This window comes from Nonomuraea sp. NPDC001684 (assembly GCF_053596515.1).
Map to the genome: position 1 here is coordinate 1 of NZ_JBSFGJ010000025.1, position 47,635 is coordinate 47,635.

General features: G+C 72.1%; 39 protein-coding genes. 21 read left to right on the forward strand and 18 right to left on the reverse strand.

What is annotated here, in order from left to right:
* The 11 genes from ACWCSD_RS07960 to ACWCSD_RS08010 all read right to left on the reverse strand — a co-directional run.
* Positions 1 to 6,588, reverse strand: a 6,588-nt coding sequence (locus ACWCSD_RS07960) for a WXG100-like domain-containing protein (RefSeq protein WP_449913623.1), incomplete at its 3' end; no start/stop codon positions are given.
* A gap of 57 nt (positions 6,589 to 6,645) precedes the next feature.
* Positions 6,646 to 6,981, reverse strand: a complete 336-nt coding sequence (locus ACWCSD_RS07965) for a hypothetical protein (RefSeq protein WP_387681674.1) — start codon at positions 6,979 to 6,981, stop codon at positions 6,646 to 6,648.
* The gene (locus ACWCSD_RS07970; protein ID WP_352360836.1) at positions 6,978 to 7,373 is read right to left on the reverse strand and encodes a YbaB/EbfC family nucleoid-associated protein; all 396 of its coding nucleotides are present in this window, start codon (positions 7,371 to 7,373) and stop codon (positions 6,978 to 6,980) included. Before ACWCSD_RS07970 ends, ACWCSD_RS07965 begins: the two co-directional genes overlap by 4 nt.
* 94 nt (positions 7,374 to 7,467) lie before the next feature.
* The gene (locus ACWCSD_RS07975) at positions 7,468 to 7,872 is read right to left on the reverse strand and encodes a hypothetical protein (protein WP_397155708.1); all 405 of its coding nucleotides are present in this window, start codon (positions 7,870 to 7,872) and stop codon (positions 7,468 to 7,470) included.
* Positions 7,869 to 8,762, reverse strand: coding sequence for an SseB family protein (locus tag ACWCSD_RS07980; protein WP_397155710.1), 894 nt, complete (start codon positions 8,760 to 8,762; stop codon positions 7,869 to 7,871). Before ACWCSD_RS07980 ends, ACWCSD_RS07975 begins: the two co-directional genes overlap by 4 nt.
* A 16-nt stretch (positions 8,763 to 8,778) precedes the next feature.
* Positions 8,779 to 10,593: an asparagine synthase (glutamine-hydrolyzing) gene (gene asnB, locus ACWCSD_RS07985; protein ID WP_397155712.1), complete on the reverse strand. Its 1,815-nt coding sequence runs from the start codon at positions 10,591 to 10,593 to the stop codon at positions 8,779 to 8,781.
* 180 nt (positions 10,594 to 10,773) lie between these two features.
* A complete protein-coding gene (locus tag ACWCSD_RS07990; protein WP_055509312.1) occupies positions 10,774 to 10,980 on the reverse strand; it encodes a cold-shock protein in 207 nt (68 codons plus the stop codon).
* Positions 10,981 to 11,193: 213 nt separating this feature from the next.
* On the reverse strand, positions 11,194 to 11,583 hold the full coding sequence (locus ACWCSD_RS07995; RefSeq protein ID WP_352320544.1) for a VOC family protein: 390 nt from the start codon (positions 11,581 to 11,583) through the stop codon (positions 11,194 to 11,196).
* Between the two features lie 133 nt (positions 11,584 to 11,716).
* Positions 11,717 to 13,510 (reverse strand): S1 family peptidase, encoded by a 1,794-nt coding sequence (locus tag ACWCSD_RS08000; protein ID WP_397155714.1) that lies wholly within the window; start codon positions 13,508 to 13,510, stop codon positions 11,717 to 11,719.
* Positions 13,511 to 13,640: 130 nt separating this feature from the next.
* Positions 13,641 to 15,107, reverse strand: a complete 1,467-nt coding sequence (locus ACWCSD_RS08005) for a M81 family metallopeptidase (protein WP_397155716.1) — start codon at positions 15,105 to 15,107, stop codon at positions 13,641 to 13,643.
* 18 nt (positions 15,108 to 15,125) lie between these two features.
* Positions 15,126 to 16,274 carry an ROK family transcriptional regulator gene (locus ACWCSD_RS08010; protein WP_397155718.1) on the reverse strand — a complete coding sequence of 383 codons (1,149 nt, stop codon included), beginning with the start codon at positions 16,272 to 16,274 and terminating at the stop codon, positions 15,126 to 15,128.
* 220 nt (positions 16,275 to 16,494) lie between these two features.
* Here ACWCSD_RS08010 and ACWCSD_RS08015 point away from each other — a divergent pair, with 220 nt between their 5' ends.
* From ACWCSD_RS08015 to ACWCSD_RS08030, 4 genes are all read left to right on the forward strand, one after another.
* The gene (locus tag ACWCSD_RS08015; protein WP_397155720.1) at positions 16,495 to 18,306 is read left to right on the forward strand and encodes a peptide ABC transporter substrate-binding protein; all 1,812 of its coding nucleotides are present in this window, start codon (positions 16,495 to 16,497) and stop codon (positions 18,304 to 18,306) included.
* 67 nt (positions 18,307 to 18,373) lie between these two features.
* The gene (locus ACWCSD_RS08020) at positions 18,374 to 19,336 is read left to right on the forward strand and encodes an ABC transporter permease (protein WP_357983673.1); all 963 of its coding nucleotides are present in this window, start codon (positions 18,374 to 18,376) and stop codon (positions 19,334 to 19,336) included.
* A complete protein-coding gene (locus ACWCSD_RS08025) occupies positions 19,333 to 20,238 on the forward strand; it encodes an ABC transporter permease (protein ID WP_358296413.1) in 906 nt (301 codons plus the stop codon). The genes ACWCSD_RS08020 and ACWCSD_RS08025 overlap by 4 nt, the downstream gene beginning before the upstream one ends.
* Before the next feature lie 12 nt (positions 20,239 to 20,250).
* Positions 20,251 to 22,242 carry a dipeptide ABC transporter ATP-binding protein gene (locus tag ACWCSD_RS08030; protein ID WP_397155724.1) on the forward strand — a complete coding sequence of 664 codons (1,992 nt, stop codon included), beginning with the start codon at positions 20,251 to 20,253 and terminating at the stop codon, positions 22,240 to 22,242.
* 25 nt (positions 22,243 to 22,267) lie between these two features.
* Here ACWCSD_RS08030 and ACWCSD_RS08035 read toward each other — a convergent pair whose 3' ends face one another.
* Positions 22,268 to 23,224 carry a LysR family transcriptional regulator gene (locus tag ACWCSD_RS08035; RefSeq protein WP_358296418.1) on the reverse strand — a complete coding sequence of 319 codons (957 nt, stop codon included), beginning with the start codon at positions 23,222 to 23,224 and terminating at the stop codon, positions 22,268 to 22,270.
* 153 nt (positions 23,225 to 23,377) lie between these two features.
* Here ACWCSD_RS08035 and ACWCSD_RS08040 point away from each other — a divergent pair, with 153 nt between their 5' ends.
* From ACWCSD_RS08040 to ACWCSD_RS08090, 11 genes are all read left to right on the forward strand, one after another.
* On the forward strand, positions 23,378 to 25,891 hold the full coding sequence (locus ACWCSD_RS08040) for a collagenase (RefSeq protein WP_449913628.1): 2,514 nt from the start codon (positions 23,378 to 23,380) through the stop codon (positions 25,889 to 25,891).
* Between the two features lie 77 nt (positions 25,892 to 25,968).
* A complete protein-coding gene (locus ACWCSD_RS08045; protein WP_397155728.1) occupies positions 25,969 to 27,606 on the forward strand; it encodes an ABC transporter substrate-binding protein in 1,638 nt (545 codons plus the stop codon).
* Positions 27,607 to 27,640: 34 nt separating this feature from the next.
* Positions 27,641 to 28,558, forward strand: coding sequence for an ABC transporter permease (locus tag ACWCSD_RS08050; RefSeq protein ID WP_449913630.1), 918 nt, complete (start codon positions 27,641 to 27,643; stop codon positions 28,556 to 28,558).
* Complete coding sequence (locus tag ACWCSD_RS08055; RefSeq protein ID WP_358296429.1) at positions 28,555 to 29,520, forward strand: ABC transporter permease; 966 nt, start codon at positions 28,555 to 28,557, stop codon at positions 29,518 to 29,520. Before ACWCSD_RS08050 ends, ACWCSD_RS08055 begins: the two co-directional genes overlap by 4 nt.
* Complete coding sequence (locus ACWCSD_RS08060; protein WP_449913632.1) at positions 29,517 to 30,491, forward strand: ABC transporter ATP-binding protein; 975 nt, start codon at positions 29,517 to 29,519, stop codon at positions 30,489 to 30,491. The genes ACWCSD_RS08055 and ACWCSD_RS08060 overlap by 4 nt, the downstream gene beginning before the upstream one ends.
* Complete coding sequence (locus ACWCSD_RS08065; RefSeq protein WP_352360871.1) at positions 30,491 to 31,414, forward strand: ABC transporter ATP-binding protein; 924 nt, start codon at positions 30,491 to 30,493, stop codon at positions 31,412 to 31,414. The genes ACWCSD_RS08060 and ACWCSD_RS08065 overlap by 1 nt, the downstream gene beginning before the upstream one ends.
* 133 nt (positions 31,415 to 31,547) lie before the next feature.
* Positions 31,548 to 32,075: an RNA polymerase sigma factor gene (locus ACWCSD_RS08070; RefSeq protein ID WP_397155735.1), complete on the forward strand. Its 528-nt coding sequence runs from the start codon at positions 31,548 to 31,550 to the stop codon at positions 32,073 to 32,075.
* Complete coding sequence (locus ACWCSD_RS08075; RefSeq protein WP_397155737.1) at positions 32,072 to 32,875, forward strand: zf-HC2 domain-containing protein; 804 nt, start codon at positions 32,072 to 32,074, stop codon at positions 32,873 to 32,875. Before ACWCSD_RS08070 ends, ACWCSD_RS08075 begins: the two co-directional genes overlap by 4 nt.
* Entirely contained in the window at positions 32,872 to 33,711 is an 840-nt protein-coding gene (locus ACWCSD_RS08080; RefSeq protein ID WP_449913634.1) for an ATP-binding cassette domain-containing protein, read from the forward strand. The genes ACWCSD_RS08075 and ACWCSD_RS08080 overlap by 4 nt, the downstream gene beginning before the upstream one ends.
* A complete protein-coding gene (locus ACWCSD_RS08085; RefSeq protein WP_449913635.1) occupies positions 33,708 to 34,541 on the forward strand; it encodes a hypothetical protein in 834 nt (277 codons plus the stop codon). The genes ACWCSD_RS08080 and ACWCSD_RS08085 overlap by 4 nt, the downstream gene beginning before the upstream one ends.
* 95 nt (positions 34,542 to 34,636) lie before the next feature.
* Complete coding sequence (locus ACWCSD_RS08090; RefSeq protein WP_449913637.1) at positions 34,637 to 35,434, forward strand: hypothetical protein; 798 nt, start codon at positions 34,637 to 34,639, stop codon at positions 35,432 to 35,434.
* Here the strand turns inward: ACWCSD_RS08090 and ACWCSD_RS08095 are convergent.
* The 3 genes from ACWCSD_RS08095 to ACWCSD_RS08105 form a co-directional block, all read right to left on the reverse strand.
* Positions 35,407 to 36,315 carry a cation diffusion facilitator family transporter gene (locus ACWCSD_RS08095; RefSeq protein WP_397155745.1) on the reverse strand — a complete coding sequence of 303 codons (909 nt, stop codon included), beginning with the start codon at positions 36,313 to 36,315 and terminating at the stop codon, positions 35,407 to 35,409. The two genes, ACWCSD_RS08090 and ACWCSD_RS08095, sit on opposite strands and share 28 nt — an antisense overlap.
* A gap of 25 nt (positions 36,316 to 36,340) precedes the next feature.
* Positions 36,341 to 36,868 carry a hypothetical protein gene (locus tag ACWCSD_RS08100; protein WP_449913639.1) on the reverse strand — a complete coding sequence of 176 codons (528 nt, stop codon included), beginning with the start codon at positions 36,866 to 36,868 and terminating at the stop codon, positions 36,341 to 36,343.
* Positions 36,869 to 36,935: 67 nt separating this feature from the next.
* Positions 36,936 to 37,415 (reverse strand): hypothetical protein, encoded by a 480-nt coding sequence (locus tag ACWCSD_RS08105; RefSeq protein ID WP_397155749.1) that lies wholly within the window; start codon positions 37,413 to 37,415, stop codon positions 36,936 to 36,938.
* 176 nt (positions 37,416 to 37,591) lie between these two features.
* On the opposite strand from ACWCSD_RS08105, the gene ACWCSD_RS08110 reads away from it, so the two are divergent.
* The 3 genes from ACWCSD_RS08110 (at position 37,592) to ACWCSD_RS08120 (ending at position 41,101) form a co-directional block, all read left to right on the forward strand.
* A complete protein-coding gene (locus ACWCSD_RS08110; RefSeq protein ID WP_397155751.1) occupies positions 37,592 to 38,800 on the forward strand; it encodes an MFS transporter in 1,209 nt (402 codons plus the stop codon).
* 147 nt (positions 38,801 to 38,947) lie between these two features.
* Positions 38,948 to 40,114, forward strand: a complete 1,167-nt coding sequence (locus ACWCSD_RS08115; RefSeq protein ID WP_449913641.1) for a HesA/MoeB/ThiF family protein — start codon at positions 38,948 to 38,950, stop codon at positions 40,112 to 40,114.
* On the forward strand, positions 40,115 to 41,101 hold the full coding sequence (locus ACWCSD_RS08120; protein WP_449913642.1) for a S66 family peptidase: 987 nt from the start codon (positions 40,115 to 40,117) through the stop codon (positions 41,099 to 41,101).
* 43 nt (positions 41,102 to 41,144) lie between these two features.
* Here ACWCSD_RS08120 and glpD read toward each other — a convergent pair whose 3' ends face one another.
* Complete coding sequence (gene glpD / locus ACWCSD_RS08125; RefSeq protein WP_397155757.1) at positions 41,145 to 42,827, reverse strand: glycerol-3-phosphate dehydrogenase; 1,683 nt, start codon at positions 42,825 to 42,827, stop codon at positions 41,145 to 41,147.
* A gap of 110 nt (positions 42,828 to 42,937) precedes the next feature.
* On the opposite strand from glpD, the gene ACWCSD_RS08130 reads away from it, so the two are divergent.
* From ACWCSD_RS08130 to ACWCSD_RS08140, 3 genes are all read left to right on the forward strand, one after another.
* On the forward strand, positions 42,938 to 43,744 hold the full coding sequence (locus tag ACWCSD_RS08130; protein ID WP_397155759.1) for an MIP/aquaporin family protein: 807 nt from the start codon (positions 42,938 to 42,940) through the stop codon (positions 43,742 to 43,744).
* Between the two features lie 21 nt (positions 43,745 to 43,765).
* On the forward strand, positions 43,766 to 45,277 hold the full coding sequence (glpK, locus tag ACWCSD_RS08135) for a glycerol kinase GlpK (RefSeq protein ID WP_397155761.1): 1,512 nt from the start codon (positions 43,766 to 43,768) through the stop codon (positions 45,275 to 45,277).
* 102 nt (positions 45,278 to 45,379) lie between these two features.
* Positions 45,380 to 46,042: a histidine kinase dimerization/phospho-acceptor domain-containing protein gene (locus tag ACWCSD_RS08140; RefSeq protein ID WP_449913643.1), complete on the forward strand. Its 663-nt coding sequence runs from the start codon at positions 45,380 to 45,382 to the stop codon at positions 46,040 to 46,042.
* A 54-nt stretch (positions 46,043 to 46,096) separates the two neighbouring features.
* Here the strand turns inward: ACWCSD_RS08140 and ACWCSD_RS08145 are convergent, their stop codons facing one another.
* A complete protein-coding gene (locus ACWCSD_RS08145) occupies positions 46,097 to 46,753 on the reverse strand; it encodes a hypothetical protein (protein WP_449913644.1) in 657 nt (218 codons plus the stop codon).
* A 20-nt stretch (positions 46,754 to 46,773) separates the two neighbouring features.
* The gene (locus ACWCSD_RS08150) at positions 46,774 to 47,334 is read right to left on the reverse strand and encodes an RNA polymerase sigma factor (RefSeq protein ID WP_397155767.1); all 561 of its coding nucleotides are present in this window, start codon (positions 47,332 to 47,334) and stop codon (positions 46,774 to 46,776) included.
* Positions 47,335 to 47,635 lie beyond the last annotated feature (301 nt).

Here is a 47,635-nt window from a genome sequence, read left to right on the forward strand (position 1 = left end):
CTCTTCGCCGAGGGTGGTGCTCTCGTCCAGCGCCCCGGGCACGGCGTCCTGCACGGCGCGCCGGACCGCGTCGATCACGTCGACCGGGTCGCCGTTCTCGTCCGTCAGGGTCAGCGACTCGGTCGCGCTCGCGCCCACCGACCGGTCGTACGGCGCTGCGAGCACCACGTCCCTGGAGCGTTCGAGCTGCTCGGCGGCGTTGTCCAGGGCCTGGTCGAGCTTCTCCTGCGGGCTTCCCGGGGCGGGGGTGCCGAGATCGGAGACCTCCTTGAGCTTGGTCAGCAGGGCCTGCGGGGTGTGGCGCTCGGTGTACTCGTTGGTGACCCCCGACTGCGCCATGTCCTTGACGTAGCGCTGCACCAGCGGGACCGCGATGCTCCGGTCGAGGGTCAGGCTGCCGTTGAGGAACCGTTCGACCGCGTCGCCGACCAGGTGGAGCGGCAGGTCGAGGTCGCCTTCCCCGTACATCAGCAGCGCGTCGTCCTCGGCGACCGCGAACAGCGCGGTGCCGGAGACGGTCTCCGTCCTGGACTCGCTGACGGTGATGCGCTCGCCGGTCGGCACCCCGTGCTCGGCGCTTTCGGAGCCGGTCAGGGTGAGATCGACGGTGCTGCGCAGCATGTAGTGGCGGCCGAAGTTGATCAGCAGTTCCTCGCTGCCCCAGATGTCCGTGAGCGCGGTGGACTCGGACGTGCCGCCGGACCGGGAGGGCAGCGAGAGCGAGCCGCCGTCGCTGGTCGTGCCGCCGTCGTCGAGGTCGGAGGCGCTCGTCGACATCCCCGCGGACAGACCGGACGAGCCGCCCCACGAGATCCCCGCGCTGCCGAGCCCGAACTTGATCTTGCCGGTGACGTGGTCGACGACGCCCACCACCTCGGTCTCGCCGATCTCGCCGGACACCGACAGCGACGAGCGCGTGGGGCCGCCGTTCGGCCGGATCGCGCCGTCCGTGGTGAACGGCCGGTTCAGCAGCTTCGGATGGCCGACCAGGTTGCGCACGTTCAGGAACGTCATGAGGTGCTGGAGGGCCACGGAGTCGGCGGTCGTGCCGCGTGGCAGCACCTGGCGGGCGGCGTCCAGGGGACGGCCGACGTCCACGTGCAGCAACTGTGCGATGGACCTGAGCTTCGGGGACATCCGCCCGATCGGCGCGGGCGGCGTCTCCTTCGTCGACGGGAGCAGGTCGGCGGCGAAGACGAGCTGGGCCGACCCCTCGGTGGTCGCGATCGTCGTCGTCGTGCCGTTGTGCAGCAGGTTGGCGGTCATATGGTGGCCCAGCTTCAGGATCGCGACCGGGCCGTTGCTCTCCTCCAGGGTCACGATGTTGGTCGTGCCGCCGGCGCTGGAGCCCGCCGTACGGGTGCGGTTGCCGCCGCCGTTGACGCCGACCTCGTGCGTGAGGCCGTCCTGCCCCTCGTTCGGGCCGTCGCTCTCGCTGACCGACGCGCCGCCGCTGTACGTCCTGGACCTGTTGATGCCGCGGGCCGAGGTGTCGGAGCCGATGTCGAGGTTGACCACCGTCTGGGTGTCGGTGTGACCGACGTAGGTCACGTCGTCGAAGTCCTGCTGCAGCGACAGGTGCAGCATGTAGTGCTCGGGGGCGGCGTTGAGACCGTGCAGCGTCAGGTCGAGGACGATGCCGTCCTGGGCCAGGGAGTCGTAGGCGGCGCGGATCCGCTGCTCCGACAGTTGCTCCAGGAGCTCCTGCCGGTTGAGGATCTGGCTGGCGCGGGCGAGATCGTTGGTGGCGTACTCCGGCACGCCGTTCACGACCTTGGGGATGACTCCCCGCTCGGCCAGCTCCTCCAGGACCTTCTCCCGGAACTCCGCCAGCCCCTCGATCTCCTCCACCAGCGCCGGGCCCGCGCCGCGCATCTTCCCCGGCCCCTCGCCGAGCCATACGGGCAGCTCCGGCTTGCGGCCGGGCGGCGGGGCGGGGTTGGGGTCGCCGCGCAGGACCGGCTCGCCGTTGGCGTCGGTGACCGGCTGCCCGTTCTTGCGGACCAGCGCGGCGCTGTCCACGGGCAGGCCGAAACGGAAGGCGGCCTTCTCGCGCATGTCGGCCAGCGCCGTGCTGCGCACCGGCGTCAACGTGACGGGCGGCTCACCGAACCGCTCCACGGTGAACGTGGTGACCACCACGAGCCGGTAGCTCTGCTTGGGGTGGGTCATGCGGCGCACGCTGGGGTGGATCGCCTGCTTGTTGGCCGTGGCCGAGTACGACCGCGACGCCCCTCTCGCCCCGTTGGCCTTGGGGCCGATCGCGGGCTGGTACCCGCCGAGATCCACGGCCGCCAGCCCGGGGGCGTTGAACCCGGCCGAGGCGTTGCCTTCGAGCGAGGCGCCCGAGGACGCGCTCGAAGGTGTCGCGACGAAGTCGACCAGCACCTCCTCCTCCCACTCCTCGGAGGTCGAGCCGCCGACCGGCTGGGAGAGCTCCACCACGACCCGGCTCTCGGCGCGTACCCGGACCTGCGGCTCGCCGTTCTTGGTGAAGACGCGCTCCAGCCCCTCGTTGACCGCGGTCCGCAGGTTGTGGGGCAGGTTATGGGTGACGAACCCGCGCAGCGCGTCGCGGGCCGGGGTGCCGACCTCGGCGTAGTCGCCGCCGAGCACGTCCGCGAGCATGTCGACGGCGCCTTCCAGGTCGCTCATGCTCTGGACGACGACGTTGGGCATCTCCGTGCGGCGCTTGGCCCTGTCGATCCACTCCAGCTTGCGCGGCGGCTGGTCGGTGGCGGAGTGCGAGAACCACAGCCGCTGGCTCGACGAGTCGCCGGGAGCGCCGGAGTCGACCGTGACGGCGCCCCGCCAGTTCCCGTCCTGGCCGGTGCGGATCTCGGCCGTCCAGGTGGCGGCGGCGTCGAACAGCAGCGACTCGCTCCGGTTGTCGGTGACCGAGCCCGTCTGGGCGAACATGCCGGCTCCGCCGCCGTTCGACCAGTTGCGCCCGATCGAGGCGCCGAGGCCGACGCCCAGCAGTTCCGTCATCATCCTGGCCACGTGGTCCTCGGGCAGGAACTGGGCCAGGACGCCGGTGTTGAAGCCCATCGACAGCCCGCCGCTGCCCGCCTGGCTGACCGAGGCCGTACGGCCGGCCTGGTGGAACAGGCCCACCATCATCTCCGACCCCTTGATGGCCGGATCGAGCACCTCGACCAGGTCGGCGAGCGTCAGCTTGATGCGCACCTCGGCCGCCTTGCCGTGCTGCCCCACCTGCACGACGAGGCCGTCGGCGGAGACGGCCTTGTGGAAGTCCGCCCGGATCGCCCCCTCCAGCTCGTGCGTCGTGAACCTGTGGCCGATGCCGTTGTCGGCCAGCAGGTCGTTGACGGCGGTGGTGAGGGCGGACACGTGGGCCAGCCGGCCCGTCGGCTGGGCCGCGGCCAGGTTGATCTCCTGGGGCAACGCGGCGGCCAGCGCGTCCAGGTACGCGGCGTGCTGATGCAGGACCTGGTCGGCCAGCCGCGCGGCGACGGGCCGCATGCCGACCGGCCCGGCGGGCGCGCTCGGGTTCTCGATCTCGTTCAACGCCGTGAGCAGCTGCTGGTACGTCTGCCGGGTACGGGTCGCCTCGCGCAGCGCGACCTCGTACGCGTCGGCGATCCTGGTGTGCCGTTCCCGGGTGGCGCGATGGGTACGGCTCTCCTGCCGCGCCTTGCGCGCTCGCTCCGCGTGGCCCTGGTCGTGCTGCCTGTCGGCCTTCCGTGCCTCCTGCCGCGCCTTGCGGATCGCCTCCTTGGCCTCCTCGGCGCTCTTCCGCTTCGCCGCGATCTGCTCCTGGAGCGCCTGCTCGGCCCGCTGCAGCGCGTCGATGACGGCCGGCAGCTCCTCGCGCGCGGGGCGGCCCTGCGGCACCGGCGGCGCGTGGGTGGGCCGGGACCCCGGCTTGGGGGCCCATGGCGGCAGCGGCGGGGTGTGGCCGCGCTCGGTGAGCTGGCGGGACACGCCGTCGATGTCCAGGGCGAGCAGCCGCTGCTCCTGCGGCGTCTGTGCGGCGTGCCACTGCTCGGCCAGGAACGCCAGCTCGTTGAGCTGGGCCTGGGCGCACATGTCCTGCGTGGGCTCGCTGGTCGCCGGCTTGCGGCGCAGGAAGCCCCGCCGCTTGGGGGCGGCGTCCTCCTGGAGCTTCTGCAGGGTGTCGGTGATCTCGTGCAGCCAGACCCGGGAGACCTGGCTCGGGTTCATGCCGGGGGCGAAGTGCACGACGTGGGCGTGCTGGGCGTCCTCGCCGGTCGAGAGCTCGGTCTCGCCCATGAGCCCCTCGGTCATCTCGCCGACGACCGGGCGGAAGTGGTGGGTGCCGTTGTTCCTGGTCCGGACGACGAGCGTGCCGTCGGCAGACCAGGTGATGTCCTGCACGTCCTGGTTGAGGAAGTGGGACGTCCGCAGGGCGTCGGCGCCCTCCTGGACCTCGTCGGGCTGCAACGAGGTGCCCGGCCGGGCGTCGGGGACGTGCCGGGTGCCCGGGACCGGCCTCGACGTGACCGTGCCCGGCCTGCTCGTGGCGGGCTGCCGGGTCTCGCCCGTCTCCTGGGCCAGCAGCACCAGCGCGGTGGCCTCGGCCTGCAGCTCGTCGGCGTCGGTGACCTCGTCGGCGCGGGTGTCCAGGGCGGCGCGCACGCGTCTCATGGTGGCGGCGCGGATCACCCGTACGCTGCCGTCGGGGGAGGGGATGAGGAGGTCGCCGTTCGGGCCGACGACCGCGCCGGGGAAGTCCACGGTGAGCGAGTTCATCAGCGCGTTACGGGCCCGGACGGTCGCCAGGACGGGCGTGGGCGGCGGCGCGTCGTCGGGGGCGGCGGCCGACGTGGTGGCGGGGGCGTCGTCGTTCTGCGGGGCGGCCGCTTCCTGCTGGTCGCCCTGCTGCGCGATCGGCCCCTGCTGGTTGTCCTGCTGCGGGCTCTGTTGGTTGTCCTGCTGGTTGTCCTGTTGTGCGTTCTGCTGGTTGTCCTGCTGGTTGTCCTGCTGTGCGTTCGGCTGGGTGTCCGGCTGAGCGTCTGGCTGGGCCGCCGGGGCGGGCTGGGCGTCCTGCTGGGGGGCCGGTTGCTGCTGGTCCTCCTGCTGGGCGTCCTGCGAGTCGTCCTGAACCTGGGAGTCGTCCTGGGGCTGGGGGGCGGCGGTGGTCTGCGGAGCCGGTGCGGAGCTGGTCTTCGCCTTCGGGTCCGGGGTCTGCGGCGTCGTGTCGGGGGCCGCCGCGGAGTCGTCGGTGGTGTCGTCGGTGGAGTTCTCGGTGGTCTCGGCCCGGGGCTCGCGGTCGGTGTTCTGCCGGTCGTCCCGCGAGGTGGAGCCGCGGCGCGGGCCGGCGTCGGAGTCGGGGGCGGCGGACGTGCCGCGCCTGACGTCGTCGTTCTGGCTGGAGGAGGGCGCGCCGGCGGGCGTCGCCCCGGCGGGGACGACGGGCCCGCCGCCCATGGAGGCCGGGCTGCCGCCCGGCGGGTTCCCGCCCGGCGGGTTCCCGCCTCCGGCGTTGGGGTCGCCGCCACCCGCGCGGGCGGCGTCGGTACGGGCGGCGGTGTCGTAGGCCGAGGCCAGGGCGGTGACCGGGTTGGCCAGCGTCGTGTACACCTCGGGGTTGAACGGGCTGATCGACCCGGTACGCCCCGCGCCGCCCATGAAGCCGCCCATGATGGCGTCGGCCGTGAACGGGTTGTCCCACTGCTTGTACACCAGGCCGTTGGCGAAGAAGCTGCCGAACGGGGAGGCGATCGTGTTGGTCAGGCCGGTGGTCATCGCACGGCCGGGGAAGCCCGGCATGTGCCGGGTGACTTTGGAGATGGGCCCGGACAGCGCGGTGCCGGCGAGCGCGCCGCCGCCGGCGCCGATGATCGCCGCCCGGGACTTCTTCCAGTCCCATTCCTTCCTGGTGCCCATCTGGATCTGCTGGTACTGGGCGCCGGCGTCGATGAAGAACTCTTCGCCGATCTCCTCGATCAGCTCCTTGCCGATCGCCGAGCCGAGCAGCCGGGCGATGAGGCCGCGCCCGGTGGCGCCGCTGAGCACGGTCACCCGGGCCAGCTTGCCGGCGCCCACCTCCCTGGCGCCGATCATGGCGAGCCGGACCAGGATCCGGCTGATCGCCGCGCGGCCCGCGGCCGCGTACGGCCCGATGATCGCCGTCGCGGAGCCGGCGGTGAAGAAGGCGACGAAGAGCGCGATGGCGATGGCGACGACCGTGACCCAGAACGCCACGTTGACGGACAGCTTGGAGTACTGGGTCTCGACCGCGAAGTTCTCCGACTGGCTCAGGAAGTTCTGCGACTGGCCGGCCGCGCCCGCCATGCCGGCGCCGTGGCCGTACAGGTACTTGGCGCGGGAGACGAAGTCGGCGCTGGCCGGCGAGGACCAGCCGGTCGCCACGGTGCGCACGGCCGAGCCGGCGCGCGGCGCGGTGCCGATCGCCCCGGCGGCGAGCGCGTGGTAGGCGTGGGCGAGCTTGGACATCCCGCTCTCGCTCGCCTCCGGCCACTTCTGGCCGGCCGACAACATCGGGATCAACCAGTTGACCACCCAGTCGGGCAGCACCTCGGTCTCCCAGACCGGCTCCACGTCCCGGTCGATGCGGACCGGGGGCTGGACGGTGGACACATTCGACGAAGTGTGGGAAGTCGGCCCCTGGGGGCCGGTCGCGCTGTGCGTCACGCGTCAGACCTCTCGCGCTTTGAGGTCTTGCTCGATGGCGGCGTCCACGCCGAGGGTGTTGTCGATGCTCGCGCGCAGCCTGCCGCACGCGTCCATCATCTGCTTGGACAGCTCGACGCACTGGTGGAGCATGCGGTTGGGGCCGTCGTCGCGGAAATGGGAGTTCATGAACGCCTGGCCCTCGGCGCCGTTGCCCCAGGGCGCGGCGGCCAGCGCCTCGACGACCGCGGCGACCAGCCGCTCGGACTCCTTCTCCCAGTCCTCGGCCACGGTGGTCCACTGGGAGATGCCCGAGTCCACGACGGGCTTGATGATCTGGGTGCCGTCCCAGGGCCTCATCGGCTGCCTCCCATGCGGTCGGCGAGCCGGGCCATGACGGTTTCGAGATCGCCGCTCAGATGCGCCTGGAAGTCCTCGCGCGGGATCACCGGCTCGAAGATCTCGGTGACGCGCTCCTGGGCGCGCTCGGCGGCCAGCCGGGTGGTCTCGGCGATGGTGTCGGCGAGCTGACGGGCGTCGGGGCGGCGGTAGATGCGCGGGTCGAGGTCGAGCCGGATCAGCTCGCCGCGCGAGCCGACGGTGACCGACACCAGGCCGTCCTTCGAGGTCTCGGTCACCTGGACGGCCTTGGCCTGCTGGTGCAGCTCCATGCCCACGTCCTGGATCTGGCGGAACATGTCGCGCAGCTCGTCGCCGTATGCCCGCATCCCCGCCACGTCAGGAGAATCCATGACACCCCCGCCCCCATGCCGCGTGTTTCTTACGTCACATGCACCTTTCAGGTCAGTTTCTGTCACATGAACAACAGGAGACAAGAGCCAATCTTCAAAAAGGCCCATCCTGTGGACTTATCGCCACAATTTCCTCGCGGAGCTCGGTGATCTCCGTCCGCGGGGCCCACGCCCGGTACACCCCCCGCTCGACCCGCTCCAGCCCCAGCGCGAGCGCGGCGGGCGCGGAGCCGCCCAGGTATTCGAGCAGGAGCAGGCCGTCCCGCTCGTCGTGCACCTGGAACCGCTCGCCCCGCCAGGTGCACTCCGTGGTGACGAACTGCAGGGACGCGCACTCGGCGAACGGCACCGTGCGGACGTGGCAGCCGGGCTCGACCTCCTCGAAGCCGTCGGCCGGCTCGGGGAGGCGCAGGCGCACCCACAGCTCCAGGGGATGTGGCTCGGGGCTGGCCACGTAGTCGGCGCCCTGCCAGTGGGCGCGGTAGAAGTGCCAGGTCATGCCGCCGCCTTCCGGCCGATCAGCAGCCATCGCCGCAGGTCGCCGTGGTAGAGCGCGCGCCGGTGCTCGGTGCCCTCGTGGGTGAGCTCCCAGATCTCCGCGCCGTGCGGCAGGCCGACGCCGTACACCTTGTACTCGCGGATGACCTGGTCGACGTTGGGCACCAGGCCCATGCCCACGAACGGCGGCTCCTCGACCACCCAGCCGGCCACCGCGTCCCGGCCCTGCTCGTCGAGCCCGCCGTACGGCGTGCGGTAGAGGTCGAGGCCGACGGGATGCCAGCGCAGGATGTTCAGCGAGCCGCTCCCGGTCAGCATGTCGGGCTGCTTCAGCGCGTCGGCCAGCACCGTGGGCGTGGCGATGTGCGAGACGTCGAGGGCGTGGTGGCAGTAGCCGGAGACGCGCGGCTCGGCCGTCGCCAGCAGGTCGGCGATGTCGGCCGGGGACAGCAGCTTCTGCACCACCGGCACCCCCGACCCGGGCGCGAGCCGCAGGTCCTGGACGAGCGTGGGCACCGCCAGCCTGGCCAGCGTCCCGGGCTCCAGCAGGAACGAGGCCCCGAGGCCCGGGTTGACCGCCAGGCCCCATCGCGGGTCCGGCCAGCCGGCCGCCAGCTCGGCGGGCGAGACGATCCGGCAGTGCGTGGCCAGGCCGCCGGTCGCGGTCACCATCGCCTCGACCGAGGTGAAGGCGAGCACCCACGTACGGCCGGAGTCCGTGGCCGTCGCCCAGGCGGGCGGCTCGGTCCCGGCCGCGGCGGCGGCGGTGATCGGCAACGCCAGGTCGGCGTCGCGGAGCAGGCCCAGGCACAGGGCGGTCTGCCCGTCCTGGTGGGCCGCCCACAACTGTTCCTCGAACGGCGTGGCCGGCAGATGATCAGTGGACGTCATCCGCCCAGTGTGCCCGCTACACCTCCAGGCGCACGCCGTAGGAGGTCAGCCAGACGTTCAGATCCAGCGCCAGCTCCAGGCCGTACCTGCTCATCGTGGTCGTCACCTTCTCGGCCGGCGCGAAGGCGGCCTCGCGGACGGCGTCGGCGTCGAGCAGTTGCAGCACCGGGGCGTCCTTGTCGGCGGCCAGCTCGCGCAGCGCGTCCCGGAGCGCCTGCTCGTAGCCCACGTCCTGGGTCACCGGGTACGGGGCCTTGACCCGGCGCACGATGGGCTCGGGCAGCAGGTCGGCCCCGGCCGCCCGCAGCAGGCTCTTCTCCCTGCCGTCGAACGTCTTCATCGACCAGGGCGTGTTGAACACGTAGTCGACCAGCCGGTGGTCGCAGAACGGCACGCGCACCTCCAGCCCGACGGCCATGCTCATCCGGTCCTTGCGGTCGAGCAGGAAGGGCAGGAAGCGGGTGAGGTGCAGGTAGCAGATCTCGCGCATGCGCCGCTCGCGGGCGTCCTGCCCGGCCACGTGGGGCACCTCGGCCAGCGCCGTACGGTAGCCGTCGGCGGTGTAGGCGTCCAGGTCGAGCTGCCGGATCAGCGACTTGTCGAGCATGTCGGTCGGCTGCTGCTCGCGCATCACCATCGCCAGCCACGGGAAGGTGTCGGCCTCGACCGTCTGCGGCAGGTGGAACCAGGCGTACCCGCCGAAGATCTCGTCGGCGGACTCGCCGGACAGCGCCACGGTCGAATGCTCGCGGATGGCGCGGAACAGCATGTAGAGGGAGGAGTTCATGTCGCCCAGGAAGCTCGGCGCGTCCCAGGCCCGGACGACCGAGGCCCGCAGCCCGGGGTCGGCCAGCTCCGCCGGCCCGAGGACGATGTCGGTGTGCTCGGAGCCGACGTGCTCGGCCAGCATCCGCACGAACGGCCGGTCGGGGTCGCCGCGGTACTCGTCGGCCCGGAAGTGCTCGGCGTAACCGGCGTAGTCCACGGCGAAGGAGCGGATCGGGCCGTGCGTCCTGGCCAGCGCGGTGACGACGCTGGAGTCGAGGCCGCCGGAGAGCAGCGTGCAGAGCGGCACGTCGGAGATCAGCTGCCGGCCGACGATGTCGTCGAGCAGCTCGCGCACCGTGCGTACGGTCGTGTCGAGGTCGTCGGTGTGCTCGCGGCCCTCCAGCGACCAGTAGCGGCGCAGCCGCGCGCCCTGCCGGCCCACGCGCAGCAGGTGGCCGGGCGGCAGCTCGCACAGGCCCTTGTAGACCGACCGCTGCCGGACGGTGGCCATGCTGAGGAGCTGGCGCAGGCCGTCGAGGTCGACCACGGGCGGGGCCAGCGGGTTGGCCAGGATCGCCTTGGGCTCGGAGCCGAACAGCACGCCGTTGGGCAGGGGGTAGTAGAACAGGGGCTTGATGCCCATGCGGTCGCGGATCAGCACGAGCTCCTGCGCGCGCTCGTCCCAGACGGCGAAGGCGTACATGCCGTTGATCCGGTCGGCGACGCCCTCTCCCCATTCCAGGTAGCCGCGCAGCACGACCTCGGTGTCGCTTCTGGTGCGGAAGCGGTGGCCCTTGGCGGCCAGCTCCTCGCGCAGCTCGCGGAAGTTGTAGACCTCGCCGCTGTAGGTGATGACGGCCAGGCCCTCGGCCTCGATCGGCATGTGGCCGCCCTCGACGTCGATGACGGCGAGCCTGCGGTTGCCGAGCGCGGCGTGCGGTTCGAGGTGCAGACCCTGGTCGTCGGGGCCCCGGCAGCTCATGGTCGCGGTCATGGCGAGGGCCGTGGCCCGTTCGCGGGTCAGGTCGCGGTCGAAGTCCACCCATCCGGCGATGCCGCACATGCGAGGGTCCTCTCAGACGCAGTCCTGGTGGTGCTCCCCGGCGTCGTCTGACAACGTGCCTGACGCTCTCGCAACATAACCGCGCGGAGCTGATCGGTCCATACCCGACCAAATACCCCTGAAAGCGGTCTGGGCCCGCACCCCGAAGAGGGTGCGGGCCCAGACGCGGGCTGCGTGAGGTCAGGCGGGAACGATGTTCTCGGCCTGCGGGCCCTTCTGGCCCTGCACGACGTCGAAGGCCACCTTCTGGCCCTCGGTCAGCTCACGGTAGCCACCGTTGGAGACGATGTTGGAGTAGTGGGCGAAGACGTCGGCGCCGCCGCCGTCCTGCGCGATGAAGCCGAAGCCCTTTTCCGAGTTGAACCACTTCACGGTACCGGTAGCCATAACGATCTCCTTCAGATGACGTGCAGAGACGGGATCCGCACCGTGCGGATCCCCGTGTCGCCGCGATGAGCCCATCCCGGAGATGACCGGAAAACAAAAACGCACCTGAAAGTCCAGCTAGGTCAGGTGCGCACAAAGTCTTTTATGGGTACCACAACTGCAACGGGATTAAAGCTAGCACACGATCTGCTCAGGAGGCAAACGCGGGGCGGTTCACCGCGGGTCGCGGCGCAGCGGATGGCCGGGCGGCACCTCCACCAGGACGATGCGATGGCCGTCGGGGTCGGCGATCCACATCTCGACCAGGCCCCACGGCTCCAGCCGCGGCTCGCGCAGCACCGTGACGCCCGCCTGCCGCAGGCGCTCCTCCTCGCGCCCGACGTCGCGCACCTGCAACCAGATCGACAGCGTGCCGCCGGTCGCGGGGCCGTCGGAGCGCCCGGCGACCTCAAGGAATCCCTGGCCGAGGAAGAAGACCACGCCGGGATCGTCGTCGGGGCCGAACTCGCGGTAGACCGCCAGGCCGAGGGTGTCGGCGTAGAAGCGGCGGGTCCGGGCGGGGTCGGTCGGCCGCAGGAGCACGCGGCTGCTCAGCACGTCCACAAGGTCATCGTAGGCCGCGGCGGGCGCTGCGGCCCGGATCCGGCGGGCACGCGTCGTGGCCCCGGAACCCGTCATGGGGTTCCGGGGCCACGCATCCTGACGTGTCTGGCGGGACTCGGCTCACGCGGGCCCGTCAGGCGTTCGGGGGCTGGTCGCCGAGCCGGCGCTGGAGGTCGGCGATCTGCCGTTCCAGGTCCGCGACCTGCCCGGACCTGGGGTCCGCGGGCGGGCTGAACTGGCCGTAGCGCACGGACCTGGTCTGGTCGCCGCCGGGCTGCTCGTAGGAGGGCTGCTGGTGAGGGGGCTGGTGGAGGTGGGCGTCCGGGGCCGAGCCGTACGGGCTCGCGGCGTGGCCGTTCGCGCCGTACCCGCCGGGGCCGTAGCCGTCGCCGTGGCCGTACGGGCTCTGGGCCTGATGCATCGGCTGCACCGGCGGCGAGAGCTGGGCCTGGGCCGCAGGGAGCTGCTGCCACGGGGGCGGCGGCACCGCGCCGTACCCGGGCTGGGGCGAGACGATGGCCGGCTGGGGCCGCCGGCGTCCGCGCAGGACCTTGACCACGACCGCGACCAGCACCAGGAGCAGCAGCACGCCGCCGGCGATCAGCACCCACATGAGGATCGGCTTGGGCGTCTCGTCCTTGCCCGCGGAGATCGCCTGCTGGGAGTCGCTGATGTACTTGGCCACGTACGGGTGGTTCGGGAACAGCGCCTGGACCTCGCGGAACTTCGGCAGCGCGTCGGAGTAGTAGTGCCGGAAGAAGTCGTTGAGCGCCTCGTTGTACCGGGTCGTCGTGACGGCCTGGGCGGGCTTGACGTTCTTCTCGCCGAGCTTCTCCTTGATGATGCCGACCGGCAGGACGAAGCTCTCGCTCTCCGACGCCTCGCCGCCCTCGCTCACCGTGCCCGCGATCAGCATGCCGACGACCTTGCCGTCCTTGCTGAACACCGGCCCGCCGGAGTTGCCGTGGTAGGACGGAGCCTGCGTCTGGATGTACGGCACGCCGGTCTGCGTGGTGCGCTTGGCGTTGTACGGGCCCTCGGTCAGGGCCGGCTCCAGCTTCGACTCCAGGCTGAAGAACGGCGTGTTGGTGACCAGGCCGGGGAAGCCGCTGATGTAGAGCGTGTCACCGGTGCGCACGTCGGCGTCGTCGCCGAGCGGCACGGTCGGCAGGTTCTGCTGGCCGTTCACCTTCAGCAGCGCGAAGTCCTTGCCCGGGTAGCTCTCGCCGACCGACACCAGCTCGGCCGGGACCGCCTTGGCCGTCTTGTCCACCCCGCCGCCGGGCAGGCTCTGCATGACCGACAGGCTCTGCTTGAGGTTGCTGAGCTGCATGTGGGTCGAGTTGAACGTGACGTAGATCTGCTGGGCGAGCTTGAGGATCTCCTCGTCGTTCTTGAGGTCGCCCAGGCCGCTGATGATCTCCTTGGCGTCCTGCTTGTTGAACTTGGCCAGCGCCTGCTGGGCGAAGAGCTGGCTGAGCTCGGTCTCGCCGACCTGGACGCAGTGCGCGCCGGTGACCATGTAGCCGTCAGGGGTGACCCACCAGCCGGTGCACATGCCGCCGACCTCGGCCTCGACCGTACGCATCGGCGTGGTCGAGGACACGTAGGTGTCCACGTTGGCGGCGATCTGCTGGAAGACCCACTTGCCGATGCTGCGCTCGTCCGAGGAGATCTTGCCGGACTGGACGGCGGCGACGGCCTCCTGGACGATCTGGTTGTAGGCCGCCTCGTTGATCGTGTTGGACGGGACGGACACCGTCGCCGTGTAGGTGAAGCTGGTCAGCTGCACCGCGGGCTGCGTACGCGCCGCCAGCCAGGTGCCCACCGGGATGTCGGGCCGCTCGTCGGGGGTGCCGTCGGCGGCCGCCGGCAGCGCGGGCAGCATGACCGCCGCGACGACCGCCGCACCCGCGGCGACCCTCATCAGTCTTTTCCTGAAATATCCGCTCACAGGCGGAAATGATGAGTTAGCCCTCTTGTTCCTGGCTTGGAGCCGACTGGGAGCCCCCTCCAAGCCCTGCCAGGTCGGGTGCCGGAGGGGGCCGTCAGGGCGTCTATGAGCCGGTGATCACGGTGAGGTCGGCGTCGAAGTCGCGGTCGAGGGGGAAGACCGGGCGGGCCAGGCGCTCGTACGGCAGGCGCTGCAGGTCCTGGTCGACCCCGCCCGGCGTGAGCGCGAGCAGCCAGTCGCCGGCCGCGTCGAACAACTCGGGCTCCAGATAGCCGATCTTGACCGTCACCAGGTCGACGTCGTCCACCTGGACGCCCAGCCGGGCGTAGGAGGCCAGCTCGCGGTACTGCATGCGCCGGGAGGTGACGAACACGCTCAGACCGCCCACCCGCACGCTGACGCACAACCCGCCGTCGGGGTCGTCGGCGACCGCCTCCAGCACGCCCTCGATCGGCAGCGGCCCCGGCTCGCGGGCGTCGATCCGGCCGCCGACGCGCAGGCTGACCGGCGAGCCCGGCGCGAGGCCGGCGACCTGGGCCACGGCCTCCGGATCGACCAGCGAGGCGTACACCGCGCGGACCGAGCCGCCGGCGATCTCGGGACGGGCCAGCATGCGTTCGAGGGCGAAGGTGACGTCGTCGGCGCCGCCCGCGCCGGGGTTGTCGCCCGAGTCGCTGATGAAGAACGGGCGCCGGGCCGGGTCCTTGACCGCGGTCAGCGCCTGGTCGAGGCATTCGTCCATGGAACCGGTGGGCGCGACGAAGGTGAAGGCGTCGCGCGCCGCCCAGAACTGCTCGCCCAGCTCGCGGGCGGCCGCGGCGGTGGCGGCGGCGTCGGTGCCGGTGGCGACCACAGCGCCGCGGCAGCGGGGCTCGTCGGCCCAGGCGAAGCCGATCCAGATGGCCGCGTCGATGACGCCGTCCCTGGCCTCGATCTCGGGGACGCGGGCGTAGAGGCCCTTGGCCGGCTCGACGCGCGTGCTGGTCATCTCGCCGGGCAGCAGGATCGGCACGTGCACGAGGGCCTTGTGCGGACGCTGCCCGCGGCGCAGGGCCGTCACCAGGTTGCGCGCGGCGCGCTCGCGGGTCTCCCAGACGTCGACGTGCGGCGCGGTGCGGTAGCAGGTGAGCAGGTCGCAGCCGGCGAAGAACCGGTGGGAGACGTTGCCGTGCAGGTCCATGGCCGCCGAGACGAACGGCTGACCGCCGGTCACCGAGCGGACCACCGTGATCAGGTCGCCTTCGGCGTCCTCCAGCCCGACCACGCTCATCGCGCCGTGGATGTCGAGCAGGACGCCGTCCACCGGGCCCGCGGAGGCCAGCCCGGCGGCGATCTCGGCGGCCCAGGCGTCGTAGGTCTCCCTGGCCACGGCCCCGCCGGGCAGGGCGCGGGCGTGCACGAGCGGGATCCACTCGACGTCGGCCGCCCACGGCTCGGCGAGCCAGCCGTACCGCGCCAGCAGGGCGTCACCGCGGGTGACCTCGAAGTCGGCGGCGGTGCTCAGGTGCGGGGAGAAGGTGCTGGACTCGATGTGCACGCCGCCGACGGCGACGCGGAGGGGACGGGACACGGGCGGGGGACTCCTTGCCTAGGAGGGACGGACGTCGGCCGAGGCGCGCACGAGGTGCCCGAGGCCGATCAGGGCGGCGTCCGGGCCGGCGGCGCTGGCCTCGATGGACAGTGACTGGGTCATGGACGGCAGGCAGCGCTTGTAGAGCATGCTCCGGGCGGCGGCCACGTAGACGTCGAGGCTGGACAGCGCGCCGCCGATGACGACGGCGTCGGGGTTGAGGAAGTTGACCAGGCCGGACAGGGCGACCCCGAGCAGTTCGCCGGCGTGGCGCACCAGGGTCACGACGGACGGCTCGGCGTCGACGGTGGCGGCGACGACGTCGCGCGGCGTGCTGACCCGCAGGCCGCGGTCCTTGAGCTGGCGGACCAGGGCGGCGCCGCTGGCCACCGTCTCCAGGCAGCCGCGGCTGCCGCAGGAGCACTCGCGCTCGCCGCTGTCGGCCACCCGCACGTGGGTGACGTCGCCGCTGAGGCCGCGGCCGCCGCGGTAGATCTGGCCGCCGCTGACCAGGCAGCCGCCGATGCCGGTGCCGGCCTTGACGTAGATCATGTCGCCGGGGTCGCGGCCCCGGCTGACGTACTCGCCGATGGCGGCGGCCTTGGCGTCGTTGTCGACGACCGCGGGCACGCCGAAGCGCTCCCTCAGGTGGGCCTGGGCGTCGAAGCCGTTCCAGCCGGGCATCCGGGCCGGGCCGATCAGCCGGCCGTGCGGGTACTCGACCGGGCCGGGCAGCGCGAGGCCGATGCCGAGCAACGTCTGGCCGGGGGCATTGGCCGTGCTGAGCTGCTCGTACGCCCGCCAGATGGCGTCGAAGACCTGGCCGGGCCCTTCCGCTATGTCGGTGGCGATCTCCCGTACGGCCAGCAGCCGGCCGTCGGGCGCGCACAGCCCCACGCGCGCGTGCTGGGCGCCCAGCTCGGACACCGCGAAGGCGCCCGGGACGTCGCGCAGCCGCAGGATCCGCGGCCGTCGCCCGCCGGTGGAGCGGCCGACGCCCTCCTCCAGGATGGCGCCCTCCTCCAGCAGCCGCCGGACCACGCTGGAGACCGTGGACGGAGCCACCTGGAGGGTCTCCACCAGATCGGCGCGCGACGTCGCCGCACCGCTGGCCAAGAGGCTGAGCGCCTGCTCACGCAGGTTGGCGGGACTCGATGGCTCCGGCATGCCGCTCCTCTTTCAGGCCGGTTCCCCGGCAGGCCCGTCGTCGCAACAGAGCCCCATCATGAGGCACCGGCGACTTCGACTCTAAACCGAAAGAAGTCAGCGAACAAAGCGAATTAGTTCCGTTGACTTCATGCGGGACCATCTATACATTCTCCGCATCGAACGCACCAGGCCCCCCGGTAAGCGCAGGGCGCCGTGCGACGTCAACCGAGGAGATCCCATGGGGAGCAGATTCCACCGGCGCGGGCTCCGCGGCACCGGCGCCCTGGCGGGCGTGCTGGCCCTCGGGCTGGCGCTGACCGCGTGCAGCGGGTCCGCCGGCGGCGCGCAGAAGGCCGCCCAGAGCGGGGGCCAGAGCAAGGACGGCGTGACCGTCGCCCTCAGGACCCCGAACTGGATCCTGCCGATCTCGGCACCCGGCTTCACCCAGGGCGAGAACGTCATCTTCGGCTCCGCCCAGTACCGTCACCTGTACGAGTACCTGCTGGACGGCTCGGCGAAGTACAACATCGACCCCGGGCGCTCGATGGCCGAACCGCCCGAGGTGAGCGACGGCGGCAAGACGCTGACGATCACGCTGAAGGACAACACGTGGTCCGACGGCAAGCCCGTCACCACCCGTGACATCCAGTTCTGGTGGAATCTCGTCACCGCGAACAAGGACAAGTGGGCGTCCTACCGGGAGGGCGGCTTCCCGGACAACATCGCCGAGTTCAAGGTGAAGGACGACAAGACCTTCTCCCTGACGACCACGAAGACGTACAACACCGGGTGGTTCGTCGGCAACCAGCTCAACCGCATCGTGCCGCTGCCCCAGCACGTCTGGGACAAGGACTCGGCCACCGGCAAGGTGAGCGACCTCGACACCACCCCCGAGGGCGCCAAGAAGGTCTTCGACTTCCTCACCGCCGCGTCGAAGGACCCCAAGACGTACGCGACCAACGAGCTGTGGCAGGTCAACAGCGGCCCGTGGAAGCTGGAGAAGTACGTGCCGAACGGCGAGGTCGTCCTCACCGCCCGCGCGAACTACTCCGGCAGCGACAAGCCGAAGCTCAAGTCGGTCACGCTGCGCCCCTTCACCAGCGACGACGCCGAGTTCAACGTGCTGCGCGCCGGCCAGATCGACTACGGCTACGTGCCGCCGGCCAACCTGTCGCAGCAGAAGTACCTGGAGTCGAAGGGCTACCAGATCGCCCCCTGGTACGGCTGGTCCATCACCTACCTCCAGCTCAACTTCAACAACCCCGACTCCGGCCCCCTGTTCAAGCAGCTCTACCTGCGCCAGGCCCTGCAGTCGCTCATCGACCAGCCGACCATCAGCAAGGCCATCTGGTCCGGCATGGCGGCCCCGACCTGTGGGCCCGTCCCGGCCAAGCCCGGCACGAACGGCTCCAGCGAAGGCTGCGCCTACCCCTTCGACCCGGCCAAGGCCAAGCAGCTCCTGGAGAGCCACGGCTGGCAGGTGACCCCCGACGGGCAGACGACCTGCCAGAAGCCGGGCAGCGGCGCCGACCAGTGCGGCGAGGGCGTCAAGTCCGGCGCGAAGCTGGCCTTCACCGTCACCAGCCAGACCGGCTTCGCCGCGACGACCAAGATGTTCGCCGAGATCAAGTCGCAGATGTCGAAGCTGGGCATCCAGCTCACCATCAAGGAAGTGCCGGACTCGGTCGCGGTCACCCCGGCGTGCAAGCCGTCGGACTCCAACTGCTCGTGGGACATGTCGTTCTTCGGCTCGCAGGGCAGCTGGTACTACCCGGCCTTCCCCAGCGGCGAGCGGCTGTTCGCCACCGACGCGCCGGTCAACCTGGGCAGCTACAGCGACCCCGAGGCCGACAAGCTCATCGAGGCCACCCAGTTCGCCGACGACGAGGCGACGCTCAAGGCGTACAACGACCGGCTGGCCCAGGACCTGCCGGTGTTGTGGATGCCGAACCCCGTCTACCAGATCTCGGCGTACCGCTCCGGGCTCCAGGGCGTCACGCAGGACCCGATGAACAACATGTTCTTCCAGGACTGGTCCTGGAAGAGCTGAGACCGTCCCCGACTCCGGCGGCCCGTGCGGGGGTCGCCGGGGTCCCTGGAACAAGGAGGGGCCCCGCGTGGCCCGGTATCTGATCACCCGCTTGGGCCAGGCCCTGATCATCGTCGTGCTGGTCACGATGATCACGTTCGTCATCCTGCATCTCCTGCCGGGCGGCGCGGCGCGGGCCACCCTGGGCAAGGACGCGACGCTGGCCCAGCTGGCGGCGTTCGACCACGAAATGGGCTACGACCGCCCCTGGATCCAGCAGTACGTCATGTTCATCGGCCGCCTCCTGCGCGGCGACCTCGGCTACTCCTTCCAGCTCAACCAGTCGGTGGCCGAGGCCATCGGCCAGCGGCTGCCCAAGACCATGGTGTTGTCGTTGTTCTCGACGATGCTGGCCGTCGTCGTCGCCATCCCGCTCGGCGTCGTCCAGGCGATGCGGCGCAACCGGTGGCCCGACTACACGATCACCACCCTGTCGCTGCTGGCCTACGCCACGCCGATCTTCTTCATGGGTCTCATGATGATCATTCTCTTCTCGCAGGTCTGGCCGATCCTGCCGCCGGAGGCCTCGCAGGGGTTCACCCTCGGTGAGGTGCTGGCCGATCCGGCCGGGCTCGTCCTGCCCACCGTCACGCTCGCCATCGTGACCGTCGCCGTCTACTCGCGGTACGTGCGCTCCTCGATGGTCGACAACCTCAACGAGAACTACGTGCGCACCGCCCGCAGCAAGGGCCTGTCGGAGGCGCGCGTCGTCGCCCGGCACACGCTGCGCAACGGCCTGTTCCCGGTCATCACCCTGCTCGGGATGTACCTGCCCGCGCTGTTCAGCGGCGCCCTGGTCGTCGAGGCCCTGTTCAACTACCCCGGCATGGGCCAGCTGTTCTGGCAGGCGGCGCTGAAGCGGGACTTCCCGATCCTGTTCGGCGTCACGCTGATCATCGCGATCGCGACCGTGCTCGGCGCCCTGCTCGCCGACCTGCTGTACGCCGCCGTCGATCCGCGCGTCCGGCTCAGGACGGCGGCCCGCTCATGACCGCGTCCGCCGAGGCGACCGGCACGCCGGTCCCCGCCGAAGAGGCGCCCGTACGCGGCCAGTGGCGTCAGGCGCTGACCGTGTTCGCCGAGAACCGCCTGGCCCTGCTGGGCCTGATCATCTTCATCGTGCTGGGCGGCCTGTGCTTCCTCGGCCCGCTGTTCTACCGGACCGACCAGGTGCACACCGACCTCGCGTCGGTCTACCTGGCCCCCGGCACCCCGGGCCACCCGCTGGGCACCGACGGCGTCGGCTACGACCAGCTCGGCCGCCTGCTGCTCGGCGGGCAGACGTCCATCGTCGTCGGGCTGGCCGCCGGCGTGCTGGCCACGGTCGTGGGCACGATCTGGGGCGCCATCGCCGGCTTCACCAGCGGCTGGGTGGACGCGGCCATGATGCGGGTGGTCGACGCGATGATGTCGATCCCCTCGCTGTTCCTGTTCATGCTGATGGCGACCATCGTCACGCCGACCGTGCCGATGCTCATCCTCATCATCGGCGCCTTCGCCTGGCTGGGCCCGGCCCGGCTGGTCCGCGGCGAGGCGCTGACCCTGCGCTCGCGCGAGTACGTGCAGGCCATGCGGTCGATGGGCGGCACCGGCGGCCGGGCCGTACGGCGGCACATCATCCCCAACGCCATCGGCACCGTGATCGTCAACGCCACCTTCCAGGTCGCCGACGCCATCCTGTACGTCGCCTACCTGTCCTTCCTCGGCCTCGGCGTGCCGCCGCCCGCGGCGAACTGGGGCGGGATGCTCTCCGACGGCCTCGCCAACACCTACAGCGGCTACTGGTGGCTGCTGTACCCGCCCGGGATCGCCATCATCCTCATCGTCCTCGCCTTCAACTTCATCGGCGACGGGCTGAGGGACGTCTTCGAGGTCCGCCTCCGGCGGCGCTAGGAGGAACGGAACATGAGCCCTTTGCTGCGCCTGCGCGACGTCAGCACCGACATCCCGCTGCGTCAGGGCGTCGTGCACGCCCTCGACCACGTCAACCTGGAGGTGCGGCAGGGCGAGACGCTCGGCATCGTCGGCGAGTCGGGCAGCGGCAAGACCATGACCGCCCTGTCGATCATGGGCCTGCTGCCGTCCGGCGGCCGCGTCGTCGGCGGCGAGATCCTGTTCGAGGGCCGCGACCTGCTGTCCCTGCCGCCCGCCGAGATGCGCAGGATCCGCGGCGTCGAGATGGGCATGGTGTTCCAGGACCCGCTCACCTCGCTCAACCCCACCATGCGCATCGGCGCCCAGGTCGCCGAGCCGCTCCGGGTGCACCAGGGCGTCGGCAAGGCCGAGGCGCGCGAGCGGGCCGTGGAGATCCTGCGCCGGGTCGGCATGCCGCGTCCCGACAAGATCGCCGACGCCTACCCCCACCAGCTCTCCGGCGGCATGCGCCAGCGCGTGGTCATCGCCATGGCCCTGGTCTGCTCGCCCCGGCTGCTCATCGCCGACGAGCCGACCACCGCCCTCGACGTCACCACCCAGCGCCAGATCCTGGAACTCATCGACGACCTGCGCGAGGAGTTCCAGATGGCGGTCATCCTGGTCACCCACGACCTGGGCGTGATCGCCAGCCGCGCCGACCGGGTCGCCGTCATGTACGCCGGCCGCGTGGTGGAGGCCGCGACCACCGCCGAGCTGTTCCGGCAGCCGCGCCACCGCTACACCGAGGCCCTCATGGAGTCGCTGCCCGGCGCGGCCGAGCACGACGACGGCGCGCTCTACAGCATCCCCGGCCTGCCGCCGGACCTGTCCCGGCCGATGACCGGCTGCCGGTTCGCCCCCCGCTGCCGCTTCGCGACCGAGGAGTGCCGCACCACCGACGTGACCCTGTCCGGCGGCGAGCACCAGCACGCCTGCCTGCACCCGGTGCTCCAGCCGCGGGCGCGCGCCGAGGCCGCCGGGCCGCGGCCCGACCGGGCCGGGCCGCAGGCCGGGGCCGCGCCGATCCTGTCCGTCCGCGACCTGGTCAAGAACTACGACGGCACGGGCTCGCTGGGCCGCAAGGCGCCGCAGGTCAGCGCCGTCGCGGGGGTCGGCTTCGACGTGCGCCCCGGCGAGACGTTCGGGCTCGTGGGCGAGTCGGGCTGCGGCAAGTCGACCGTGGGCCGGCTGATCGTCGGCCTGGAGGAGCCCACCTCCGGCCAGATCGTGGTGGACGGCGCCGACATCGCCACGCTCGACCGGCGCGCCCGCCGCGCCATGCACCGGCGGGTCCAGCTCATGTTCCAGGACAGCTACGCGGCGATGAACCCGCGCATGCGCATCGACTCCATCCTGGCCGAGCCCCTGGAGATCCAGCAGGCCGGCGACCGGGCCGGCCGCCGCTCCCGCATCGGCACCCTGCTGGACCAGGTGGGTCTGCCGCGACGGGTGCTCGACCGCTACCCGCACGAGTTCTCCGGCGGTCAGCTCCAGCGCATCGGGCTGGCCAGGTCGCTGGCCCTGGAGCCGCGGCTGATCGTGTGCGACGAGCCGGTCAGCGCGCTCGACGTCTCCATCCAGGCCCAGGTGCTCAACCTCATGCGCGACCTCCAGCGCGAGCTGGGCCTGTCGTACGTGTTCATCAGCCACGACCTGTCCGTCGTGGACTACATGTCGGACCGGATCGGCGTCATGTACCTGGGCAAGCTCGTCGAGGTCGGGCCGGCCCGCGACGTCGTCAGGAAGGCCCGGCACCCGTACACGCAGGCGCTGATCGAGGCCGTGCCCTCGGCCGAGCCGGGCGTGGCGCCGCACACGAGCGTCGCCATCAAGGGCGAGCTGCCCAGCGCGCAGAACCCGCCCTCGGGCTGCCGGTTCAGGACGCGCTGCCCGCTCGCCCAGGAGATCTGCGAGACCGAGCCGCCGCTGGCGGGCGGCGAGCACCAGGTGGCCTGCCACTTCCCGCTGCGCACGGCGGAGTGAGGCCCACGCGCGCAGATCGGGGCCGTCAGCGGAGGGGATGGGCGCCCGGGTGCTCGTCCCACCACCGGCGGAAGAGGGGGTTGTCGTCGATGTGGTCCTCGAAGGCGGCGGCGAGCCCGCGGTAGATGGCCGCCGCCGCGTCCGCGCCGATCAGGTCCCTGCGCCAGGCCATGACCAGGTGCCCGACCTGCGGCTCGCCTGCCAGCGGCCGTACGGCGGTGCCCTCGGGCACCGGCCAGGTCGGGTCCACCAGGCGCACGCCCAGCCCGGCGGCGACCAGCGGGCGGCCGGCGCCGCTGGGGGCGTCGTAGCGCACGTCCGGCTCGAAGCCGGCGGCCCGGCAGGAGGCGCGCAGGGCGGCGAGCGAGCCGTCGTCGGCGCCGGGCGGGCTGATCCAGCGCTCGTTCCTGAGGTCGGACAGGTGCACCTCGGGCTGCTCGGCCAGCGGGTGCCCGGCGGCCATGGCCACGAAGATGGGATACCTGGGCACCAGCGTGCGGGTGACGACCGGCGGCGTGAGGGGGACGTCGAACCCCTCGATCATGCCCATGAGCGCGGCGTCGAGCTGGCCGTGGGTGAGCGCGTCGGCGAGCTGCACGCTGGACGGCTCGATGCGCAGGGAGATCGACCGGCCGGGTAACGCCTCGCCGACCCGGTCCACCACGCTGGCCACGCACGCCAGGTGGCTGCACCCGAGCCGCAGCCCGGTGACGGCCGGGTTCGCGTCGTGCAGGTCGCCGAAGAGCGAGTCGATCTCCGACAGGACGATCCGGGCGCGGGCGATGACCTGACGTCCGAGCTGGGTGGGTTCGACGCCGTTCCGGCTGCGGGTGAACAGCTCACCGCCCACCATCTCCTCGATCCTGCGGAGCTGGGTGGTGATCGCCGGTTGGGACAGCCCGAGGCGTGCGGCCGCTTTGGTCACGCTGCCGGCCTCGGCGATCGTACAGACCATTCGGAGATGCCGGAGATCCAGGTCCATAGCTCAGGATTATGTGACATGTGATGGCTCTTGGCGACGGATTGGGAACGCCCATAGGCAACACTTATGCGGCGTCGTATGACCACGCCCTCCGGACGGACCGCACACTCGTACCCGACCTCGCATCCATGCGGATACCCCCCGGAGGTTCTTGTGCGCAAGGTCCTGCACGGCTGGCGGATGATCGTCCCCCTGGCCGCATTAGCCCTACTCCCGCCGTTCGCCGCGACACCGGCGAGCGCGGCGGCCGAACCGCCCCCGGCCGCCCGCCTCGCGGTCCCGGCCGACGACGCCCCGCACGTCGCCAAGTCCCGGCTCGACACCCGTGACCGGGCGCCCCAGCCCGCGGCCAAGGACGCCCTCCGCCGCGACTACGACGAACCCGCCACCCGGCCGGAGCACGCCAGACCGTCGGCGCGCAAGAGCGTCGCCGCGGCCGCCGCCTGCAACGTCTCCGACTTCACCAGCCGCACCGGCAGCGCCCTGGTCCAGCAGATCAAGGCCAGCGCCACCGACTGCGTCAACACCCTGTTCAACCTGACCGGCACGGACGCCTACAACGCCTTCCGCGAGGCGCAGATGACGACCGTCGCCTACGCCCTGCGCGACAACTCGGCGAACTACCCGGGCGACAACACCACAAGCACCGCCCAGCTCGTCCTCTACCTGCGGGCCGGCTACTACGTCCACTGGTACAACTCCGGCGACGTCGGCTCGTACGGCCAGGCGCTCACCACCGCGATCCGGTCCGGCCTGGACGCCTTCTTCGGCAACTCCCGGTCCTCGACCGTCAGCGACGCCAACGGCGAGGTGCTGAGCGAGGCCGTCACCCTCATCGACAGCGCCGAGCAGAACGACCGCTACCTGTACGTGGTCAAGCGCCTGCTCGACGGCTACAACAGCTCCTACGACGCGTCGTGGTGGATGCTCAACGCGGTCAACAACGTCTACACCGTGCTGTTCCGCGGCCACCAGGTGCCCGCGTTCGTCAGCGCCGTGCAGGCCGACCGCAGCGTCCTGGACTCCCTGAACGCCTTCGCCGCGAACCACCTGAACATGCTCGGCACCGACCGCTCCTACCTCGTCTCCAACGCCGGCCGCGAGCTGGGCCGCTTCCTGCAGCACACGACGTTGCAGGCCGTCGTCCGGCCGCTGGCCAAGAACCTGCTCGGCCGCAGCGCCATGACCGGCGCCACCGCGCCGCTGTGGGTGGGCGTGGCCGAGATGACCGACTCCTACGACAAGGCCAACTGCTCCTACTACGGCACCTGCGACCTGGCCGCCCGCCTGACGGCCGCCGTGCTGCCGATCACCCACACCTGCAGCGCCAGCATCAGGATCCGGGCCCAGGAGGTCACCTCAAGCCAGCTCGCCGCCACCTGCGCCAGCCTGGCCAACCAGGACGCCTTCTTCCACAACCTGGTCAAGGACAACGGCCCGGTCGCGAGCGACAACAACACCACGCTGGAAGTGGTGGTCTTCGACTCCAGCACCGACTACCAGACCTACGCCGGCGCGATGTTCGGCATCGACACCAACAACGGCGGCATGTACCTGGAGGGCGACCCCGCCGCCGCGGGCAACCAGCCCAGGTTCATCGCCTACGAGGCCGAGTGGCTGCGCCCCGACTTCCAGATCTGGAACCTCAACCACGAGTACACCCACTACCTCGACGGCCGGTTCGACATGTACGGCGACTTCAACGCCGGGGTGAGCACGCCGACCATCTGGTGGATCGAGGGCTTCGCCGAGTACGTCTCCTACTCCTACCGCAAGGTCGTCTACGACGCGGCGATCACCGAGGCGGGCAAGCGCACGTACGCGCTGAGCACGCTGTGGAACACCACCTACGACCATGACACCACCCGCATCTACCGGTGGGGCTACCTGGCCGTCCGCTACATGTTCGACAAGCACCCGGCCGACGTCGCGACGCTGCTCGGCTCGTACCGGACCGGCGCGTGGAGCACCGCCAGGTCGTTCCTGACCGGCACGCTCGGCAGCCGCTACGACTCCGACTGGTACACCTGGCTCGCCGCCTGCGCGGCCGGGGCGTGCTCCGGGGGCGGCACCGGCAACCAGGCGCCCACCGCGAACTTCACCTCCACGGCCAGCGGGCTGACGGCCGCCTTCACCGACACCTCCACCGACTCCGACGGCACCATCGCCGCCCGCCGCTGGGACTTCGGCGACGGCGCCACCTCCACCGCGGCCAACCCGTCGCACGCCTACGCGGCGCAGGGCACGTACACCGTCACGCTGACCGTCACCGACGACGGCGGCGCCACCGCGACGACGTCGAAGCAGGTCACGGTGACGACCGGCGGCGGCTCGACGCCGGAGTGCACCGCCTCCGACACCCGCAAGCTCGACAAGAACTGCAAGCGCAGCAACCTGTCGGCCACCCAGGGCAACTACGCCTACCTCTACATCTACCTGCCCGCCGGGACGGCCAGGCTGACCATCACCGCCTCCGGCGGCACCGGGAACGCCGACCTCTACTACAACGCCGCCACCTGGGCCACCACCTCGGCCTACACCCAGCGCTCCACCGCGTCGGGCAACGCCGAGACCCTGGTGATCAACAACCCGCCCGCCGGCTACAACTACATCAGCCTCCACGCCGCGCAGACCTTCTCGGGCGCGAGCGTCAAGACCGAGTACTAGACCGCCCGGGCGCCGGGGCCGGCGAACCCTCTCCCGCCGGTCCCGGCCCGGGCCCTCTCACCTCACTGGAGTGATCCGTGACTCTCCGTAACGTGCTGACCGCGGGGCTCCTGCTCGGCGTGGCGGCCTGCGGCGGCGGCAAGGCCGCCACCCCGGCGACGGCGGCCGGGGGCGGGACCCTGACGATCCTGTCCAACCAGGACTTCTCCCACCTGGACCCGGCCCGCAACTGGACGATGCCCCAGATGGACTTCGGCATCCGGCTGCTCTACCGCACCCTCACCACCTTCAAGGCGGGCAGCCACGAGATCGTCCCGGATCTGGCCACCGACCTGGGCACCGCCTCCGAGGGCGGCAAGGTGTGGACCTTCACCCTCAAGGACGGCGTCAAGTACGAGGACGGCACCCCCGTCACCGCGAAGGACATCAAGTACAACGTGGAGCGTTCCTTCGCCCCCGAACTGCCCGGCGGCCCCAACTACGCCCAGCTCTACCTGGCCGGCGCCGACGGCTACAAGGGCCCGCTGAAGGGCCGGCACCTGGACTCGATCGAGACCCCCGACGACCGGACCATCGTCTTCCGACTCAAGCGGCCGGTCGCCGAGTTCTCCTCGACGGTGACGCTGCCGACGTTCGCGCCGGTGCCGGCCGCGAAGGAGACCGGCGCGCAGTACGACAACCGGCCCTTCTCCTCCGGGCCGTACAAGATCGAGCGCTACGACCGGGGCAAGGAGATGGTCCTGGTGCGCAACCCGCACTGGTCGGCGGCCACCGACCCGGTGCGCAAGGCCGCGCCCGACCGCATCGTGGTCAAGCAAGGACTGCGGCAGGGCGTGATCGACGACCGGCTCATCGAGAGCAGGGGCGAGGATGCCACCTCGATCGCCTACACCGACGTCAGCGCCGCCAGCCTGGCCAAGATCCTGCCCCGGCCGGACGTGAAGTCCCGGCTGGTCAACGCCATGTCGGGATGCACCGACATGATCGGCTTCAACACCTCCAAGCCGCCCTTCGACGACGTGAAGGCCCGGCAGGCGGTGCACTTCGCCCTGGACAAGCAGGCGCTCCAGACCGCCGCCGGCGGCCCGGCCATGACCTCGATCGCCACCTCCTACCTGCCGCCGGCCCTGTCGGGCGGCACGCCGCAGGACGTGTTCCACCTTCCGCCGACCGGGGACGTCGAGAAGGCCAAGGCCCTGCTGGGCGGGAAGACGCTGAACGTGCGGATGACGATCTCGACCGGCGACAAGGCGCTCGGCGAGGCCGTGCAGGCGTCGCTGAAGCGGGCGGGCGTCGAGGTCGTGCTCACGCCCGTCGATCCCTCCGTCTACTACGACACCGTCGGCGACACCGCCAAGACGCCCGACCTGTTCACCTACGGCTGGTGCCCCGACTACCCGTCCGGGGCGACGTTCCTGCCGCTGCTGTTCGACGGGCGCACGATCGTCGAGAAGGGCAACTCCGGCAACGTCTGGCAGTTCCGCGACGAGGCGGTGCAGAAGCGCATCGACGAGATCCAGGCCATGAGCGATCCGAAGGCCGCCGAAGCCGCCTGGGTCGACCTCGACCGGCAGGTCATGCAGTCCTCGCCGGCGGTGCCGTACGCGTGGGACCGCAAGCCGATCCTGGTCGGCAAGGACGTCTCCGGCGCGGTGGGCCATCCCGTCTGGTCCGGGCAGCTCGACTTCGCCGTCCTGGGGGTGAGGCAGAAGTGAGGAACGGCTACCCCGGATACCGGCGGAGCCGGACATGACGGCGACGGTCGTCACGGCGAGCCCGCCCGCCCGGCTGGTCAGGAAGCGCCTGCTGGGCGGCGCCGCCGCCCGCTTCGCGCTGGTCGTGGTGACGGTCCTGGTGCTGGTCGCGCTCGCCGCGCCGCTGCTCACCAAGCTGAACGGCTGGCCGCCGGACGCCTTCGACCCCTCCGCGATCGACCAGGAGCTGGCGGGCGTGCCCAAGGGGGCGCTGGGCGGCGTCAGCGGCGAGCACTGGCTCGGCGTCGAGCCCGTCAACGGCCGCGACGTGTTCAGCCGCGTCGTGTACGGCGCCCGCGTCTCGCTGATGGTCTCCACCCTGGCCACGCTGGTGTCGGTGCTGCTCGGCACCGTGCTCGGGCTGCTGGCCGGCTACCTCGGCGGCTGGGCGGACGCGGTGATCAGCCGGACCATGGACCTGCTCATGTCGTTCCCGAGCCTGATCTTCATGATCGCCCTCATCTCGGTCATGCCGGACGGCGACCGGATGGTCCTGCTGGTGTGTGTGATGGGCGGGTTCGGCTGGCCGTACATCGGGCGGATCGTCCGGGGGCAGGCGATCTCCGTCAAGCACCGCGAGTACGTGGACGCCGCCCGGGTCGGCGGCGCGCTGAACGGCGTCATCGTCTTCCGCGAGATCATGCCCAACATCACCGCGCCGATTCTCGTGTACGCCACGCTCGCGGTGCCCGCCAACATCGGCACCGAGGCGGCGCTGTCGTTCCTCGGCGTCGGCGTGCGCCCGCCGACCGCCTCCTGGGGGCAGATGATCCAGGAGGCGATGCTCTGGTACGAGGTCGACCCGATGTACCTGCTCGTCCCCGGCACCTGCCTGTTCCTGACCGTGCTCGCCTTCACCCTGCTCGGTGACGCCCTGCGCGACGCCATCGACCCCAAGGGGGCGGCACAATGACGTCGTACCTGGCCAGACGGGCCCTCGCGGTCGCCGGCGTGCTGCTGGTGATCTGCGCGGTGACCTTCGTGATCTTCTACGTGCTGCCGTCCGACCCGGCGGTCCAGGCGTGCGGCAAGACCTGCACGCCCGAGCGGGTCGCCGAGGTGCGCGCGCAGATGGGGCTGGACCGGCCGCTGTGGGAGCAGTTCGGCGGCTACGTCGCGGGCATCGTCGCCGGGCGCCCCGGCTGCCACGTGCCCTGCCTCGGCTTCTCCTACCAGAACGCGCTGCCGGTCTGGGACCTGCTGATCGACCGGCTCGGCGCCAGCGCGTCCCTGGCGGTCGGCGCGGCCCTGCTGTGGCTGGCCGTGGGCGTCACGGTCGGGGTGGTGTCGGCGCTGCGCCGGGGGAGCGCCCTGGACCGGACGCTGATGATCGCCACGCTGACCAGCGCGTCCCTGCCGGTCTACTTCGTGGCGATGGTGCTGCTCCTGCTGGCGGTACGGGTGACCGGGCTGCTGCCGTACCCCGCGTACGTGCCGCTCACCGACGACCCCGCCGCCTGGGCCGGCAACCTGATCCTGCCCTGGGTCACGCTGGCCGCGCTCTACGCCGCCATGTACGCCCGGCTCACCCGGGCGCAGATGATCGAGACGATGGCCGAGCCGTACATCAGGACGGCCCGCGCCAAGGGCCTGCACGAGCGGACGGTCGTCGCCAAGCACGGCATGCGCGCGGCCATGACGCCGGTCGTCACCGTCTTCGGCATGGACCTGGGCGGCCTGCTGGCCGGCGCGATGATCACCGAGACCGTGTACGGCCTGCCCGGCGTCGGCCGGCTCGCCTACGACGGCATCGTCAAGTCCGACCAGCCCGTGATCCTCGGCACGACGCTGCTCGCGGCCTTCTTCATCGTGCTGGCCAACCTGCTGGTGGACCTGGTCTACGCGGTCATCGACCCCAGGGTGAGGTACTCGTGATCCTTTCCGTGCGCGACCTGTCGGTGAGCTTCGGCGACGTCCGGATCGTGGACGGCGTGTCGTTCGGCGTCGAGCGGGGGCGGACCCTGGGCGTCGTCGGCGAGTCCGGGTCCGGCAAGTCCGTGACCGCGCTGTCGCTGCTGGGGCTGCACCGCCGGGCGACCGTCGCCGGGTCGATCGAGCTCGACGGGGAGGAGCTCGTCGGGGCCCCGGCCGAACGGCTGCGCCGGCTGCGCGGCAGCGCGGTGTCGATGATCTTCCAGGATCCGCTGTCGTCGTTGCATCCCTTCTTCACCGTGGGGGAGCAGATCGCCGAGGCGTACCGGCTGCACCGCCGGGCCGGTCGGCGGGCGGCCCGCGAGCGGGCGGTCGAGATGCTGGCCGAGGTGGGCATCCCGGAGCCGCGGCGGCGCGCCGGGGAGCATCCGCACCGCTTCTCGGGCGGCATGCGGCAGCGGGCGATGATCGCGATGGCGCTGGCCTGCGAGCCGGGCGTGCTGATCGCCGACGAGCCGACGACGGCGCTCGACGTGACCGTCCAGGCGCAGATCCTCGACCTGATCGCGCGCATCCAGCGGGAGCGGGGGCTCGCGGTCGTCCTGATCACCCACGACCTGGGCGTGGTGGCGCGCATGGCCGACGACGTCCTGGTCATGTACGGCGGCCGGACCGTGGAGCACGCCCCCGCCAGGGAGATCTTCAAACGGCCGCTGCACCCGTACACGCGGGCCCTGCTGGACTCGGTGCCGGGCGCGCCGCCGCCGGACGCGCTGACCGGCACGGCGGCGGCCCCCGGCCGGGCGCGGCTGCGGGCGATCGCGGGGGCGCCGCCCTCGCTGCTCGCGCCGCCGCCGGGCTGCCGGTTCCACCCGCGCTGCCCGGCCGCTCTGGACGTCTGCGCGACCACGCGCCCGCCGCTCACCGGCGACCCCCACCGGGTCGCGTGCCACCTGGAAGGAGCCGACCACTGATGCTCTCCGTGCGCGACCTGCGGATGACCTTCTCCGGACGCCGCGGGCAACGGGTCCGGGCGGTGGACGGCGTGAGCTTCGACGTGCCGGAAGGCCAGGCGCTCGGCCTGGTCGGGGAGTCGGGCTGCGGCAAGTCCACCACCGGGCGCATGATCGTGCGGCTGCTGGAGCCCACCGGCGGGACCGTCACCTTCGACGGCCACGACATCACCCATCTGGGCCCTCGGGCCCTGCTGCCGATGCGCGGCCGGCTCCAGATGATCTTCCAGGACCCGTACGCGTCGCTCAACCCGCGCCACACCGTCCGGCAGATCGTCGCCGGGCCGCGCCGGACGGTCGACCGGGACGGCGTGGTCGAGCTGCTCCGGCTCGTCGGCCTGGACGCCGAGCACGCCGACCGCTACCCCCACGAGTTCTCCGGCGGCCAGGCGCAGCGGATCGGCATCGCCCGCGCGCTCGCCTCCAGGCCCCGTCTGGTGGTCTGCGACGAGCCGGTCTCGGCGCTGGACGTGTCCATCCAGGCCCAGATCGTCAACCTGCTCGCCGACCTGCGGGCCGACCTCGGGCTCGGCTACCTGTTCATCGCCCACGACCTGTCGGTGGTGCGGCACATGTGCGAGACGGTCGCCGTCATGTACCTGGGCCGGATCGTGGAGACCGGCTCGTCGGACACCGTCTACTCCGATCCCGCCCACCCCTACACGCGCACGCTGCTGTCGGCCGTGCCGGTGCCCGATCCGGAGGTGGAGGCCACGCGGGAGCGCATCGTCCTGCACGGCGACCCGCCCAGCCCGCTCGCGCCGCCGCCCGGCTGCACGTTCCATCCCCGCTGCCCGAAGGCGCAGCCGTTGTGCCGGACCGAGCCGCCCGCGCTCACGACGGTCAGGGGACGGCAGGTGAGCTGCCACTTCCCGGAGGAGTGAGCGGGCCCGCGTAGGGATCCCGGAAGGCGGCGGCGGCCAGAGCGGTCGTCGCCGCCAGTACTTTTCCTCTCATCGTGAACCGCCGGAGCGGAGGGACGCGACAGAGAGGCATGACACCGATGAACGGGCTCCCGTGAGCGAGCACGAGACGTGGCAGGACGCCCGGCTGCTGGAGGCCGTGGCCGACGGCGACCGGCGTGCGCTGGAAGTCCTCTATGCCCGGCACGCGCCCTGGCTGCTCCTCCGGCTCACCCGCCGCTGCGCCGACCCGGCCGTGGTGGACGAGGCGGTCCAGGACACCTTCGTCGCGGTCTGGCGTACCGCGCGCAAATGGGACGGGCGGGGCGAGGTCGCGGCCTGGATCTGGGGGATCGGCGTGCGCCGCCTGCTCGACCAGCTGCGCCGCCGCCCCGCGGCGGCGCTGCCCGCCCACGAGCACGTCATGGTCTCCGCCGAGGAGCAGGTGCTGCTCGGCATCGAGTACGGCGAGCTCGGCCGGGCCCTCAACCAGCTCTCACCGGAGCTGCGCGCCGTGGTCCAGGCGACCGTGCTGGACGGCCTGACCACCCGCGAGGCCGGACGCCTGCTCGGCATCCCGGCCGGCACGGTCAAGACCCGGATGATGCGCGCCCGCGCGCTGCTGAGGGAGGAACTGGCGTGACCGCCTGGCACATGGACGACGGCATGGCCGCGGCGTACGCGGCGGGCGAGCTGGCCGCGACGCCCGCCGCCTCCGTCGAGGCCCACCTGCTGGCCTGCGAGCAGTGCCGGCTCCTGCTGGCCGCGCGGGTGCCGCGGGCCCGCCTGGACCGGGTCTGGGACGACATCGCCGACGCCGTGGACGCGCCCGCGCCCCGCCCGGTCGAACGGCTGCTGCGGGCCGCCGGGGTGCGCGAGCACACCGCCCGCCTGCTGGGCGCCACGACCTCGCTGCGGCTGCCGTGGCTGGCCGCCAGCGCCGTGGCGCTGTTCTTCGCCGCGCTGGCCTCGGGGGAGACGACCCGGTGGGGGCTGCTGACGTTCCTCACGCTGGCGCCGGTCGTGCCGGTGGCCGGGGTCGCCGTGGCCTTTGGGCGGGACGGCGATCCGGCCTACGAGATCGGGCTGGCCGCGCCGTACTCGACGTTCCGGCTGATGCTGATGCGGGCCGCCGCCGTGGTGGCGTCGTCGTCGGCGCTGGCGCTGGCGGCCGGGCTGACCCTGCCGGGCGGCGGCTGGGCGACGGCCGCGTGGCTGCTGCCCTCGCTCGCCCTGACCTCGCTGACCCTGGCGCTGTCCAGCCGGTACGACCCGCGCCGCTGCGCCGTCGCGGTGACCGTGCCCTGGGTGGCCGCGGTCGTCGCCACGAACGTGCGCGAGCCGGACCTGGCCATGTTCGGGGCCGCCGGGCAGGCCGGCTACCTGGCCGTCATCGTGGTGTCCGTCGTGCTGCTCGTCGTCCGCCGCAGGGAGTTCTCATGATCGAGGCAGTCGGTCTGGTGAAGACCTACGGCCGCCACCGGGCCCTGGACGGGCTCACCCTCAGCGCGGGCAAGGGCGTCACCGGCCTGCTCGGGCCGAACGGCGCGGGCAAGAGCACCCTCGTCCGGGTCCTCGCGACCGTCCTCGCGCCGGACGGGGGCGAGCTGCGGCTGCTCGGCCGCGACCCGGGCGCGGGCCGGCTGGAGATCCGGCGGCGGCTCGGCTACCTGCCGCAGGAGCTGGGCTTCCAGCGCGGACTCACCGCGTTCGAGTTCGTCGACTACGTGGCGGTCCTGAAGGAGATGACACACCGCCGGTCCAGGCACGACGAGGTGCGCCGGGTGATCGAGGAGGTCGGGCTCACGTCCGTGAGCGGCAGGCGCGTCCGTACGCTGTCGGGCGGCATGCGGCGGCGCCTCGGCATCGCCCAGGCCCTGCTCGGCGAGCCCGAGCTGATCCTCCTGGACGAGCCCGCCGCCGGTCTCGACCCGGAGCAGCGGCTGCTGTTCGGCGAACTGGTCGCCCGCCTTGGTCAGGACCGCGCGGTCGTGCTGTCCACCCACCAGACGGAGGACGTCGCCGCCCTCTGCGACCGGGTGGTCGTGCTCAAGGGCGGCCGGTGCGCGTTCACCGGCACGCCCGCCGAGCTCCGGGCGCTGGCCGAGGGGCAGGTCTGGGTGTCGGCGGAGAAGGCGGGCGGCGGCTCGCGGCGGACCGGCGACGGCCTGTACCGCGGCCTCGGCCCCGCCCCCGGGGACGCCCGCCCCGCCGACCCCACCCTGGAGGACGGCTACCTGCTGCTCCTCACCGGCGCGACCACGGAGACGACGGCATGACGCGCCACGCGAGCCCCGTCGCGCCGGGCGAACCCGACGAACTGGAGAACGGCGCGGGCCCCGCGCACCTGCTGCCCTCGCTCGCGCTGGCCGAGACCCGGCGGCTGATGCTGCACCCGCTCGCGATCACCGGCCTGGTCCTGCACCTGATCGGCCTGGCCGCCACGGAATGGGCGCCCCGGCCCGCCTACAGCGCGCTCACCAACGCACTCGTCCTCCCGCTGGGCGTGCCGCTGTTCTTCGCCGCGGTTCTCACGGCCTCGGCGACCAGACGTGCGGGCACCGACGAGCTGCTGGCCGCGACCCCCGCCGGGCGCGACCTGCGCACCGCGGCCTCCTGCCTGGCCGCGCTGGGGCCGTTTCTGCTCGCCTGCGCGATGCAGGCCGTCATGGCGGCGGTCTACGCGGTCGCCGGCGTCGAGCTGGAGCGGTTCCCGAGCCTGTACGAGATCGGGGCCGGACCGTTGTGCGTGCTCGGGGCCGGCACGCTGGGGGTCGCGGTGGCCCGGTGGCTGCCGTGGCCGGGGGCGTCCGTCCTGGTGATGCTGGTGCTGATCGCCGTCAACGGGGTCGTGGAGCCGCTGCACTCGACGCTGACCATGCTGGGCTTCTACGTCGAGTTCGCGCGGTGGGGGCCGCCGCCGTACCTGGAGGCCGTGGGGTTCGTGGCCGGCTCGCCCGACTGGCACGCCCTCTACCTGCTGGCGCTGAGCCTGGGGGCCGGGGCGCTGGCGATGATCCGTGACGCGGCTCGGCGCTGGCTCTGGCTCGGCGTCGGCGCCGCCCTGGTCGCGCTCGCGGCCGTGGCCGCCACCCGGCAACTCCCGTGACCCCGCCCGCCTCGCGGCACCCGCTCGACCGTGCGCCCGGTGTGGGGGGCCGGGCGCGTGCGCTGCTCGTGCGCGCGCCCGGTGTGGGGGGCCGGGTGCGTGCGCTGCTCGTGCGCGCGCCCGGTGTGCGTGGCCGGGTGCGTGCGTTGCTGGTCCGGGTGCCGGGTGTGCGGGGGTGGGTGGGGGCGTCGCTGGTCCGGCGGCTGCGGCGGGCCGTCGCCTCCACCGGGCCGCAGGCCGCGCTGGCCGCCGTGGTCGAGCTGGTACGGGACGGGCTGCCGGCCGCCGGGGTCGCCGTGGAGCTGGCCGGCGTGCGGATCGCGGCGGGCGAGCCCGGGCCGGTGGCCTCCGACGTGCCGCTGGTGTGGCACGGACGGGCGGTGGGCCGCCTGCTGATCACCCCGTCCGCCGACCCGCGGACGGTCGCCGCGATCACCCCGTACGTCGCCGGCGCGGCCCACAGCATGGCCGTCACCGCGGACCTGCGCCGGGCCCGGGAACGCGTGCTCGCCATTCGCGAGGAGGAACGTCGCCGCCTCCACCACGACCTGCGCGAAGGGCTCGGCCGGGCCCTGCGCGACCTGGCCGGGACGGTCGACGCCGCCGCCACCGGCCACCGCACCGACCCGGCCGCGGCCGACCGGCTCCTGCACGACCTGAGCGCCGCCATGAACACGATCAGCCAGGAGATCAGAACCCTCCTCCAGGACCCGCGCCCCCAGCCCGCCCGGCCACCGCTCCAGGACTCGCGCCCCCAGCCCGCCCGGCCACCGCTCCAGGGCGACCCGCGACCGCAACCGGCCCCGTCACCACTCCCGGACCCGCGTCCCCGTGTGCCGTCGCCGCGGCTCGATCGGGTGCGGGCTCATTCGGGGGCGACCGGCGTGACGTAGACCTCGCGGATCTCCGGACGCCGCCGCAGCCGTTCCTCGACCGCGGCCATGGCCCGCTCGGCCCGGGGAAGGTCGGTGGCCGAGGCGAGGGTCACCCGGGCGGCCACCATGACCTGGTGGGGCCCGACGATCACCGCGATCACCCCGCGCACCCCGGTGACGTCCGGCACCTCGACGATCGCGCGGCGGATGCGGGCCAGGTCGGCGGCGTCCACGCTGGGCGCGGCGATGAGGTTCTGGTTGAGCCGCAGCAGCAGGCCCGAGACGGCGACCAGCAGGACCCCGATCAGCACGCTGCCCAGCGAGTCGAAGACCTCGTTCCCGGTCGCCTGGTGCAGCGCGAGGCCGGCCACCGCGATCGGGCCGCTGACCACGGCCGCCGCGTTGGCCAGGGTCACGGTCTTGGCCGCCGGGTCGCTGCCGGCCAGCAGCTCCGCCCACAACGACCGCCCGGTGACCGTGGCCCGCGCGCCGAGCGCCCGCACCGAGACGACCAGGGCCCACCCGTCGCTGACCGTGATCAGCACGATCACCAGGTAGCCCAGCGCGTACGAACCGCCCGAGGCCGACGGCTCGCCCAGACCCTCCACGATCGAGGCGACGCCTCCGCCCACGAACAGCCCCACGGCGGCGAACAGCGACCAGAAGAAGATCTCCTGCCCGTAGCCGAGCGGGTGCCGCTCGTCGGCCGGGCGCGCCACCCGCGCCAGCCCGATGAGCAGGAACACCTCCACCCCGAAGTCGGCCACGCTGAACATGGCCTCGGCGTACAGGATGGCCGAGCCGGTGACCGCCGCCAGGACCCCGAGGACGACGGCCTGCGCCCCCACGACCGCCATCGTGACGATCACGCTGGTCCGGCTGCTGGGCCGCGCGCTCATGACGGCACGACCTCCCGGCCGGCGGTCATCGCTTCGGTGTCACCCGTACGACGGCGCGGCCGCGGTCGAAGGAGAGAAAGCGCAGGACGACGTCGTTCAGGGTGAGCGTGGTGACGCCCCGGATGTAGCCCGAGCAGCCCCCGCCCTCGTCGAACTTGCAGGTGGACGCGCCGCCCTGCTCGCCCTGGGAGCTCATGTCCCCGCCCCCGGTGAAGTCCGCCTCCCACGTGACCTTGTCGCCCTGGACGCTCGCGACGGCGAACCGGGAGACCCCGTGACGCTGCCCGAACTTCAGGACGTCGCCCGCCCGGAGGGTGACCTCGCACCGGGCGTCCGCGCACCCGCCGACCTCGCGCCCGCCCTCGCCCGCGGCGGCACCGGAAGACGACCCGCCCGGCGCGGATCCATCCGGCGCGGACCCGTCCGGCGCGGATTCGGACGCGGCGGATTCGGGCGGCGCGGGCGCGGACGGCGACGTGCGCCCGGCCGTCCCGACGGGACCGGCGCATCCGGTCAGCGAGCAAGCCAGCAGGAGTACAAGCCACTTGACCATGGCAAACACCCTAGGCGCCGGGACGGACCCGGCCCCGGAGCCTCGCCCGGCGCGCCGCCGCACGTGCTCAACGAGTGACGCGCAGGGCCCACTCGACCGAGTCCGGAGCCTGGACCCGTACCGTCAGGGTCTTCCCGCGGCCCAGGTCGAGGCGGTTCATGACGGGGCTGATCAGGTCGTCGAGGCAGGTGAAGCTCATGTTGACGTCCGGCTCCAGGATGATCTCCGCCTTGCCGTCGCCCCGGCACCGGAACAGCACCCACAGCTCGTCCTTGCCGGGCGGTACGTCGCCCACGACCATGCTGCCCTTCCGCGGGCCCGCCTTGAGCACGGTGGTGGTCCCGGCCTCCACGCCGGGCAGGCGCAGGGCCGCGGGCCGGGGTGGCGGCGTGCTCGCCGGGCTCGCCGGGCTCTCGGTGGGGGAGGCCGACGGGGTGGCCTCCCGCCGTACGGCCGCCGGACCGGCCGGAGGGGCGGCCGTGCAGGCCGTCGCCGGCCACAGCAGGCAGCAGGAGCCGACGAGAGACGCCGTCTTCCGGATCGTCATGCCGAGATCCCCCTTGTCTGGCGGGCCGGCCGACGCACGCGCGGGCCGGGCGCGAATGGAACGGGTCCGGAACGGGATGGAACGCCCTGTATTACGTGAGTCATTCGTCGGAGTCCTTGATACCCGCCGGCCACACCGGCCACGTCAGCGGGCGGCGCCGTTCTCCGGTGTCGTCGTTGGCGTTGCTCATCGCCGGTCAGGGGTTCTCCGGGTTCGGCGACCAGTTCTTCGTCGTCGCCCTTCCGGGGATCGTGCTGCTGCGGCACGGCACCGCGACCCTCGGCACGGTGCTGACCGTCTACGGCGTCTTCCGGTTGATCGGGCTCGTGCTCGGCGGCCCGCTCGCGGACCGCTGGGCGCCCAGGCCGGTCATGCTGGCGGCCGACGTCGTGCGGGCCCCGGCCGCCGGGCTGCTGTGCGCCCTGGCCTGGGACGGCGCGGACCGGCTATGGGCGCTGGCGGCGGGCACGGCGGTGCTCGGCCTGGCCGGGGGCGCCTTCCTGCCGGCGAACTTCTCCGTCATCCCCGACATCGTCGAGGAGTCGCGGGTCCAGAGCGCCAACAGCCGCAACTACGCGACCGCGCAGGCCGTCGCGCTGACCGGGCCGGTGGTCGCGGGCGTGTTCGTCGCCCGTCTGGGCCCTGGGCCGGCGCTCGCCGTGGACGCGGCCTCGTTCGCGGTGTCGGTGGCGACCCTGTGGTTCGTCCGGCCGCGCCCCGGCCGGGTGCGTCCGGAGCGGGGGCGCGGCGGGCCCGGCATGTGGGCCGTCGTGCGCGGGTTCCCGCTGTTCAGGGCCATCCTGACGCTGGCCGCCGTCGGCAATCTCGGGTTCGCCGGGATCCTGGAGGTCGGGTTGCCGGCGCTGCTGCACGAGAGCGCGCCGGCCACGTTCTCCACCGCGTACGGGATCGTGCTGGGGGCCTTCGGGCTCGGCGCGCTGGCGGGCAGCGTCGCGGCGGGCCTGCTGCCCGCCCCGCGCAACCCGGTACGGGCGGCGGTGCTCCTGATGCTCCCGCAGGCCGCGCTGCTCGGCGCGGTCGGCCTGGCCGAGGGCCGGGTCTGGCCCGCGGCGCTCTTCCTCGGCGCGGGCGCGGCGAACGCGGCGGGCAACGTGCTGCTGATCACCGTCGTGCACACCACGCTGCCCGCGGCGGTGCGCGGGCGCGTGTCCGGGGCGCTGCTGGTGGCCTCGTTCGGGCTCTTCCCCGTGGGCGCGCTGCTCGCGGGACTCCTGGCTTCCGCGGCCGGACCGAGGACGGTGTTCCTCTTCGGCGCCGCCCTCGTGGCCGCGGCAGGCGTGGCCGGTCTCGTCTCCGGGCCGGTCCGGACATTCGCGAGAGGGGGTGAATCGCATGACGTACGAGATGAACGACCTGGGCACTGAGGCGCCGGTCGAGGTGAGCTGGATCATTTTCTGATCCCGGCGACAGGCCGCGGACAGCGGCAGACAGCAAGAGGGCATCCGGGGGGTACGGCCGCCCCCCGGATGCCCGTCCGGCCATTTCCGACCCGACGGCAAGGACGAAGGAAAATGCCCGTTTCGCTCGACAGACTCATCCGCGTCAAACCCATCTACCCGGTGTACCGGCTGGACGGCACCCGGTTCCGGATCGGCGCCCAGGCAGGCGTCACCGTCGACTTCACCGACCCGTACGGACAACTGTGGACCCTCGTCGAGGCGCTCGACGGCACCCGGACGCTCGGCGAGGTCGCCGCGGCCGTGGGCCGGGCGCACCCGGGAATCGGCGTCGAGGACGTGCTCGGCGCCGTACGCGACCTGGACGGCCGCGGCTTCCTGGAGGACGCCCGCCCCAGCCCGTACGACGGCGGCGACGCGCGCCGCTACCAGGGCAACGTCAACTACTTCAGCCACTACGCCGGCCTGTCCGCCGCCCGCGAGCAGCCGCAGGACCGGCTGCGCGGCGCCCACTGCGTGCTGCTCGGCCTGGGCGGCGGCGGCTCGTACATCCTGCCCATGCTGCTGGCGGCCGGGTTCGGCCGGATCACGGCCGTCGACTACGACCGGGTCGAGCTGAGCAACCTGAACCGGCAGTTCCTCTACCAGGAGAGCGACCTCGGCGCGTACAAGACCGCGGTGGCCGCGCGGACGGCCAGGGAGGTGAACCCCGGCGTCGAGTTCGCCGCCGTGCAGCGCAGGATCGATTCGGCCGCCGACGTCGCCCGGCTCGTCCGGGGCGCCGACGTCGCGATCTGCGCGATCGACGAGCCGCCCTTCGTCGCCCAGCGCCGGGTGAACGCCGGCTGCGTGCAGGAAGGGGTGCCGTACGTGTGCGGCGGCTCGTTCGTCACCCGGGGCCGGCTGTTCTCGGTGCGTCCGCACGAGACGGGCTGCATGGACTGCCTGCACCTGTACTACTCGCGCGCCGACCCCAGCTACCTCGCCCAGCTCGCCGGGGCGCTGCGGGCCGAGCACGGCCGGGTCACCCTCGCCTTCGCCCCGCACATCGCACTGATCGCCTCGCTGATCACCGGCGAGGCGATCCGGCTGGTCACCGGCCACGCCGAGCCGATCGCCCTGGGCCGCCAGCTCGACGTGCACTTCGAGACCGGCGAACTGGAGGTCATGTCCCAGTGGCCGCGCGACCCGGACGGCTGCCCGGTCTGCGGCGACGGCGCCGACGCGGCCTCGTTCGCCGTGTGGGCGGAGGCGGAGAGCGGCTCGCCTATGCTTCGCTAGATGGACGTCATCCATCCCCCCAAACTCAAAGCGGGCGACGTCGTCCGCGTCGTCGCGCCGGCCTGCTCGCGCGCGATGGTCATGGAGCACGACCACACCGCGCACATCGACGCCCGCTTCGCCGAGCTCGGCCTGACGCTCACCTACGGCCGTCACATCGACGAGCGGGACGCCTTCCACTCCAGCAGCGTCGCCTCCCGCGTCGCCGACCTGCACGACGCCTTCGCCGACCCGTCGGTGGCGGCGATCCTGACGGTCATCGGCGGCTACAACTGCAACGAGCTCCTGCCGCACCTCGACTGGGAGCTGATCCGGGCCAACCCCAAGATCCTCTGCGGCTACTCCGACATCACCGCTCTGCAGAACGCCATCCTCGCCCGCGCCGGGCTGGTCACGTACTCGGGGCCCCATTGGTCGACGTTCGGGATGCGCGACCACTTCGAGCAGACCCTGGAGTGGTTCACCGCCGTGCTGTTCGGCGACGCGCCGGTCGAGCTGGGGGCGTCGAAGTACTGGACCGACGACCTGTGGTTCCTCGACCAGGACGGGCGCGAGCCGATGCCCAACGAGGGCTGGTGGCCGCTGCGGCCCGGCGCCGCCGAGGGGCGCGTGATCGGCGGCAACCTCTGCACCCTGAACCTGCTGCAGGGCACGCCGTACATGCCGTCACTCGACGACGCGCTGCTGATCGTGGAGGACGACCTGGAGTCCCACCCGGCGATCTTCGCCCGCAACCTCACCTCGCTGCTCCAGCTCCCGGGCGCCGAGACCGTCCGCGGCCTGGTGATCGGGCGGTTCCAGCAGGCCAGCCGGATGACCCGGGACCTGCTTGAGCAGATCGTCGGGACGCAGCCGGGGTTGCGGGACGTCCCCGTCCTGGCCAACGTCGACGTCGGCCACACCAACCCGCTGGCCACCTTCCCGGTCGGCGGCCGGGCCCGCCTGACGGTCGGCCCCGAACCGTCGCTGACCCTCGTCCGCCACTGACCTTCGATCGACCGGCACCCCTCGATCGGCCGGTGACCCGCCGCTAGGACGCGGCGGCGGGCTCGCGGCGCGGGGCCGTGGCCTCGGCCAGGGCCCTGCGCTCGGCCTCGACCAGGGTGCGGCAGCGCGCCGCCTCGGCCTCCACCCGGGCCTCGTCCCAGCCGAGCAGCCCCGCCATCAGCCGCGCCACCACCGGGGCCGCGTCGAGCGCGGCGGGGATCGCCTCGATGAGCATCCGGGTCCGGCGCGACAGGACGTCCTCGGCGTGCAGCGCGCCCTCGTGCGTGACGGCGTACACGACCTCGGCCCTGATCCACGGGCACCCCTCCACCAGCGGCTCGCCGAGCGAGCGGTCGTCGTCGACCAGGGCGAGCACCTCCATCGCGAGCGTGCCGTAGCGCTGGACGAGATGCTCCACGACGTCGGCGTCCACGTCGTGGTCCTCGGCCAGCCGCCGCACGGACGCGCGCACCGCCGGCAGCCCGTCCGCGCCGATCAGCGGCAGCCGGTCGGTCACCGACTCCGGCACGTCGAAGCCCTCCAGTGCCGCGTCGACCACGTCCTTGGCCATGACCCGGTACGTGGTGAACTTGCCCCCGGCGATCGTGGCCAGGCCCGGCGCCGGCACGTCAACGACGTGCTCGCGGGACAGCTTCGTGGTCGCCGAGCTCTCGTCGGCCGCCACCAGCGGGCGCAGGCCGACGTAGACGCCCACCACGTCGTCGCGGGTCAGCGGCCGGGCCAGCACGGCGTTGGCGTGGTCGAGGATGTAGTCGATGTCCTCGCCGGTGGCGGCCGGCTCCTCGCGGTCGCCGTCGTACTCGGTGTCGGTGGTGCCGACGATCCACCGCCGCCGCGTCCACGGGATGATGAACAGCACGCTCTTCTCGGTCGGGATGATCATGCCGGTGGCCGAGTCGATGACCTCGCCCGGCACCATGACGTGCACGCCCTTCGACATCCTGACCTTGAAACCGGCCGGCGCCGAGCCGGGCAGCCCGTTGATCGGGTCGGTCCACACGCCCGCGCACACCACCACGGCGTCGGCCCTGACGTCCAGGTCGCGGCCGGTCTCCTCGTCGTGCACGCGGGCGCCGACGACGCGCTCGCTGCCCTGGTCGCGCAGCATCTCGACGACCCGCGTCCGGGTGGCGACCACGGCGCCGTGCGCGGCGGCCGTCCTGGCCAGGGTGAGGGTGAAGCGCGCGTCGTCCACCTGGGCGTCGAAGTAGATCATGCTGCCCGACACCGCGTCCGCGCGCAGGCCGGGCGCCATCCGCCGCGACTCCTTGACCGACAGGTACCGGTGCCGGGGCATCGGCCGGCGCATGCCCTCCAGCGTGTCGTACAGGGTCAGCCCGGCCCCCACGTACGGCCGCTCGATGAGCCCGTGCTGCAGCGGATACAGGAACGTGACCGGCTTGACCAGGTGCGGGGCCAGCCGCGAGACCAGCAGGTCGCGCTCCTTCAGCGCCTCGCGGACCAGCTTGAAGTCGAACTGCTCCAGGTAGCGCAGCCCGCCGTGGATGAGCTTGCTCGACCTGCTCGACGTGCCGGCGGCCAGGTCGCGGCTCTCCACCAGCGCGACCCGCAGCCCGCGGGAGGCGGCGTCCAGCGCGGCGCCCGCGCCGGTCACGCCGCCGCCGATCACCAGCACGTCGAAGGACTGCTCCGCCAGCCGGTCGATGGCGGCCTGACGGTTCCTGGCGTCCATCGCCCCGGTCATGTTCATGGATCCCCCGAACAACACTTTGTGCTCAAACGCTCACGATCCGTATACGTTTCCCCGATCAGGGAATGGCACACAACGCCGACACCACGAAAGCGGGGGCAGCGGTGGTCGAACGTGTCAAACGCCTGGAACTGGCCGGTGAGCTCATCGCCGAGTTCGCCGGCACGATGGTGCTCATCCTGTTCGGGGTGGGCGTCGTCGCCCAAGTGGTCGCGGCCGGCCTCGGCGATCACGACAGCATCGCCTGGGCATGGGGGATCGGCGTCGCGCTCGGCGTCTACGTCGCGGGCCGCATCACCGGCGCCCACCTCAACCCGGCCGTCACGCTCGCGTTCGCGACCTTCCGCGGGTTCCCGTGGGCCAAGGTGCTGCCGTACTCGCTGGCGCAGACCGTGGGGGCGTTCGTCGGGGCGCTGCTGGTGCGCTGGAACTACACCGAGGTGCTGAACAAGGTGGACCCCGGGCACACGCTGAAGACCCAGACCGTCTTCTCCACCCTGCCCGGCAACGGCTCGCTCCCGGTCAGCGCCTGGGGCGGGTTCCGCGACCAGATCATCGGCACCGCCATCCTGATGTTCGTCCTGTACGCCCTGTCCGACTCGCACAACCTCGCGCCCGGCGCCAACCTCGGCCCGGTGGTCATCGGCCTGCTCATCGTCGGCATCGGCATGGCGTGGGGCGCCGACGCCGGCTACGCGATCAACCCGGCGCGCGACTTCGGGCCGCGCCTGGCCAGCTACCTCACCGGCTACTCCGGCGCCTGGCGCGACCAGTACGGCGACCTGTACTTCTGGGTGCCCATCGTCGGCCCCCTGCTCGGCGGCCTGGCCGGCGCCGGGCTCTACCAGCTCATGATCGCCCGGTTCCTCCCCGAGCCCGAGCCCGACATCGAGGACGCGGGCCGCGTCTGACCCGAACGGAGGAGAACGACCATGCCCGATTTCGTGGGGGCCGTCGACCAGGGCACCACCAGCACCAGGTTCATGATCTTCAATCACAGCGGCCTGGAGGTGTGCAAGTTCCAGCTCGAACACGAGCAGATCCTCCCCAGGGCGGGCTGGGTGGAGCACAACCCGATCGAGATCTCGACCAGGACCTCCGCGGTGATCGAGACCGCGCTCCAGCGCACCGGGCTGCACGACACCGACCTGGCCGCCGTGGGCATCACCAACCAGCGCGAGACCACGGTCGTGTGGAACCCGCGCACCGGCCGCCCGTACTGCAACGCCATCGTGTGGCAGGACACCCGCAGCGCCAGGATCGCCGCGCAGCTCGAACGGGACGGCCGCGGCGAGGTCATCCGCAGGAAGACGGGCCTGCGGCCGGACGCCTACTTCTCCGGCGGCAAGATCCAGTGGATCCTGGAGAACGTCGAGGGCGTGCGCCAGGCGGCCGAGCGGGGCGAGGCGGTCTTCGGCAACACCGACACCTGGACCCTGTGGAACCTCACCGGCGGCGCCCGCGGGGGCGTGCACGTCACCGACGTGACCAACGCCAGCCGCACCATGCTGATGGACCTGGAGACGCTGGAGTGGGACGACGAGCTGCTGTCCTTCTTCGGCATCCCGCGCGAGATGCTGCCGGAGATCCGCCCGTCCTCCGAGCCCGCCTCCTACGGCACGACCAGCAGGTACGGCGCGTTCGGCGGCGAGGTGCCGATCACCGGCATCCTCGGCGACCAGCAGGCGGCCACCGTCGGCCAGGTGTGCTTCTCGCCGGGCGAGGCCAAGAACACCTACGGCACCGGCAACTTCATGCTCCTCAACACCGGCACCGACCTCGTACGCTCCGAGCGCGGCCTGCTCACCACCGTCGCCTACAAGTTCGCCGGCCAGCCGGCCGTGTTCGCGCTGGAGGGCTCGATCGCCGTGACCGGGTCGGCCGTGCAGTGGCTGCGCGACCAGTTGCACATCATCCGGTCCTCCGCGCAGAGCGAGGACCTGGCCCGGCAGGTGACCGACAACGGCGGGATCTACTTCGTCCCGGCGTTCTCTGGGTTGTTCGCGCCGTACTGGCGGCCCGACGCGCGCGGCGCGATCGTCGGCCTGTCCCGCTACAACAGGGACGCCCACCTGGCGCGCGCCACGCTGGAGGCCATCTGCTACCAGAGCAGGGACGTCGTGGAGGCCATGCAGCAGGACTCCGGCGTGGTGCTGGACGTGCTCAAGGTCGACGGCGGCGTCACCGCGAACAACCTGTGCATGCAACTCCAGTCCGACATCCTGGGCGTGCCGGTCAGCCGTCCCGTGGTGGCCGAGACGACCGCGCTGGGCGCCGCGTACGCCGCCGGGCTGGCCGTCGGCTACTGGAAGGACACCGACGAACTGCGCGCCAACTGGGCCGAGGACCGGCGCTGGAACCCGGAGTGGACCGACGAGCAGCGCGAGAAGGGGTACGAGGGCTGGAAACGCGCGGTGAGCCGCACCCTCGACTGGGAGACCTGACCGCCGGCGAAGGCGCGCGACGCCCTTACCGTGCGCTTACCGGGGCGGCGCCCAGAATGAGGTCTCCAGCGGAAGGAGACAGCGTGCGATTACCTCGACGGCGTGGAGTTCTCGCTGGACGTGCCGCCGGGCACCCCCGACGAGCTGGTGACGGTCTGGCGGCACCAGATCGAGATCCAGGCCGTCAAGCTGGACGAGCAGATCCTGAGCCGCATGATCCAGCAGTCCGTGCTGATCCTGCTGGGCGTCGGCCTGTTCGCGCTCGTCTTCGGCTACCTGGTCGCCGACCGGGCGTTGCGGCCCGTCGCCAACGCCTCCCACCAGCTCCGCACGCCCCTGACCATCAACCGCACGGTCCTGGAGATCGCGCTCTCCGACCCGGCGGCCTCGCCCGACCTCAAGGCCCTCGCCCGCACCCTGCTGGAGGTCAACGCGCGCAACGAGAAGCTCATCGAAGGGCTGCTGCTCCTGGCCAGGAGCGAACGGGAGCTCGCGCGCCGCAAGCCGGTGGACATCGACGACGTGGCGCTGACGGCGGTGGAACAGCTGACGCCCGTCGCCGACCAGCGCGGCGTGACCGTCGTCTCCCGTCTCGGCGGCACGACCATGGCGGGCGAGGCCGTCGTCAGGGTGGACTCGGCGAACGGCTCGGGGCTCGGACTGTCGATCGTCCGCGCGGTCGTCCAGGCCCACGGCGGCGAGGTGACCGCGACCCCGCGCGAGGGCGGCGGCCTGTCCGTGACGATCAGCCTTCCCGGCCGCTGAGGCGGCCCGGCCCGGCCCCCGATCCGGGCGCGGGCCGCCTCGTGGGCGGTTCGCTCACATGCCGGACGGCGGGTACGCCTCCGGGTGCTCCTTCGGGTCGGGCAGCTGGTCCCAGGACGGGTCGTCGATCACCTTGCAGGGCTTGGCCGGCCCGTCGACCAGGAAGCCGCTGAACTGCCACAGCACCCTGGGCTTCTCGGGGCCGGAGGTCTGGTCGCCGTTCTCGGTGAACTCCAGAACCGCGGTCTGCCCCGTCTTGATGCGCTTGGGGTCGATCCGCACCTGGCCGCCGCCCATCCGGAACGTCTTCGCGTTGGGGCTGTTCTCGATCGCCTCCCTGATCCTCTTCCGGACCGCGGGGTCCTTGCTCTGGAGCTCTTCCTTGGTGAAGGACGGGCCGGCGTCGGCGGGGGCGCGGTCGGGGGCGCAGCGGGTGCCGGGCTTGAGGTAGGAGACGTCGGAGGGCACGCCGAGCGCCGCCAGGTCCTTCTCCACCTGGCCGGGGTCGCGGAACTCGTTGATCCGCAGCGTGATCGTGCCGTCGGTGTTCCTGGTGAGCGCGTAGGCGGGGGCGTCCGAACCGTTGAGGAACGGCGTCACGACCGCCGCGGCGGCCGCGACGGCGGCCACCGCCGCGCCGGTGAGCAGGCGCCGCCTGGTGCGCCGGCGCCGGGCCCCGTTGCGGGCCTCGATCTCGGCTTTCAGTTCCATCAGTACGTGCTCCTTGAAGTTCATCGGATTCCTTCCATGACGAAGGGAGCCATCTCCGGCACGTCCATGAGCGCGTGGCGGGCGCGGTGCAACCTGGCCCGGGCGGCTCCCTGCCGGATGCCCAGGGCGGCGGCGGCCTCGCTGATCGTGAGCTGGTCGATGACGACCAGTTCGAGCATCGCGCGGTCACCGTCGGGCAGTCCGGCCATGGCCTGGAAGGCCCGCCTGGCCAGGTTCTCGGCGTCGATCCGCGCCACGAGCTCGGCCACGTCGTCGGAGTCGAGATGCCGTCGGCCGCCGACGCGATCGACCAGCCGCAACTCCTTGTACGCCCGCCGCCGCTCGGCCGAGAGCGTGTTGCGCGCGACGCCGTACAGCCAGGCGATCTCACTGCCGCGTCCGGGCCGGTAGGTGTGGGCGGAGTCGAGCACCGCCATGAACACCTCCGCCACCAGGTCGGCGGCCGTGTGGGGATCATCGACCCGGCGGGCGAGGAACGAGGTGACCGCATCGACGTGGCGCCGGTAGAAGGCTTCGAAAGCGTCCGGATCTGTGGCGATATCCGGCTGTTTGCGACGCACCGGCCGTGCTCCCTTCGTCGATTACACCCCTTCTTGGTCAGTAGCCGAGAAAACGTTATGAGAGCCGACAGAACAGACGCCCCGCGCCGTCTCTGACGACGCGGGGCGCGGTCTTGCTACGTTGCCCGGCATGGGCCACGGAAACAGATCACTGAGCCGGGCGGACGTCACCACGGCGTTGGCCATGACCCTCGACGCCGCGGGCGCCGCCGTCCCCTACCGCCTGTGCGGCACGCCGCAAGTCCTCCGTGACCCATCCCGACCCGATCAGCTGGGTCTTCACGATGATCGGCAAGCTGAT

Bases quoted from the DNA above. Each gene is read 5' to 3' on its own strand.
- ACWCSD_RS07965 (WP_387681674.1), bottom strand. From the start codon at position 6,981: ATGAGGCCCTGGGACGGCACCCAGATCATCAAGCCCGTCGTGGACTCG.
- ACWCSD_RS07970 (WP_352360836.1), bottom strand. From the start codon at position 7,373: ATGGATTCTCCTGACGTGGCGGGGATGCGGGCATACGGCGACGAGCTG.
- ACWCSD_RS07975 (WP_397155708.1), bottom strand. From the start codon at position 7,872: ATGACCTGGCACTTCTACCGCGCCCACTGGCAGGGCGCCGACTACGTG.
- ACWCSD_RS07980 (WP_397155710.1), bottom strand. From the start codon at position 8,762: ATGACGTCCACTGATCATCTGCCGGCCACGCCGTTCGAGGAACAGTTG.
- asnB (WP_397155712.1), bottom strand. From the start codon at position 10,593: ATGTGCGGCATCGCCGGATGGGTGGACTTCGACCGCGACCTGACCCGC.
- ACWCSD_RS07990 (WP_055509312.1), bottom strand. From the start codon at position 10,980: ATGGCTACCGGTACCGTGAAGTGGTTCAACTCGGAAAAGGGCTTCGGC.
- ACWCSD_RS08000 (WP_397155714.1), bottom strand. From the start codon at position 13,510: ATGAGGGTCGCCGCGGGTGCGGCGGTCGTCGCGGCGGTCATGCTGCCC.
- ACWCSD_RS08010 (WP_397155718.1), bottom strand. From the start codon at position 16,274: ATGCCGGAGCCATCGAGTCCCGCCAACCTGCGTGAGCAGGCGCTCAGC.
- ACWCSD_RS08015 (WP_397155720.1), top strand. From the start codon at position 16,495: ATGGGGAGCAGATTCCACCGGCGCGGGCTCCGCGGCACCGGCGCCCTG.
- ACWCSD_RS08025 (WP_358296413.1), top strand. From the start codon at position 19,333: ATGACCGCGTCCGCCGAGGCGACCGGCACGCCGGTCCCCGCCGAAGAG.
- ACWCSD_RS08030 (WP_397155724.1), top strand. From the start codon at position 20,251: ATGAGCCCTTTGCTGCGCCTGCGCGACGTCAGCACCGACATCCCGCTG.
- ACWCSD_RS08035 (WP_358296418.1), bottom strand. From the start codon at position 23,224: ATGGACCTGGATCTCCGGCATCTCCGAATGGTCTGTACGATCGCCGAG.
- ACWCSD_RS08050 (WP_449913630.1), top strand. From the start codon at position 27,641: ATGACGGCGACGGTCGTCACGGCGAGCCCGCCCGCCCGGCTGGTCAGG.
- ACWCSD_RS08055 (WP_358296429.1), top strand. From the start codon at position 28,555: ATGACGTCGTACCTGGCCAGACGGGCCCTCGCGGTCGCCGGCGTGCTG.
- ACWCSD_RS08065 (WP_352360871.1), top strand. From the start codon at position 30,491: ATGCTCTCCGTGCGCGACCTGCGGATGACCTTCTCCGGACGCCGCGGG.
- ACWCSD_RS08080 (WP_449913634.1), top strand. From the start codon at position 32,872: ATGATCGAGGCAGTCGGTCTGGTGAAGACCTACGGCCGCCACCGGGCC.
- ACWCSD_RS08085 (WP_449913635.1), top strand. From the start codon at position 33,708: ATGACGCGCCACGCGAGCCCCGTCGCGCCGGGCGAACCCGACGAACTG.
- ACWCSD_RS08095 (WP_397155745.1), bottom strand. From the start codon at position 36,315: ATGAGCGCGCGGCCCAGCAGCCGGACCAGCGTGATCGTCACGATGGCG.
- ACWCSD_RS08100 (WP_449913639.1), bottom strand. From the start codon at position 36,868: ATGGTCAAGTGGCTTGTACTCCTGCTGGCTTGCTCGCTGACCGGATGC.
- ACWCSD_RS08105 (WP_397155749.1), bottom strand. From the start codon at position 37,415: ATGACGATCCGGAAGACGGCGTCTCTCGTCGGCTCCTGCTGCCTGCTG.
- ACWCSD_RS08115 (WP_449913641.1), top strand. From the start codon at position 38,948: ATGCCCGTTTCGCTCGACAGACTCATCCGCGTCAAACCCATCTACCCG.
- ACWCSD_RS08120 (WP_449913642.1), top strand. From the start codon at position 40,115: ATGGACGTCATCCATCCCCCCAAACTCAAAGCGGGCGACGTCGTCCGC.
- glpD (WP_397155757.1), bottom strand. From the start codon at position 42,827: ATGACCGGGGCGATGGACGCCAGGAACCGTCAGGCCGCCATCGACCGG.
- glpK (WP_397155761.1), top strand. From the start codon at position 43,766: ATGCCCGATTTCGTGGGGGCCGTCGACCAGGGCACCACCAGCACCAGG.
- ACWCSD_RS08145 (WP_449913644.1), bottom strand. From the start codon at position 46,753: ATGGAACTGAAAGCCGAGATCGAGGCCCGCAACGGGGCCCGGCGCCGG.